Raw genomic sequence first — 55,098 nt, 5'->3', positions numbered from 1 at the left:
CGCCGGATGCCCGAGTACGCCGAGCTGCCGATCATCGCGGTGACGGCGAAGGCGATGCCCGGCGACCGGGAGAAGAGCCTCGCCTCGGGCGCCAGCGACTACGTCACCAAGCCCGTCGACACCCAGGACCTCATCGCCTGCGTCCGACGGTGGCTGCCCGCATGAGCGCGCCGGTCCCCGTCCCCCGCACCGACGGTCCGGACGGTGCACGGCGCCCCGCGCCACGCCCCGTGACGGTCTCCAGAGGAGGAGCGTCTCCATCGTGACCATGTCCGAACAGCCCGGCGGACCGGTCGGCGGCACCCCGCCGGCCGGGTCCGCCACGCCGCCCCCGGCGTCCGGGCCACCGCGGTCGAGCGCGGCCGACGGGCCGGCCTCCGGCCTGCGCGCGATGACCCCGCTGTCGCCCGTGGGCAGGCTGGCGGCCACCGTGGACCGGCTCAGCAGCGAGGTCCGGGCAGCCCAGGCGGAGGCCGAGGGCCGGGCACTGATCGAGCTCGCCAAGGGCATCCTGGTGGCGCGGCTCGGGTGCGGCCCGGCGCAGGCCGCCCGGCAGCTGGCCGAGCTGGCCGAGCAGTCCCAGGTGACGCCGCTGGAGTTCGCGGTCGACGTCATCAACCAGGCCGCCCGGGACCGGATGTCGGAGGTGACGGACGCCTTCCTGGCGGCCACCGCCGCCGTGCAGACCGCGCCGGCGGAGGAGGACGCGGAGGGAGCGGAGAGCGGGGACGCGGGGGCCGGGTCGGCCGCCGTGCGGCTGCGGGCCGCCGAGAGCGGCGCCCTGGCGGCGGACGACACCCAGGCCGTCGCCGACGCCCTGCTGGAGCAGGCGCTGCGCCCGCTCGGCGCGGTCGCGGTGGCGATCTGGGCGGCGGGGTACGACGGATCGCTCACGCTGGCCGGCAGCGCGGGCCTGTCCGCGGCCGAGGCGACTCGCTGGCGGTACGTGCCGCCGGACGTGGCGACGGTGGCCCGGCGCGGGCTGACCGAGCGCGCGGGCCAGTGGTTCACCTCCCTGGCCGGGACGGGCCTGCCCAGCGTCGGCCGGCACCAGTACCCGGACGGCGGCCGGGTCGCCGTGCCCGCCGGGACCGGGGGCCGTCTGCACGGCGTGCTGGAGATCGTCTGGCCGATGCCGCTGCCCCCGCAGCCGCCCCAGGTGGTCCGCCAGGTGGAGGCCCTGGCGGAGCTGTGCGCGCACACGCTGGAGTCGTACACGCCGCCGCCCGGCACCGGGCAGGAGCCCCGGGTCATGCCGGACGCGGTGGAGCTGATGGACCTGGCCGACGGGCTGTACGACCCCGCCCTGGTCCTCGTGCCGCATCTGGACGCGTCGGGGAACCTGGCGGACTTCCGGATCCAGCACGTGAACGAGAGCTTCCTGGACCCCGCCGGCCGGCCGCGTGCCGTCGTGGGCGGGGCGCTGCTGCTGGAGGCCTACCCGATGGCCGCCGGGGAGAGCGAGCTGTTCCAGAACGTGGAGCGGGTGTACGCCACGGGCGAGCCGTTCCGGGCCCGGCGCATGAACCTGACCGCCCTGGTGGATCAGGTGCCGCTGTCGGCGGTGGCGGACATCAGCGTCAGCCGGCACGGCAACGCCGTCCTGCTCATCTGGCGCATCGAGGACGAGACGGCGCGGCTGGCCAGCCTGCTCCAGCACGCCCAGCGCCTCGGCCGCATCGGCGGCTTCGAGGAGAACCTGCTGACCGGCGAGATCACCTGGAACGGCCAGCTGTTCGACCTGTACGGGCGCCCGCAGACCAGCACGCCGGTACCGCTGGAGGACCTGGCCGCGCACGCCCACCCGGACGACGCCGTCACCATCGGCCGGTTCCTGCGCACCCTGCTGCACCACCGGCGGCCCGCCTCGGCGGCGTTCCGGCTGCAGCGGCCGGACGGGGTGACCCGGCACGTGCGGGCGGTGGCCGAGCCGGTCCTGGACACCGACGACCGTCTGCTCGTCGTACGGGGTGCTTACCAGGACATCTCGGCCCAGCACTGGACCGAGGTGGCGCTCGCGGCGACGCGCGACCAGCTGGCGCACAGCGAGCAGCAGGCCATCGAGCGCAACCGGCTGACCCTGCAGCTGCAGCACGCCATCATGCCGCCGGCCCAGTCCCCGCTGAAGGTGCCGGACCTCCAGGTCGCCGTCCGGTACCGGCCGGCGGAGACGGAGCAGCTGGTGGGCGGCGACTGGTACGACGCCGTGATGCTGCCGAACGGGCGGGTGCTGCTGTGCGTCGGGGACGTGGCGGGGCACGGCATAGAGGCCGCGACCAGCATGGTGGTCCTGCGCAACGCGCTGCGCGGTCTGGCGGTGACCGGCGCCGGGCCGGGGCAGCTGCTGTCCTGGCTCAACATCGTCGTGCACCACCTGACGGGCGGGGTCACCGCCACCGCCGTGTGCGGCCTGTACGACCCGGTCCGGCGCACGCTGCGCTGGGCCAGGGCGGGCCATCTGCCGCCGGTGCTGGTGCGTGGTCCCGAGGCGAAACCGCTGCCGCTGGTCCGGGGCCTGCTGCTGGGTGCCGTGGAGGAGGCGGCGTACGAGGAGACCGAGGTGCAGCTGGCCGCCGGGGACACGCTGCTGATGTACACCGACGGCCTGATCGAACGCCGCGACCGCTCGGTGGAGGAGTCGCTGACCCAGCTGCTGGGCACCGTCCGTCCGGCGCCGAACACCCTGGACCAGCACCTGGACCGCCTGCTCACCTACAGCAGGTCGGACACGGACGACGACACGTGTCTCGTCGGCATAAGGGTCGGGTGAGGTGGCGCGACGCGGCGCCGCGGGGGTTCTGGGACGGGCAGGTGTGACGGACGGAATCGGGGGTAACCGCCGGGCGCGGAGGGACATGACGCGCCACCGCACCGGTCGCATCGTTGTTGGAGGTACACGTGCCCATAGCCCAGAACCCGCTGTCCGTCGAGGTGACGCTGGAGCGGGAGGAGGTCGCGCTGCTGAAGGTGGAGGGCTACCTGGACGTCGACACCGCGACCGAGTTCCAGCACCATCTGGCCAACCAGCTCCACCACGGCCGGTGGCACTTCCTGTTGGACTTGTCACAGGTTCCGTTCATGGACTCCTCCGGCATGAACATCATCCTGAGGGTCTACCAGGAAGCCCGGAAGCTGCCGGGCAGTGTGCACATCATCTCGCCCACCCCCGCGGTACGGCGCGTCCTGGACCTGACGGGCGTGAGCATCACGGTGCCGGTCTCCGAGAGCGTCGAGGAGGCACTGGCCCGCGTCGACGCCGAGCCGGAGGGGCCGCAGGTACCGGAAATCTGAGTTCCCGCTCCTCACCGGCGCTCATCCGGACCGTTCGCGCGGGAGCAGGTGTCGTACGAGGTCGGCGGGTGGTTACAGTTGTCGCCCGGCAGAGTCACGTCGCCGCCACGCTGCCTCCTGGCGGGTGCGCGGCGCTACGCGGATGAGGAGTGGAACAGGTGCCGGAACTGGCGGAGGGAACAGCGGGATCGCCGACGAACGAGGTCAGGGACTTTCTCCGGCGGCGCCGTGAGCAGATCGCCCAGCGCTGGGCGGACGAGCCCTTGTTCCGTGCCGTGTTCACCGTCTCGCGGGACGAGGCGGTCGAGGCAGGCAAGGCCGTGGTGGACGCGCTGGCCCAAGTCGCCGACGCGGGGCGCGTGGAGGACCCGGACGCCGCCGGATTCACGACGGTGCGCGAGCAGTTGGCGCGCATGGGAGCGGCGCGCTCCCGGGCGGGCCTGAGCACCGCCCAGGTGTCGGGCGAGCTGGCCGCGCTGCGCCCGCCCGTGGAGAACCTGCTGCTGTCCGACCTGCCGGACGACCTCCCGGCCGACCAGGCGCGTGACTGTGTCACCACGCTGAGTGTGCTGATGGGTACCCTGCGGGTCGTGGTCATGCAGACGGCGCTCAGCGAGGGGCAGGCGCTCATCGACCGCCAGCGCCTGCAGCTGCTGGAGGTGGCCACCCCCGTCATCAAGCTGTGGGACGGCATCGTGGCCGTGCCGCTGATCGGCACGCTGGACAGCGCCCGCAGCCAGGTCGTCATGGAGACGCTGCTGGAGTCGATCGTGGAGCAGCAGGCGCGCTACGCGATCCTGGACATCACCGGGGTCCCGACCGTCGACTCGCTGGTGGCCCAGCACCTGATGAAGACGGTCGCGGCGGCCCGGCTGATGGGCGCCGAGTGCATCGTCTCCGGCATCCGTCCCGCGATCGCCCAGACCATGGTCCACCTCGGTCTGGACCTGGGCACCGTGGTCACCCGGGCGAGCCTCGCCGACGCGCTGGGGTACGTGCTGCACCAGCTCGGCGTCGGGATCGTGAACCCCGGCTCGAACGGCGCGGTCACCCGGTGAGCGAGGCGTTCCCGGGGCCCCACGGGGGTCCCGTGACAGGTCATGTACCGGTCCTCCGGCTCGGCGAGATCCTGCTGGTCACCCTTCAGGGCGACCTGCACGACAGCACGGCGCAGCAACTGCAGCAGGACCTCGCCGAGACCATCTCCCGCAGCGGGGCCACGGGCGTGGTCATCGACATCTCCGGCGTGGAGATCGTCGACAGCTTCCTCGGCCGGGTACTGGCGGAGATCGCCGGGCAGACCGAGTTGCTGGCGGCGCGGACCGTGGTCGTCGGCATGCGGCCGGCGGTCGCCATCACCCTGGTGGAACTGGGCCTCACGCTGCCCAGGGTGCACACCGCGCTCAGCACCGAGGTGGCCATGGAACTGCTTACGGGGCACGCCCCGTCGTACCGCTACGGCGGCCTGCGCCAGGAGAGTCCGTGATGCACACTGCCGCGGGCGCCCAGGCCCGCCTGCCGATCCGTTCGGACATGGATCTGGTGTGGGTACGTCAGCACGTGCGGCAGGCGGCCGCCCAGCTGGGCTTCGGCCTGGTGGATCAGACGAAACTGGTCACGGCGGCCAGTGAACTGGCCCGCAACACACTCGTGTACGGCGGCGGCGGCACGATGGAGACGGAGCCCGTCACCGAGCGTGGCGTCCAGGGGCTGCGGCTGACCTTCAGCGACGAGGGGCCGGGCATCGCGGACCTGGAGCAGGCGCTCAGCGACGGCTTCACCTCGGGCGGCGGGCTCGGCATGGGGCTGGGCGGCGCCCGGCGCCTCGTGCACGACTTCGCCATCGAGAGCAGCCCGGGGGCGGGCACCACGGTGCGGGTGACCTCCTGGGTCGGCCGGGCTCCCCGCCCGCGTGAGGAGTCCTGATGCCGCGCGTGTGGGACGTTCCGGTGCACGACTCCACCCGGGTGCGCGACGCCCGGGTGGCGGCGGAGCACGCGTCGGCCCTGGCCGGGCTGGACGAGCAGCGCACCGCCACCGCCTCGCTGGTGGCGACCGAGCTGGCCACCAACCTGCTCAAGCACGCCGGCGGCGGCCAGGTGCTCATCGACGTCGTCACGCCGCCCGTGCTCGCGTCCGCGCGGGAGGAGCGCACGCTGGTGCAGATCACCACGCTCGACCACGGTCCCGGCATCGCCGACGTCGATGCCGCCCTGCGCGACGGCTTCACCACCTCGGACTCCCTGGGCGCGGGGCTCGGCACCTGCGCCCGCCTCGCCGACGGCTTCGACCTGCACAGCGTCCCGGGCCGGGGCACCGTGGTGGTCGCCCGGGTCGGCGCCGTGGCCGACCGCCCCGCGGGTGCGCCCGGCCCGGCGGCCCGGCTGCGGGCCGGCGCCGTGAACGTCCCGTTCGGCGGCGCGGAGTACTCGGGCGACGCATGGGCCTGGGTCCGGTCCGGGGACCGGGTCACGCTGATGCTGGCCGACGGGCTGGGCCACGGCCCGGAGGCGGCCCGCGCCTCGGGTGCCGCCGTCGAGGCGCTGCGCGGCGCGGCCCACCTCGCGCCAGCCGACGCGCTGCGGCGGCTGGACTCGGCACTGGCCGGCACCCGTGGCGCGGCCGTCGCCCTGGCCCAGGTCGACGCGGGCGCCGGAACGCTCAGGTTCGCCGGCATCGGCAACATCGGGGCGCGGCTGTGCGCGGACGGCACCTGGCGGCACCTGGTGTCCCGGCCCGGCATCGTCGGCACCCACCGGCCCGCCACCCTGCGCGAGGAGGAGGCCACCTGGGCGGACGACCGGGTGCTGGTGCTGCACAGCGACGGCCTGCCGAGCCGCTGGACCCCGACCTCCGACACCTGCCGCACGACGACCGACCCGGCGGTGACGGCCGCCGTGACGGTACGGGACGCCAGCAGTCCGGCGCGCCCGGTGCGGGACGACACCGCCGTGGCCGTACTGACCTCGACCCCGCCGGATGGCCCATGACCCGCACCTGGCAGATCACCGACGTCACCGACGCGGCTCGGGCGCGCGTCGCCGCCGCGCGCCTGGCCGCCGCCCACGGTGTGCCGCCCCTGGAGCGCACGCGGCTGGCGGCCTCGCTCAGCACGCAGCTGCGGCTGTGCCTGACCAAGGGCGGCACCTGGCGGCTCACCCTGGAGACGGGCACGGCCTCCCGCGCCACGCCTGAGGCCGGTGCGACCGTGCTGCACGCCGTGGTGACCCCCTCGCGCGACGACGCCGCCGCCGGTCAGCCGCCGTGGCGGGTCACGGTGCCCTGCCCGGAGCCGGTGCCGGCCGCGGACGCCGACGCGGACGTGGAGGATCCGGCCGCGCTGGCCGAGGCCCTGCTGGGCGCCGACGAGGACACGGCGCTGGTGCTGGACCGGCTCACCGAGCAGGAGAACCTGGTCGACTTCCACCGGGAGGAGCTGCAGCAGACCAACCAGGGGGTCGTCGCGCTGCACGCCGAGCTGGACGCCGCCGGGCGGGCCCAGCGGGAGGCGTTCGCCGCGGAGCGCAAGGCGCGCACGGAGGCGGAGCACGCCCGTCGCCGGCTGACCTTCCTGGCGGACGCGAGCGCGGTGCTGACGGCGTCGCTCGACCATCACGAGATCGTGCGGCGGCTGCCGGAACTGCTCGTGCCCGAGTACGCGGCGAGCGTCGACGTCTGGCTGTTCGACCAGGACGGCGAGCGGCCGGGCCCCGCCCATCCGGCCGCCGCCGTGGTCGCCGCCCGCACCGGGCGGCCGCAGTACGCCGCCGCCGATCCGGGCGGCCTGCCCGGGGTCGACGACCAGCCGCCCTCGGCGCTGGCCCCGGACCGGCCCCTGCTGTGCATCCCGCTGTCCACCCGGCAGGCGCCCCTGGGCGTGGTGACCCTGTCCCCGCCCGGCGAGCGCTGGGACCCGGACGACGCCGTGATGCTGGTCGAGCTGACCCGCCGGGCCAGCACCGCCATCGACCACGCCCAGCGCTACCAGCACAACCGCGACATCGCCGAGACGCTCCAGCGGGCCCTGCTGACGGAGCTGCCGGCCCCGCCGGGGCTGGGGCTGGCCGCGCGCTACCTGCCGGCCACCCACGGGCTGAACATCGGCGGTGACTGGTACGACGCCTTCCGGCAGCCCGACGGCGGCGTCATCACCGTGGTCGGCGACGTGACCGGGCACGGGCTGCGCGCCGCGGTGATGATGAGCCAGCTGCGCACCGCGCTGCGCGCCTACGCCGTCGACGGCGGCAGCCCCGGCCGGCTGCTGACCCGGCTGCACACGTTCCTGCACCACCTCCAGCCCGACCTGTTCGCCACGGCCGTCATCGCGCGTTTCCACCCCGACGACCCGACCGTCACGTGGGCGGCCGCCGGCCATCCGCCGCCCGTGCTGCGTACCCCGGACGGGCGGGTCCGCACGCTGGACGAGAAACCCGGCGCGATGCTGGGCATTCCGCTGAAGCAGGAGATCGCCGACCACTCGGTGCGCCTGGCGCCCGGTTCGACGCTGGCGCTGTACACCGACGGCCTGGTAGAGCGCCGCGCCCTCGGCATAGACCCGGGGATCGCGCGGCTGGCCGAGACGCTCGGATCGTTCGGCACGGCGGAGCTCGAGGCGGACCTGGAGGCGTCGGCGGACGGGATCCTGCGGCCCCTGCTCAGCGACTCCGAGCGGGACGACGACGTGTGCCTGCTGCTGTGTCACGTCCGCTCGTCCTGACCGGTCGCGTCACCACTCCCCCACGAACGCGTTCCCGGGTGTTCACGCCCGCCCGGTGCGCTCCGGTCCCGGGCGGGGCATGGTGGTGATCAGGAGTGTCGCCTGCCTGCCGCGCCCGGCTGGCCGAACCGGCCCCGCCGGGGTGGGATCGACGAGGTGCGAAACAGCGATCCAGGGGCAGGCGAACGGCGTTCGCGGCCCACCGCCCGGAGCCGCAGAAAGGGATGAACACCGTGACACGACCCAGGATCCTGGTGGTCGGCGCAGGCTTCGCCGGCGTGGAGTGCGTCCGTCGTCTGGAGCGCAGGCTCTCCCCCCACGAAGCCGACGTCACCCTGGTGACACCGTTCTCCTACCAGCTCTACCTGCCCCTGCTGCCCCAGGTCGCCTCCGGCGTGCTGACGCCCCAGTCGATCGCCCTCTCGCTGCGCCGCAGCAGCCGCTACCGGACCCGGATCATCCCGGGCGGCGCGATCGGGGTGGACCTCGAGGCCAAGGTCTGCGTGGTGCGCACCATCACCGACCAGATCGTCAACGAGCCGTACGACTACATCGTGCTGGCCCCCGGCAGCATCACCCGTACCTTCGACATCCCGGGCCTGACCGACAACGCGTTCGGCATGAAGACGCTGGCGGAGGCCGCGTACATCCGGGACCACGTGATCGCGCAGCTCGACCTGGCCGACGCGAGCCAGGACCCCGTGGAGCGCGCGTCGCGGCTGCAGTTCGTGGTGGTCGGCGGCGGTTACGCGGGGACGGAGACCGCGGCGTGTCTGCAGCGGCTGACGCACGCGGCCGTCAAGCGCTACAACCGGCTCGACCCGAGCCTGATCAAGTGGCATCTGATCGACATCGCGCCGAAGCTGATGCCCGAGCTGGGCGAGAAGCTCGGACGGGACGCGCAGGAGGTGCTGACGCGGCGCGGCATCGAGATCTCGCTCGGGGTCTCCGTCGCCAAGGCCGGGCCGGAGGAGGTCACCTTCACCGACGGCCGGGTGGTGCCGACCCGCACGCTGATCTGGACCGCCGGTGTGGTCGCGAGCCCGCTCATGGCCACGCTCGGCGCGGAGACGGTCAGGGGGCGGCTCGCGGTCACCGCCGAGATGTGTCTGCCGAACCACGACGGCGTGTTCGCGCTCGGCGACTCCGCGGCCGTGCCCGACCTCGCCAAGGGCCAGGAGGGCGCGGTCTGCCCGCCGACGGCCCAGCACGCGATGCGGCAGGGCCGGCACGTCGCCGAGAACCTCATCGCCACCCTGCGCAACCAGCCGATGCGGCCGTACGTCCACAAGGACCTCGGTCTCGTCGTCGACCTCGGCGGCGCCGACGCGGTCTCCAAGCCGCTCGGCGTCGAGCTCAAGGGCCTGCCCGCCCAGGCCGTGGCCCGCGGCTACCACTGGTCGGCGTTGCGCACCGGCGTGGCCAAGGCCCGGGTGGCGACGAACTGGGCGCTCAACGCGGTCGCCGGCGACGACTTCGTGCGCACCGGCTTCCAGGCCCGCAAGCCGGCCAAGCTGAAGGACTTCGAGTACACGGACGCGTACCTGACGCCGGAGCAGGTGCGGGAGCACGTCCGGGAGGCGGGCCGGGCGCGGCTGTGACCCGGCGGCCGGGGACGGCCCCCGGCATGTCATGCTGAGAAGTGGATCTCGGCACGAACCGGCCGGGAGTCGGGCGTGCGAGTCGGGAGAGTGTACGGCGGCGTGAGGGCAGCGGGGCGCTCGGTGCGGACACGGCTGAGGGATCGCGTCGCCGCGTCCGATCCCGGTCTGCTGCGGCTGACGGCGGGGCTGCGGACGGTGGGCGCCATCGCCCTCGCTCTGGGCGTGCTCGCCGCGTTCGGTGCGGACGTCACCCATCTGGTGGCGGGTGCCATGGCGGCGATGGTCGCCACCTTCGCCATCCGGGAGAAGGAGCTGGGCGCCCAGGCCGTCACGCTGGCGCTGGGCCTGCCCGTCGCCCTGGCGTCGGTGTCGGTCAGCTCGCTGCTCACCTCGTGGGTCGTCGTCGGTGACGTCTTCTTCGTCGTCCTGATCTTCTGCGCGGTCTTCGTCCGCCGGTTCGGCGACCGCGGCACGGCCCTCGGGCTGATCGGCTTCCAGGTCTACTTCCTCTCGCTGTTCGTCGGCGCGAAGCCGTCGGTGCTGCCGGGACTGCTGGGCGCCATCGCGGTGGCGTTCGCGTGCAGCGCGGTGGTGCGCTTCGCGGTGGTTCCGGCGACACCGGCGGGCATCCTCCAGCGGCTGCGGCAGGCCTTCCGGGCCCGGCTGGCGCAGCTCCTCGCCACGCAGATCGACCTGCTCGACGCCGGCCCGGACGAGATCGACAAGACGCTGGAGCACCTGCGCGACGGCACCGCGCGGCTGCACGAGACCGCCCTGATGATCCAGTCCCGGCTGGAGGACGGCACCCCCGACGAGTCCGTCGCACGTCTGGTGCAGCGGCGCGTCGCGGACGCCGAGATCGCCGCCGAGCGGCTCGGTCTGCTGCTGCTGACCGCGCGCAGTGCCGAGCGGGCCGACACCCTCACCCTGCATCTGCCGGGCGCGCCGGCGCCCTCGGTGGGGCGTTCACCGGCGCCCGGCGAGGCCACGGAGATCCTGCGGCGCGATCTGGCGGCGCTGCGCACGCTGGTGCTGCGGCCGCCCGCCGAGGCCCGCGGCACCGCGCTGTCCCACCTGCGCAACCGGCTCCTGGGCTACCGGGACGGGGAGAACCTGCCCGAGGCGACACCGGCCGTGCAGGACGTGTTCCGCGGCATCGGTGAGACCGCGCGCGCGGTCATGGGCCTCAGGATCGCCCTGGACGGGCCGCAGGACGAGTCGGACGACACTCCGGCGACGGCCCGTTCCCGGGAGGAGCTGGACGCCGAGGACGCCGCCATCGACGCCGGTGAGCAGGACGCGGCGAAGGAGGAGCCGACGGGGCTGCGGCGGCCCACCACGCGGGCCGCGGTGCAGGTGGCGGTGGGGTCCTCGCTGGCCATCGTCGGCGGGGAGTTCCTGTCCTCGCAGCGCTGGTACTGGGCGGTTCTCACCTGCTGGATCGTCTTCATCAACACGGCGTCCACCGGGGAGATCCTGGTCAAGGGCTACCGCCGGCTGCTGGGCACCGTGCTGGGGGTGGTGGCCGGCATCGTGCTGGCCGGTCTGGTGGGCGGCCACACCTGGACCGCGTTCGCTCTGGTGCTGCTGCTGATCTTCGCGATGTTCTACACGGCGCCGCTGTCCTACACGCTGATGTCGTTCTTCGTCACCGCGATGCTCGGGCTGCTGTACACCCTGCTGCACACCTACAGCCTCTCGGTGCTGCTGCTGCGGATCGAGGAGACGGCGCTCGGCGCGGCGTGCGGCATCGTCGCCGCGGCCCTGGTGCTGCCGATACGCACCGACCGCCGTACGAACGAACTGCTCGGCACGGTGCTGGAGCGGCTCACCGACGTCACCGAGGGCGCCGTGGACCAGCTCAGCGGCGGTCCGGCGGCCGACCTGCTGGACACGGCGCGGGATCTGGACCAGGCCCTGGGCGAACTGCGGGCCGCCACGTCGCCGCTCACCCATCCGATCACGCCGCTGCGGGCCCGGCGCGACACCGCCCAGTACGTGGTGGCGCTGCTGGAGACGTGTGCCTATCACGCGCGGTCGCTGGCGGCGACGGCCGAGCTGCTGCCGACCCATCCCTCCATCGCGGCCGACCCGAGGCTGCGCGGGGCGGTGCGGCGCACGGTGCGCAACATCGAGGCGATCGCCGCCCGCATCGCCGACGAGGACGCCGTGACCGAGGTGGAGACCGGGCCGAGCATCGCGTCGCTGCTGGAGGCGGACGCCGCCGGCGTGCCGCGCTACGGCCGCATCACCGGGCGGGTGCTGCGGCACCTGGAGCGCCTGGACGAGGCCGTGGTGGGCCTCGCCCGGCCGCTGGGGGTCGAGGTCAGGGCGCCGAAGCGGTGACGGTCAGAAGTCGCTGGGCAGACCGCTGGCCTCGGCGATGCCGCGCAGTTCCTCGTTCTGCCGGTGGCGTTCCTTGAGGTAGTCGGCTATCTCGCCGAGGCGCTCCGGGTCGGAGGCGGTGGCCGCGTCGGTGACGACCCGGACGGGACCGGTCTCGTCGGTGTCGATCTCGACGACCTCGTTGTCCAGCCGTCCGGTGACGGCGGTGGCGATGACCAGGGCGGCCTCGTCCCGGATCTCCTGGGGCAGCGCCTCGGCGTTGTCCCCGTCAAGGGAGAAGTCGATGGTGGGCATCTGGTGCTCGTCGATCGCCTGGAGGACCGGTTCCACCACGCTGAGCAGCAGCCGGTAGTCGTCGGTCTCCATGCGGACGCGCAGGAGGTCCAGGTAGACGTCCACGGGACGTCCGTCCGGCGGAGGAATCTCGTGTTCGTTCATTCGCCCCGTGTTCCCCGTGCGGCGCGGCTCAGACGCGGCGCCATCGGGCGAGGGCGAAGGAGAAGACGCCGAACAGCACCAGGCCCGCGGCGACGCAGACCAGGAGCCAGGGCCCGAGGGGGGTCTCGGCGAAGGAGCGGAGGGTGTCGTCGAGCCCCTTGGCCTGGTCGGGCCGGTAGTCGACGGCGGCCCGGACGGCGAAGGCGCCGGCCGCGGCGAAGACGAGGCCGCGGGCCACGCCGCCGCCGACACCGGTGACGTCGACCAGGCGCCGGGCCCGGGGGCTGAGCGCGCCCAGCTTCAGCTTCTTGTGGTACTTGCGGCGCAGGGCCTGTACGCCGATGACCACTCCGGCGACGACGATCGCGGCGCCGGCGACGCCCACGAGCCACCGCCCGGCGGGCATCTCCATCACCTTGGAGGTGGCGTCACGGGACTGCTGGTCGCTGGAGCCGCCGCCGGAGGAACCGGCCGCGAAGGCCAGGACGGAGTAGGCGACGAAGGCGTAGAACAGGCAGCGGGCGGCGGCCGGGAGCCGCTTCTTCGCCGTGTGGCCGTCCTTGCCGGTGACCCCGAAGAGCGCCTCCGACAGGCGCCACAGCGCCATGCCGGCGAGCCCGACGCCCAGCGCCCACAGCAGGACGGCGCCGAAGGGCTGGTCGGCCAGCTCCGCGAGGGCGCCGCCCCGATCCGCCTCGCGCTTGCCGGTGCCGAAGGCGATCTGGAGGGCGAGGATGCCGACCAGCAGGTAGATGACGCCGCGAGCGGTGAAGCCCGCCCGGGCGGCCCCCTCGGCGGCCGAGCCGTTCGCGGCCCTGCGGGCCTTGCCGCGGCCGGTGCGTGCGGTCATGCCGATGTTCATACGATCCCCTCCCGGACTGCGGATTCCCCGTCACCCCCCGCGCACACCCCGGCCGCCCGCACACCGGTCGACGGTGTGCGGGCGGCCGGACCACCGTGTCTGCCCGTCCCCGCGGGTCAGTCCACCGGGACCGGCCCGGCGGCGGGCGCCGGGACCCGCGCCGGCGTCGCCGCCAGGTGGTGCCGGGCGGCCGCCAGGGCCTGCCGTACGTCACGTGTGCCGGTCGACACGCACAGCGTGTAGGCCAGGTCCCGGGTGCGGGGACACGGGACGCCCGTGCCGTCGGCCGTCTCGCGCGCCGCCGCGGCCTCGTACTCCTCGACGAGTCCGCGCAGCACCGCGGGGTGGGGCATCAGCATCCGTCTCGTTCCTCCTGAGTTCTCCGGTCCTACGGGCTCGGTACTCACCGCTGCGCCCCCCGGGCCCGTCAGGACCGCACCGGGCGGGTGGTCTTGCGGTGGCCGCCCGTGCGCTGCCCCATCGCCTCGTCGCGCACCCGGGCGCAGCTGCGGCTGATGAGCCTCGACACGTGCATCTGCGAGATGCCCAGGCAGTCGGCTATACGGCTCTGCGTCATGTCCTCGAAGAAGCGCATGTAGAGGATGGTCCGCTCGCGTTCGGGCAGCCTGCGCAGTCCTTCCTTGGCGGACTCGCGGTCGATCACCGTGTCGTACGAGGTGTCCGCCTCGCCGAGGGTGTCCGAGAGGCTGTAGCCGTCGTCGCCGGCCGACAGTTCGGCGTCCAGCGAGAGGGTGCTGAAGCTCTCCAGGGCCTCCATCCCGGCGCTGACCTCCTCCTCGCTCAGCCCGGTGTGGGCGGCGAGGGCGGCCACCGAGGGTTCGGGGCTGCCCGGGCTCTGGGTGAGCTCGCGCCGGGCCACGCGCACCTTGTTGCGCAGTTCCTGGACCCGGCGGGGCACGCGCAGCGCCCACATCCGGTCGCGGAAGTGGCGCTTGACCTCGCCGGTGATGGTGGGCACGGCGTAGCTCTCGAAGGCTCCTCGCTCCGGGTCGAAGCGGTCGATGGCCTTCACCAGGCCGAGCGCGGCGACCTGGCGCAGGTCCTCGATGGACTCGCCCCGGTCCCGGAACCGTCCGGCGATGCGGTGGGCCATGGGGAGCCACGCGGTGACGAGCTCGTCGCGGACGGCGTCACGTTCGGGGCCGTCCTCCAGCCCGGCCAGCCGGGCGAAGAGGGCCATCGTGTCGGGGGCGTCGTCGTGCCGCCGACGGGCGGACGCGCCGGACGGGGCGTTCGCGGACTCGGGGGTCGTGGGACGGGTGGTGGGCGTTTCGATGAGCATGCGGATTCGCTCCTGAACGGTGGTCTCAGGGGACTTTCCGCGGGAACGGCACTGTCCGGGTCACCTCACCCGGAGGGTAGAAGCGGCCATACCGCTCCCGCTGCTGCGCCTCCGGTCCGAAGCACGAACTTGCGACTGCCCCCACCCCGGGGGAACAAACTCCGCTTTTCGAAAAGTACTCAGTACAGCGGAACGACCACGGTGATGCACTTGCCTCCCGAGGGAAGGTCTGCCACGCGTACGTCCCGCGCCAGGCGGCAGACGATGGGCCAGCCGTGGCCGCCGGGACGACGGCGCCCCTGGGAGTCGGTCCGCGGCAGGGCGACGGGCAGGTCGTGGCTGCGGTCGCACACCGACAGGCGCAGCCCGGGCCCGACGACGTCCACCTGGAAGTCGGTGACGCCGCCACCGTGCAGGATCGCGTTGGTGGTCAGTTCCGAGGCGACGAGCAGGGCGTCCGACAGGGCGTGCGCGTCGCACGAGGCGCGGCCGTCGCCGCCGCGTTCGGTGACGACGCGTTCGACGGCCCGGCGCGCCTCGGCGGGGCGGCGGGGCCGGTTCCGCCGGTGCCTTTGGGTGCCGTCCTGCTCGACGACAGGTGGGGTCGTATGCCTGTCACGCATCCGTCAGCTCCCTGATCGGTGGGACGTCCCGGCGCCGGTCCGCGCCGTTCGGGGCGCGCCGTGCAACCTCGTCACTTCCGGCTGACCTCTGGCCGTACCCCCAAACATCCCGTCCTCCGTCCGGCTCAGCAGCCATCCGGGCGCCCCGCGGGGGTACGCGAAGGGCATGACGGATGTTGTGGACTCGGACGAACTGCTGCGCCGCATGCACCGCGCGAGGGCCTGTGCGCGGGAGCAGGAGCTGGCCTGGCGGGCGCGGCGGGACGAGCTGCGGCCGACCGACCCGGAGGGCGCTCGGGACGCCGCCGTGCGGACGATGGCGTACGAGGCGGTCCTGCGGGTGCTGGACGAGGTGCTGACCCCCGGCCGGACGCGTGAGGACCGGCCCCGGGCGGATTGACGGGGTGCCCTCCGGGAAACCGGACCGGCATGACCGCCGACCACACCAGCGCCCCCGTCCTGCAAGCCCTCGTCGACTACCGCCGCGAGGGACGGCTGTCGTTCACTCCGCCGGGGCACAAGCAGGCCCGCGGGGCGGATCCGGCGGTGCGCGAGGTGCTGGGGGACGCCGTCTTCCACGGTGACGTGCTGGCCACCGGCGGACTGGACGACCGGCTCACCCGGGGGCGGGTGCTGCAGCGGGCCCAGGAGCTGATGGCCGACGCCGTGCACGCCGACCACACGTTCTTCTCGACGTGCGGCTCCTCCTTGTCGGTGAAGGCCGCGATGCTGGCGGTGGCGGGGCCGCACGAGAAGCTGCTGATCGGGCGGGACGCCCACAAGTCCGTCGTCTCCGGGCTGATCCTGTCCGGTATCGAGCCGGTCTGGGTCGAGCCGCGCTGGGACGCCGAACGGCACCTGGCCCATCCGCCGTCCGCCGAGGAGTTCGAGCGGGCGTTCGCGGCCCATCCCGACGCCAAGGGCGCCCTGATCACCAGTCCGACGCCGTACGGGGCGAGCGCCGACCTGCGGGCCGTCGCCGAGGTCTGCCACCGGCGCTCGGCGCCGCTGATCGTCGACGAGGCCTGGGGCGCGCACCTGCCCTTCCACCCCGACCTGCCGTCCTGGGCGATGGACGCGGGTGCCGACATCTGCGTGACCAGCATCCACAAGATGGGCAGCGGCCTGGAGCAGGGCTCCGTGTTCCATCTGCGCGGCGACCTGGTCCCGCCCAAGCTGCTCGGCATGCGGGCGGACCTGCTGGGCACCACCAGCCCGTCGGCACTGATCTTCGCCGGGCTGGACGGCTGGCGGCGGCAGATGGCGCTGCACGGGCGGGAGCTGATGGGCGGCGCGCTGGAGCTGGCCGCCGGCGTCCGGGCCGCCGTCGAGGAGATCGACGGCATGCACGTCAACGACCGGGACGACTTCTGCGGCCCCGGGCTGGCCCACGGCTTCGATCCGCTGCCCGTCGTCATCGACCTGGACGGGCTCGGTGTGTCGGGGTTCCAGGCGGCGGACTGGCTGCGCGAGCACCGGGGTGTGGTCGCGCACCTGACGGATCACCGGCGCATCGGCGCGCAGATCACCCACGGCGACGACCACGACACCTGCGGCGAACTGCTCGCCGCGCTCAAGGACCTCGCCCACGCCGCTCCGGGTCTGCGCCCCGCGCCCCGCGTGGAGGTGCCCTCGCCGTCCGGGTTGCGGATGGCTCAGGTGGCGCTTCCCCGGGACGCGTTCTTCGGGCCCACCGAGGACGTGCCGCTCGGCCGGGCGGCCGGCCGGGTCGCGGCGGAGATGATCACGCCGTACCCGCCCGGCATCCCGGCCGTCCTGCCCGGCGAGCGGCTGACCGAGCCGGTCCTGCGGTACCTGCGCACCGGTCTGGACGCGGGCATGTTCCTCCCGGACCCGAGCGATCCGGCGCTGGAGAGGATCCGGGTCGTCGCGGAGGGCGGCGAGTGAGACGGGTCACGTGACGGCGCCCGGGTTTCGCGGAACGCGGGAAGATGGTTTAGCGTTCATCCATCTGTGGCGACGGAGTCGACCGCGCGTCCTTCGACGTCACCGCTCACGGCCCTGGCTGGCTTCCCCCGTCCAGCCAGGGCTTTTTACTGCCCGCGCGGCCACCGTCCCCCGTTCCGGCACCGAATCCGCACGGGATCCGCCGTCCGCCGAGGTGCTCAGGGCGCCGACAGCGACTGAAATGGGCATAGGGAAAGCCCCGGAACCGAATCGCCGGCGAGGAGCCCCGTGCCATGACCAAAGCGATCAAACTGCTGACCGCCCTCCCCCAGCCCCAGCGCGGGCGGCTGACGGCACTGGCCCGGGAGGTGTCCTTCCCGGAGGACACCCGGATCTTCGAGGCGGGCGGCCGGGCCGACCGCTTCTGGGTCGTCCGCTCCGGCGCGGTCTCCCTGACCCAGCAGGTGACCCCGCTGCAACGGGTCACGGTCGCCAGCCTGGGCGCCGGGGACCTGCTCGGCTGGTCCTGGCTGTTCCCGCCGTACGAGTGGGACTTCGGCGCCGAGGCCTTCTGCCCGGTGCGCGCCTACGAGTTCGACGCCTCCGCGGTCCTCGCCCTGTGCGACGAGGACCCGCAGCTCGGCGTCGTGCTGGTGCGGTCGGTCGCCGAGATCCTCGCGCACCGGCTGGAGACCACCCGGGGGCGGCTCATGGAGCACTACGCGCTGCACGGGCGCGGCTCGCTGTGAGGCGCCGGCGGCCCCGCCCTCGGGGCCCCGCGCGACCGGGCGTGCTCAGGCCCCCGCGATGAGGCTGACGCCGAGGACGATCATCGTCGCGGCCACCAGTCCGTCGAGCACCCGCCAGGCCGACGGCCGGGCCAGGAAACGGCCGAGGTAGCGGGCGCCGAAACCGAGCGCGGCGAACCAGCACAGGCTGGCGACCGCGGCTCCCAGCCCGAAGGTCCAGCGCAGCGGGCCCTGGTCGGCGGCGACCGAACCCAGCAGGAAGACGGTGTCGAGGTAGACGTGCGGATTGAGCCAGGTCAGCGCCAGGCAGGTGAGGATCGCCCGACGGCGTGAGCCGGCCGCGTCGCCGTCCGCCCGCAGCGCACCGGCCGGCCGGAACACGCGCCGCGCGGCGAGGGCGCCGTAGCAGAGCAGGAAGGCCCCGCCGATCCAGCCCACCGCGGTCAGCGCGCCCGGCCAGGCGACCACCACCGCGCCGACGCCGCCGACACCCAGGGTGATGAGCAGGGCGTCGGACAGGGCGCAGATGCCGACCACGGCGAGGACCGCGTCCCTGCGGACCCCCTGGCGCAGGACGAAGGCGTTCTGGGCACCGATGGCGACGATGAGCGAGAGGCCGGTGCCGAAGCCCGCGGCGGCGGCGGTGAGTGCGTTGGTCATGCCCCCGACGCTAAGCGGACGATCACTGGGCGTACAGCTAAAGATTCTTACGTATCCTTAGCGCTCGTGAAGACAGCAGCGGCCCACGTGGCCTTCGCCGACCTTCCCCTGGACCAGGTGCGCACCCTGCTGGCCGTGGTGGACGAGGGCACGTTCGACGCGGCCGCCGCCGCCCTGCACGTGACGCCGTCCGCGGTCAGCCAGCGGGTGAAGGCGCTGGAGCAGCGCACCGGCCGGGTACTGCTCCTGCGCACCAAGCCGGTGCGGCCGACCGACTCCGGCGCGGTGCTGGTGCGCCTCGCCCGCCAGGTGGCCCGGCTGAAGCGCGACGCGTACGCGGAGCTGGGGCTGAGCGGGGCCGGAGAGCCGACCCGGGTCTCGGTGGCCGTCAACGCCGACTCCCTCGCGACCTGGTTCCTGGGCGCCCTCACGCGGATGCCCCGGGAGCCGCGGCTCTGCTTCGAGCTGCGCCGCGAGGACGAGGACCACACGGCCACCCTGTTGCGGGAGGGCGTGGTGATGGCCGCGGTGACCTCCTCGCCCGACCCCGTCCCCGGCTGCGCCGTCCGGTACCTGGGGCGGATGCGGTATCTCCCGTGCGCCGAGCCCGACTTCGCGGCGCGGCATCTGGACGGGCCGGCCCGGGAGGTGATCGCCGGGGCGCCCGTGGTGGTCTTCGACCGGCGGGACGACTTCCAGGACGGATTCGCGCGGCGCCTCGGCCACACCGGCGCGAGCCCCGTACGCAACCTCGTCCCGACCTCGGAGGGCTTCGTCGAGGCGGTCGCCGCCGGACTGGGCTGGGGCATGGTGCCGGAGCCGCAGGCCGTACCCCTGCTGCGGGCCGGACGGCTGGTCGAGTTCGCCCCGGATCTCGCGGTGGACGTGCCGCTGTACTGGCAGCAGTGGAAGCTCGACTCCCCCGCGCTGGCCACGGTGGCCGACGCGGTGGTGACGGCGGCTCAGGAGTCGCTGCGGGGCTAGGGAATGCCGGCATCCGGAAGGCTGTCGCCGGTTTCATCCCGCGGCCGACCGGTCACCCGCAACGGAGTAAGGCATTCACGAGGGCGCGAACGATACCGATCGCAGGTGACTTTCATGGACAACTGGCGAGAGCACGCGGCGTGCCGCACGGAGGACCCCGACCTGTTCTTCCCGATCGGCACCACCGGTCCGGCCGCTCTGCAGACCGAGCAGGCGAAGACGGTGTGCCGGAGCTGCCCGGTCCAGGAGCAGTGTCTGCGCTGGGCACTCGACACGGGCCAGACCATCGGCGTCTGGGGCGGGACCAGCGAGCTGGAACGCCGGGCGCTCAAGCGGCGCGAGTCCGTGCGCCGGAGGGCCGGCTGACCCTGGCGCGCGGCCGGCCCGGGCCTCTTCGACGACGCCCGGGCCGGCCCGGACGGCCCACACGTCACCGGCGCACCGCGGGTGACGGCCGTAGGCTCGCGGGAGCGTCACTTGGAAGGGGCCGGCCATGAGCGTCCGTGTGCACCGCGTCTACGACCCGCCCGAACCGGACGACGGGGTGCGGGTCCTGGTGGACCGGCTGTGGCCGCGGGGTGTGGCGAAGGACGCCGCGCACGTGGACGAGTGGCCCAAGGGGCTCACCCCGTCGGCCGAGCTGCGCCGCTGGTACCACGCGGGCGAGGGGACGTACGAGGAGTTCGCCGAGCGGTACGAGGCCGAGCTGGCCGCCCCGGAGGCGGCGGAACTCCTCGACCACCTGCGGGAGCTGGCGGGCAAGGGGGACGTGACGCTGCTGACCGCGTCCAAGTCGCCCGCCCGGAGCCACGCCTCCGTGCTGCTCCGCCTCCTCGGCGCGACCTGAGGCCGCGCCGGCAGCCGCTCCGCCCCTCCCTCTCCCCCACAGCCGGTCCGCCGCCGTCAGCCGGTCTGCCGTGCCGCGGCCCGGCCCGCCGCCCGCCCCGAGAACAGGCAGCCGCCGAGGAAGGTGCCCTCCAGCGCGTTGTAGCCGTGCACTCCGCCGCCGCCGAAGCCCGCCACCTCCCCGGCCGCGTAGAGGCCGTCGACCGGTGTGCCGTCGGCGCCCAGGGCCCGGGAGTCGAGGTCGGTCTGGATGCCGCCGAGTGTCTTGCGGGTGAGGATGTGCAGCTTGACCCCGATCAGCGGGCCCGCGGCCGGGTCGAGGATGCGGTGCGGGGCGGCGACGCGGCCGAGGCGGTCGCCGATGTAGCGGCGGGCGTTGCGGATGCCCTGCACCTGGGCGTCCTTGGCGTACGGGTTGGCCAGCTGGAGGTCGCGGGCCTCGATCTGGCGGCGGACCAGGGCGGCGTCGAGGAGCGGCTTGTCGGTCAGCCCGTTCATCCTGTCGACCAGTTGCTCCAGGTTCGGCGCGGTCACGAAGTCCGCGCCCTCCCGCAGGAAGGCGTCCACCGGGCCCGGCGCGCCCTTGCCGAGGACGCGTTCGCGCAGGAAGCCGGCGCGGTCCTTGGCGGTGATGTCGGGGTTCTGCTCGGAGCCGGAGAGCGCGAACTCCTTCTCGATGATCTTCTGGGTGAGGATGAACCAGGAGTGGTCGTGAGCGGCGAGGTCCGGCGTCGTGCGCAGGTGCCGGAGGGTGCCGAGGGTGTCGTAGCCGGGCAGGCAGGGTTCGGGCAGACGGCGGCCGAGCGCGTCGAACCACATCGAGGAGGGTCCGGGCAGGATGCGGATGCCGTGGCCGGGCCAGATCGGGTCCCAGTTGCGCACGCCCTCGGTGTAGTGCCACATCCGGTCGCGGTTGACCAGGCGGGCGCCCGCCTCGGCGCTGATGTCGAGCATCCGCCCGTCGACGTGCGCGGGGACTCCGGTGATCATCCTGGCGGGCGGGGTGCCCAGGCGCTCGGGCCAGTGGCGGCGGACGATGTCATGGTCGGCTCCGATGCCTCCGGAGGTGACGATCACGGCCTGGGCCGTGAGGGCGAACTCGCCGGTCGCGTCGCGGTTGGAGGCGACGCCGCGGGGCGAGTGGTCCTCGGCCAGGACCGTGCCGCGCACGCCGCGCGCGGCGCCGTCCTCGACGACCAGGTGGTCGACGCGGTGGCGGTGGTGGAAGGTGAGCAGCCCGTCCCGGGCGGCCTGCCTCGCGTAGCGCACGAAGGGCTCGACGACTCCGGTGCCGGTGCCCCAGGCGATGTGGAAGCGGGGCACGGAGTTGCCGTGCCCGGCGGCCCGGAGATCACCGCGCTCGGCCCAGCCGACGGTGGGCAGGAAGGTGATGCCGTGCCCGGCGAGCCAGGACCGCTTCTCCCCCGCCGCCCACTCGACGTACGCCTGGGCCCAGCGCACCGCCCAGGAGTCCTCGTCGTCGGTGCGGTCGAAGCCGGCGCTGCCCTGCCAGTCGCTCCAGGCCAGGTCGAAGGAGTCCTTGACGCCGAGGCGCCGCTGCTGAGGGGAGTCGACGAGGAAGAGGCCGCCGAAGGACCAGAAGGCCTGCCCGCCGAGGTTGGCCGCGTTCTCCTGGTCGACGAGGGCCACCCTCCGTCCCCGGCTGGTCAGTTCGTGGGCCGCGACCAGGCCCGCGAGGCCCGCTCCGACCACGATGACGTCGGCATCCATGGCGACCGTCCCTTCTCGTTGCGTGTGTTGGGGGTGTTGGGGGTGTTGGGGATGTCGGGGCGGCTGGAGGTGGCGGGGCGGCTGGAGGTGGCGGGGCGGCTGGGGGTGGCGGGGCTGTTCACGAAGTGGCGCCGCCCTCGGTGAGCAGCGCGGTGAGCAGCTCGCGCAACCAGGTCCGGGCGTGCTCCACGTCCCGGTCGAGGAGCAGTTGGGTGGTGACTCCGTCGTAGGCGGCGACCACCGCGTACGCGGCGCCGCCGGCGTCGCCGAGCACCGCCGGCAGGCGGGTGTGCCCGCGCGCCCGGGCGAGCCGGTCGGCGATCACGTGCCTGAGGCGCGCCCGGTGCTCGAGCAGGGTGCGTGCCACGTCCGGGTCGCGGGCGGCGTGCACCAGGAAGTCCGTCTTCACCAGGAGCCAGTCCCGGTCCAGCAGGAGCACCTCGGTGACCCGGTCCACGGCGGCGGGTACGTCCAGGTCCGGCCCGTCGAGGGCGAGGGCGCCGGAGACCTGCTCCGCGATCAGGTCGGCCCGCTCCCGGTAGAGGGCGAAGAACAGCTCGTCGAGGCTGTCGAAGTTCGAGTAGAAGGCGCCGCGGCTGTAGCCGGCCGCCTCGCAGACCTCCTCGATCGACACCCGGCCGAACCCCTTGGCGGCGAACACCGTGTACGCCGCCTCCAGGAGATTGGCGCGGGTCCGCGCCCGCCGCCTGGTCACCCGCCCGGTCGTCGCCTTCGCCGCCATGCCGGCCCTCCCCGTCTCCGATGCGAGAACGTATCCGATACGGCGGTGTATCGGAAGGGCCGTGCAGGGCACGTGCGAGGGCCAGGGTGAAGATAGAACGCGTATTCGAATCGGGAGTACGCTGGTCCCATGACCACGCACCTCCAGGGATCGCTCTTCGACCAGACGGACGAGGTCCGGCTCGGACCGCTCGACGGGCTGCGCCGCACACACCTCGGCTCGGGTGCCTGGATCGACCTGCTGCCCGGCTGGCTGAGCGGCGCCGACGCGCTGTTCGAAAGGCTGGCCGCCGACGTGCCGTGGCGCGCGGAGCGCCGGGCCATGTACGACCAGGTGGTCGACGTGCCCCGGCTGCTCGCGTTCTACGGAGCCGGCGAGCCGCTGCCGCATCCGCTGCTCACCGAGGCGCGCGACGCCCTGAGCGCGCACTACGCCGGGGAGCTGGGCGAGCCCTTCACCACGGCCGGGCTGTGCCACTACCGCGACGGGCTGGACAGCGTCGCCTGGCACGGGGACCGGATCGGACGGGGCGCGCGCCAGGACACGATGGTCGCCATCCTGTCGGTCGGCGCCCCCCGGGACCTGCTGCTGCGCCCGGTCGGAGGAGGCGGCGACACGGTGCGCCGCCCGTTGGGCCACGGCGACCTGATCGTGATGGGCGGCTCCTGCCAGCGCACCTGGGAGCACTGCGTCCCCAAGAGCACCCGCGCCGCGGGCCCTCGCATCAGCGTCCAGTTCCGTCCGCGCGGCGTGCGCTGAACCGCCGCCCCGGCGCCCGCGGGACCGGCGGCCGTACCGGAGTCGGGGCAGCCGCGCCACGGGGCCGGGAACGGACGTTCTAGAGTCGGGGCATGGCCTTGCAGATCAGCGCCACCAATCCGGAGCACCCCGCGCTCCTGCTCGAACTGCCGTGGCAGACGCCGCTGGAGGAGTGGCCCGAGGAGTACCTCGTGCCCCTGCCCCGCGGCATCTCCCGGCACGTCGTCCGCTACGCCCGGGCCGGGGACGAGGTCGTCGCCGTCAAGGAGCTGGCCGAACGTCCCGCGCTGCGCGAGTACCAGCTGCTGCGCGACCTGGACCGGCTCGCCATCCCCGCGGTGGACGCGCTGGCCGTGGTCACCGGCCGCACGGACACGGCCGGCGAGGCGCTGGAACCGGTGCTGATCACCCGGCACCTGGGCGGTTCGATGCCGTACCGGTCGATGTTCGAGACGACGCTGCGCCCGGCGACCATGCACCGCCTGATGGACGCGCTCGCGGTGCTGCTGGTGCGGCTGCACCTGGCCGGGTTCGCGTGGGGCGACTGCTCGCTGTCCAACACGCTCTTCCGCCGCGACGCGGGCGCCTACGCCGCGTACCTGGTGGACGCCGAGACCGGGGAGCTGCACGCCCGGCTGAGCGACGGCCAGCGCGACTACGACCTCGACCTGGCCCGGGTGAACATCAGCGGCGAGCTGCTCGACCTGGAGGCGTCGGGGGCGCTGCACCCGTCCGTCGACCCGGTCGACTTCGGCACGGAGATCTGCGCCCGCTACCGGGGCCTGTGGCAGGAGCTGACCCGCACGTCCGTCTATCCGGCGGGCAAGTACCACTACATCGAGCGCCGGATCCGGCGGCTCAACGACCTCGGCTTCGACGTGGCCGAGATGCAGATCGAGCACGCCTCCAACGGCGACACGGTCACCTTCGTGCCCAAGGTCGTCGACGCGGGCCACCACCAGCGCCAGCTGCTGCGCCTGACCGGCCTGGACGCCGAGGAGAACCAGGCCCGGCGGCTGCTGAACGACCTGGAGAGCTGGATGGCCACCCAGGACGACTACGCCCCGGGCGACCCCCTCGGCGCCCGCCCCGAGGTCCTCGCCCACCGCTGGGTGCGCGAGGTCTTCCGGCCCACCGTGCGGGCGGTGCCGGTGGAGCTGCGCGGCGCGATGGACCCGGCCGAGATCTACCACGAGCTGCTGGAGCACCGCTGGTACCTGTCCGAGCGGGCCCAGCACGACATCGGCCTCGACACGGCCGTCGCCGACTACATCGAGAACGTCCTGCCCAGGGCCCGGGAGACCCTCCAGCCGACGGCGGAGTGAGCGGCCCGCCGCCCGACGGGCCGGTCCGTCACGTGTGCGGGACCACCGCCACCGGGCACTGGGCGTGGTGCAGCACACCGTGCGCCACCGAGCCGATCCGGGCACCGACCGCCGTACGGCGGGCACGGCGGCCGACGACCATCAGCCGGGCTCCGCCGGCCACCGACAGCAGGACCTGCCCGGCGCTGCCCATCTCCACGTGCTCGACCACCCGGACGTCGGGGAAGCGCTCGCGCCACGGGGCGAGCGCCTCGCCGAGGGCCTTCCTCTCGTACTGCTCCAGGCCCCCGGCCTCGTCGGCGAGCCGCATCGAGCCCGGGGTGTAGGTGAACACCGTCGGCAGCGCCCAGGCCCGCACGGCGCGCACGGTGGCGCCGCGCGCGGCGGCCGCCTCGAAGGCGAACCCGATCACGTCGGCGCTGTCCTCCGGCTCGCCCTGCTGCCCGACGACGACCTCGCCGTCGGCGGCCTCGGCCGCGGCCTCCTCCCCGGCCCGCACCAGGACGACCGGCCGGGGCGCCTCGGCGATCACCTGCTGGCCGACGGAACCCAGCAGGAAGCCGACCACCGCCCCGTGGCCGCGCGAGCCCAGGACCAGCGTCTCGGCCTCGGCCGCGGCGGCGAGCAGCACGGCGACGGCGTCGTCGGCCTCACGGACCTCCGTGGACACCGTGAGGCCGGGGTGCGCCCCGGCGACGGTCCGGACCCACTCGGCGACCGAGTCCCCCACCCACCGCTCCTGCGCGTCCCGGTCCTGCGCGCCGGCCGCGTCCTGCGGCTGGACCCGCCAGGCGTGCACGACGTGCAGCGGCGCTCCGCGGCGGACCGCCTCCCCGGCGGCCCAGGCCAGTGCGGCCAGGCTCTCCTGCGAACCGTCGACCCCTGCCGTGATCGGGCGCGTCATGCGGTTCCCTCCCTGTGTCGCGGTGACGTCCATGGCGCCCAGTCTTCCCTACGCCGTCCTGAGATCACGGGCACGGTCCCGGGAGACGGTGCCGAAGGGCACGTCCGAGGGGGGAGGCTTCCGTGTGCCGGGCCGGGGGCGGGCTGCCCGCCGGCTGAGCGGGGCCCGGCGATCGACCATACGATGGGCCCCAGGCCGGTGCGGTGACGGGGACGCCGTGCCGTGAATCCGGCCGTTCGACGTGGGGGACGTATGGCACAGGCGGACGGGGCCGCGCGGACCGTCATCATGACCGTGGACGACGACCCGGGGGTCTCCCGCGCCGTCGCCCGGGACCTGCGGCGGCGCTACGGCGCGTCGTACCGGATCGTGCGGGCGGAGTCCGGCGAGTCGGCGCTCGAGGCACTGCGGGAGCTGAAGCTGCGCGGGGACCTGGTGGCCGTGATCCTGGCCGACTACCGGATGCCGCGGATGAACGGGATCGAGTTCCTGGAACAGGCCCTGGACGTGTATCCGGGTGCCCGGCGCGTGCTGCTGACCGCGTACGCGGACACCAACGCCGCGATCGACGCGATCAACGTCGTCGACCTGGACCACTATCTGCTCAAGCCCTGGGACCCGCCCGAGGAGAAGCTCTACCCGGTCCTGGACGACCTGCTGGCGGCCTGGCGCGCCGGCGACCACCGGCCCGTGCCCAGCACCAAGGTCGTCGGGCACCGCTGGTCGGCGCGCTCCTCGGAGGTCCGGGAGTTCCTGGCCCGCAACCAGGTGCCCTATCGCTGGTACTCCGCCGACGAGCCGGAGGGGCGGCGGCTGCTGTCGGCGGCGGGCCAGGACGGGCGGCGGCTGCCGGTGGTGATCACACCGGACGGGACGCCGCTGGTCGAGCCGGAGGCGCCCGACCTCGCCGCGCGCGTGGGTCTGGCGACGACGCCGACGGCCGACTTCTACGACCTGGTGGTGATCGGCGGCGGCCCGGCCGGGCTCGGCGCGGCGGTGTACGGGGCCTCCGAGGGGCTGCGGACGGTGCTGGTGGAGCGGTCGGCGACCGGCGGGCAGGCCGGGCAGAGCTCTCGCATCGAGAACTACCTGGGCTTCCCCGACGGCGTCTCGGGCGGCCAGCTCACCGACCGGGCCCGGCGGCAGGCGGCGAAGTTCGGCGCCGAGATCCTCACCGCGCGCGAGGTGACCGGGCTGGAGGCGAACGGCGCGGCCCGCGTCGTACGGTTCTCGGACGGCTCGGCGATCGCCGCGCACAGCGTGATTCTGGCGACCGGCGTCTCCTACCGCCAGCTCACCGCGCCCGGCACCGACGACCTGACCGGCTGCGGCGTCTTCTACGGCTCGGCGCTGACCGAGGCCGCCTCCTGCGAGGGCCACGACGTGTACATCGTGGGCGGCGCCAACTCGGCCGGGCAGGCGGCGATGTACCTGTCCCGGGGGGCCAAGTCCGTGACGCTGCTGGTGCGCGGCGGCTCCCTGACCGCGTCGATGTCGCACTACCTGATCCAGCAGATCGAGGAGACGCCCAACATCCGCGTGCGCTGCGGCACGGTCGTCGAGAGCGCGCACGGCGACGGCCGCCTGGAGCGGCTGACGCTGCGCGACGCGGAGAGCGGTGCGACCGAACTCGTCGACGCCCAGTGGCTGTTCGTGTTCATCGGCGCGGCCCCGCTCACCGACTGGCTGGACGGCACGGTGCTGCGGGACGAGCGCGGGTTCATCCTCGCCGGACCGGACCTCACCCCCGACGGGCGGCCGCCCGGCGACTGGGAGCTGGACCGGCCGCCGTACCACCTGGAGACCAGCGTCCCGGGCGTGTTCGTGGCGGGCGACGCGCGCGCCCAGTCCGCGAAGCGGGTCGCGTCCGCCGTCGGAGAGGGAGCCATGGCCGTGATGCTCGTCCACCGGTACCTGGAGCAGTCGTGAGCGGGCGCCCGATGCCGTGCAGCCCCGGGGAGATCGGGGAGCTGTTCCTGTTCGAGAAGCTGACGCCCGAGCAGTTGGGGCGGCTGTGCGCCGAGGGCCGGGTGGAGCTGTTCGAGCCCGGCCCGGTGTACACCGAGGGCGAGGACGCGACGTGCTTCTACGTGATGCTGGAGGGGACGGTCGTCCTCTCCCGCCGGGTCGGCGCGGACGACGTGGAGACCAACCGCACCTCGCAGCGCGGGGTGTACGCGGGCGCGATGCAGGCGTACGTCGGGGACCGGGTGCCGCAGGTGTACACCAACTCGATGCGGGTGACCGAGCCGACGCGGTTCTTCGTGCTGCCCGCCGAGACGTTCGCGAGCGTCATGCGGGAGTGGTTCCCGATGGCGGTGCACCTGCTGGAAGGGCTGTTCTTCGGCTCCAAGAACAGCCAGCGGACCATCGGGCAGCGCGAGAGGCTGCTGGCGCTCGGCTCGCTGTCGGCGGGACTCACGCACGAGCTGAACAACCCCGCGGCGGCCGCGGTCCGGGCCACCTCGACGCTGCGGGAGCGGGTGGCGAAGATGCGGCACAAGCTGGCCGTCATCGCCGAGGGGCCGTTCTCCCGCGACGCGCTCGCCGGGCTCATCGAGATACAGGAGCGCACGGCCGAGCGGGTCGCCAAGGCCCCCGCGCTGACCCCGCTGGAGGCCGCCGACCGGGAGGACGCGCTCACCGACTGGCTGGAGGACCGCGGCATCGAGCACGGCTGGCAGATCGCGCCGGTCTTCGTGCAGGCCGGCCTGGACACCGACTGGCTGGACCAGGTCGCGGCGGCGGTGGACGAGGAGATGCTGCCCGGGGCGGTCGGCTGGCTCAACTACACCGTCGAGACCGAGCTGCTGATGAACGAGATCGCGGACTCCACCGCCCGCGTCTCGCACCTGGTGGACGCGGCCAAGCAGTACGCGCAGCTCGACCGCGCGCCCTACCGGCACGTCGACGTCCATGAACTGCTCGACAGCACGCTGCTGATGCTCTCCGGCAAGATCGGCCCCCGGATCGGGGTCGTCAAGGAGTACGACCGCACGGTGCCGGACATCCCGGCGTACCCGGCGGAGCTGAACCAGGTGTGGACCAACCTGATCGACAACGCGGTGGCCGCCATGAACGGCGCGGGCGGCGACGGCACGCTGACCGTGCGGACCGCGCTCCACCACGACCGGCTGCTGGTGGAGTTCCGCGACACCGGCACCGGCATCGCTCCGGAGATCCGCGAGCGCATCTTCGACCCGTTCTTCACCACCAAGCCGGTGGGCGAGGGCACCGGGCTCGGTCTGGACATCTCCTGGCGCATCGTGGTCAACAAGCACCACGGCACGCTCCAGGTGGAGTCCGTGCCGGGCGACACCCGCTTCCAGGTGCTGCTGCCGCTCACCGCCGCCGCATCCGAACCGACCGAGGAGCCGGCATGACCGACGACACCGGAATCGACCCCACCGCCCCGCCGAGCGGCACCGGCTGCGCCGAGTGCGACGCCTCGGGCGGCTGGTGGTTCCACCTGCGGCGCTGCGCGGGCTGCGGCCACGTCGGCTGCTGCGACAGCTCGCCCGGACAGCACGCGACCGGCCACTACCGGTCCACCGGGCATCCGGTGGTGCAGAGCTTCGAGCCGGGTGAGGACTGGTACTGGGACTACGCCTCCGACGAGCTGCGGGAGTCCGGGCCCGAACTGGCCCCGCCGGTCAGCCGGCCCGAGGACCAGCCGTCCCCCGGACCGGCGGGACGCGTACCGGCGGACTGGGCCCGCACCCTGCGCCGCTGACCACGACGGACCCACCGCCGCCCGTCCGCGCGGCGCATGCGCCCGCACGGCACGCCGACGCGGCGGATACGCCCGCGCGCCGCGTACGCCCGTGCGGCGGCCTGCTCGCACGGCGCGTCCGCCCGCACGGCGTGTCTGCTCGCACGGCGCGTCCGCCCGCACGGCGCATACGCCCACGCGGCGGATCCGCCGCGCGCCGGGCCCGGCCCCGCGCGGCCCGCTCGCAGCGTGCCCCGACCGCAACTGCTGGCCCACGGCGGACCCGGACCACAGCGCGCACCGAGAGCAGACGCCCGCGGCCACAGCGACCCCGAGCCCAGCCACCCGCACCCCCAGCGGCCCACTCCCAGCCTGCCCCGACCAACAGCCGCCCGCGATCACAGCGACCCTGAGCACGGGCGCCTGCGCCCCCCGCGCACCGGAGCGCACGCCCCGACCACAGCCGCCTGTGACCACAGCACGCCCCGGCCACAGCCGCCTGCGACCACCGCACGCCTCCGGCCACGGCGCCCTGCGTCCACGCCGGTCGGGCTCAGCGGCCCGATCGCGGTCGGCGGGCGGCCAGGCGCCCACCGGAGGGGGCCGGCCCGCGCCCGCCGCAGGGTGCCGGCCTGCTCCGCGGCGGGCCCGTTGTCGGACCCGCGTGCCAGGATGGCGGCGTGCAACAGACGTCATTCACCAGCCCGCTCGTCGGCCGCGAGGACGAACTCGCGCGTCTCGTCGGCGTGCTGGAACGCGCCCGCGCCGGGGAGGCCCGCGCGGTGCTGATCGCCGGGGACGCCGGGGTCGGCAAGACCCGGACCCTGGACGAGGTCGCCGCCCGGGCCGCCGCGGCCGGGACGACCGTGCTCACCGGGCACTGCGTCGACCTGGGCGACGTCGGCCTGCCGTACCTGCCGTTCACCGAGATCCTCGGCGCGCTGGCCGCCGACGAGCGGTTCGCCGCGGTGCTGGCCGCCCATCCGGTGGCCGACCGGTTGCTGGGCGGGGGCCCGGACGACGGGGGCGCCGCCCCACGGTCGCGGCTGTGGCTGTTCGAGGGCGTGGCCGCGCTGCTGGCCGAGCTGGCGGGCGTCGCGCCGCTGCTGCTCGTGCTGGAGGACCTGCACTGGGCCGACCAGTCCTCGCGGGACCTGCTGCGGTTCCTGCTCGGCCGCGGTGTCCTCCAGCGGCCGGCCGGCGGGGCACCCGGACACCGGCTCGCCCTGTTCGCCTCGTACCGGACGGACGACCTGCACCGCCGCCACCCCCTGCGGCCCCTGCTGGCCGAGCTGGTGCGGCTGCCCGCCGTGGAGCGCCTGGAGCTGCGCCCCCTGCCGGACAGCGACGTGGCGCGGCTGGTGCGGGGACTGCGGGACCGTCCGCTGCCGGACGCCGCCGTGCGCCGGATCGTCGAGCGGGCCGAGGGCAACGCCTTCTACGCCGAGGAGCTGGTCGCGGCCTCCCACGCGCCCGCCGGTGGCGTGCCCAGCGGTCTGGCCGACGTCCTGCTCATCCGGTTCGAGCAGTTGTCCGAGACCGCCCAGCAGGTGCTGCGCACCGCCGCCGTCGCCGGGCGCCGCGTGGGGCACGACCTGCTGCGGGACGCCGTGGGGCTGCCCGAGGAGGAGCTGGAGACGGCGCTGCGGGAGGCGGTGGAACGGCAGTTGCTGGTCTCCGGCGACGGAAACAGCTACTCGTTCCGGCACGCGCTCGCGCGGGAGGCGGTCTACGCCGATCTGCTCCCCGGGGAACGGACCCGGCTGCACGGGGCGTTCGCCCGGCTGCTCGGCGGGCCGGAGCGCCGGTCCGGGAGCGCCGCCGAGCGCGCCCACCACTACCGCGCGAGCCATGACCTGCCCGAGGCACTGGCCGCGTCGCTGGAGGCGGCGGACCACGCGCGGCGGGTCGGCGCGCCCGCCGAGGAGCTGCGGCACCTGGAGACGGCCCTCGACCTGTGGCCGGCGGTCGGGGCCGACGCGCGGCCCGCCGGCCCCGACGCGGTGACGCTCACGCTGCGCGCGTCGGCGGCCGCCGCGGACGCCGGGGAGCTGCACCGCGCGGTCTCCCTCACCCGCTCCGCGCTGGCCGGTCTCGGCCAGGACGCGGACCTGGAACTCGCCGCCCGCGTCCGCTACACGCTCGCCGGCAACCTGCTCAGCGTCGACAACCTGTCGGCGGCGTTCGCCCACAGCAGCGAGGCGCTCGCCCTGATCCCCGCCGACCCGCCGTCGGCGACGTGGGTGTGGGCGGCGGCCACACACGTGGTGGCGGCCCGCCAGGTCGGGGACAACGGGACGGCGCTGGAGGTGGCCCGCCGCGCGCTCGCGGTGGCCGAGGCGCTGGACGTCACCGACGCCCGCGCCGACCTGCTGATCTCCCTGACCAGTCTGGAGGGCGGCAACCGGAGCACCGCGCGGGGCCGCGAACGGCTGCTGGAGGCCCGGGAGCTGGCCCGGCGGGCGGGCAACGCGCCGGTGGAGCTGCGCGCGCTGTTCAACCTCGCCATCGGCTGCTTCGAGTCCGGGGACCTGGAGGAGTGCCTGCCGTGGGCGGCGGAGGGCCTGGAGCGGGCCCGCCGCTCCGGGCTGCTCTCCTCGCCGTACCCGCGGGAGATGCGGTATCTGCGGCTGCTGGTGCAGTACACGCTGGGTCACTGGGACGCGTGCGTGCGCGAGAGCGCGCAGGACGCGGCGGGGCCGGCCGCCGCGGGCGCCCACGCGATCGGCCCCGGGCTGTACGTGGCCCTGGCGCGCGGCGACTTCGGTGCCGTCGACCGCGCCCGGGCCCTGCGGGAGGGGCCGTTCGACTGGATGGCGTGGCTGGTCGCGGGCATCGTGCTCACCGAGGCGGCGGTGCTGCGCGGGGACGCGGAGGAGGCCGTGCGGTCGATGCGGTCCACCGTCGAGACGCTCACCGACGACGCGGGCACACCGCCCCTCGTGACCGTCAGACTGGCCGCCCTCGCGCTGTCCGCGGTCGCCGACACCGTGGTCCGGCTGCGCGGGGCCGGCGACGAGGCGGGCGCCCGCCACTGGGCGGACACCGCGGCCGACCTGGTGGAGCAGGCCCGGTCGTCCGCCGGACACGGGGACGGCGGCACGCCCCAGGGCCCCGAGGGCCAGGCTTGGCTGGCCCGGGCGGAGGCGGAGTGGGCCCGGATCGCCGGGCCGGGTCCGGACCCGGCGTCCTGGGAGAAGGCGGTGGCCGCCTTCTCCTTCGGCGACACCTACGAACGCGCGCGGTGCCGGCTGCGGCTGGCCGAGGCCCTGGTGGCGGCCGGCCGCCGCGACGAGGCCGCCGCCGAGGCCGACGCCGTGCGCCGGGAGGCCGACCGGCTCGGCGCCACGCTGCTGCGGGAGCGGCTCGACGACCTGGCGCGCCGCGGCCGGCTCACGGGCGCCGGGAGCGCCGGTGGTACGGCGGTGCTGACCGCCCGGGAGCGGGAGGTGCTGCGGCTCCTCGCCCTCGGCCACAGCAACCGCCGGATCGGCGAGGAGCTGTTCATCAGCGCGAAGACGGCGAGCGTCCACGTCTCCAACATCCTCGCCAAGCTGGCCGCGGCGAGCCGCACGGAAGCGGTGGCGGTCGCCTACCGGCAGGGCCTGATCACGCCGGAACCGACGGCACCGGGCTGACCCCCGGCAGGCGCCCCGTCTCCGGAGCGGTACCGGGAACCCCCGGTGTGCGGCGGACGTTGACCCGGCACCGACATCCCTGCCAGGAGAGCGACCAGGAAACGGGGCGGCACGATGAGCGAGTTGGTCCCCGGGGGCAACATCCCCCTGCCGCGCGGGCCCGTGAGCGTGCGGGTGCCGGGTGACTTCGACGTGTCGGCGCTCATCACGGACGACGGCGGCAAGGTGGCCGGTGACGGCGACTTCGTCTTCTACAACCAGCCGCAGGCACCCGGCGCCCGCCTGCGGGGCGACACGCTCACCGTCGATCCGTCCCGGCTGCGTCCCGGCGCCACCCGGGTGACGGTGGCGGTCAGCCCCTCGGACCCCGGGACCGCGCTGAGCGCCCTGCCCTCCCCCACCCTCCGGGTCGACGACGCACGCGGGCACGCGCTGACCCGCTTCACCCCGGCCCGGCCCCGGCAGGAGACCGTGCTGCTGCTGGCGGAGTTCTACCGGCGCGGCGAGGGCTGGAAGCTGCGCGCCCTGGGGCAGGGGTACGCCGACGGCCTGGCCGGCCTCGCCCGGGACTTCGGGGTGGAGATCGACGACGACCCGACGCCCGACGCCCCGGCCCCGGACACCGGCGGGACGACGGCATCCGCCCCCGACGGCTTCCTGGATCTGGTCAACTCGTCCCGCGCGGCGGCCGGTTCCCGCCCCGTCCTCGTCGATCCGCGCCTGGTCTCCGCGGCCCGGGCGCACGCCGCCGCCATGGCCGCCGCGGGAACCCTGAGCGTCGAGACCCGGGACGGCGTCAGTGTCCACCAGCGCGTGGTCTCGGCCGGGTTCGCCTACCTCACCGTCGGCGAGCACCTGGTCTCCGGCCCGCGCACGCCCGCCGAGTTCGTCGCGTACTGCCTGGGCACCGAGCGCACCCGGCGCACGCTGCACGACGCCGCCGTCACGCACGCCGGGTGGGCGTCCGTCACCGGCGGACCCTCGGGCGACACGTACTGGACCGCGCTGTGGGCCCTGCCCCTCACCCCGGACGGCCTGGCCCGCACCACGGCCGAGGTCGTCGAGCTGACCAACCGGCGGCGGACCGGCGCGGGGCTGCCCCCGCTGGCCGCCGACCCGCGGCTGGCCCACGCCGCGCAGGCGCACAGCGCGGACATGGTGGCCCGGGACTTCTACTCCCACACCGATCCGGACGGCGGCGGACCGTGGGGCCGGGCCGCCGCGGCGGGCGCCGGCCACCGCACGGTCGGCGAGAACATAGCCTGCGGTCAGCGCTCCCCCGCCGCCGTGGTGGAGGGCTGGATGAACAGCCCCGGGCACCGCGCCAACATCCTCAAGGCTGACTTCACGCACATCGGCGTCGGGCTGGCTGGCGGCGGCCGGGCGGGCACGTACTGGACCCAGCTCTTCGGCGGCTGAGCCCGGCCCACGGGAGCGAAAGCCGGGCGATCTTGGCGGAACGACACCCTCCGGGCCACTATGCCCGTATGAAGGGTGACCTCTTTTCCAGCGAGCACATGGTGCAGCCCGCCACCGCGCCGGGCATGACCGTCGAGAACTCCAAATGCATCCGTTACACGGTGAACGGCGAGATGCTGGCCCGGCAGGGCGCGATGGTCGCCTACCGCGGCAGTCTCCAGTTCGAGCGCAAGGGCCAGGGCGTGGGCGGCATGCTCAAACGCGCGGTCACCGGTGAGGGGCTGCCCCTGATGGCGGTGAGCGGACAGGGCGAGGCGTGGTTCGCGCACGAGGCGCAGAGCTGCTTCATCGTGGAGGTCGAACCCGGCGACGAGTTCACCGTCAACGGCCGCAACGTCCTGTGCTTCGACGCCTCGCTGTCGTACCGCATCGCCACCGTGAAGGGCGCGGGCGTCACCGGCGGCGGCCTGTTCAACAGCGTCTTCACGGGCCAGGGCAGGCTGGGGCTGGTGTGCGACGGGAGCCCTCTGGTCATCCCGGTCTCCTCCCAGTACCCGGTCTACGTCGACACGGACGCGGTCGTCGGCTGGTCGGCGGGACTGTCGACCTCCCTGCACCGCTCGCAGTCCATCGGTTCGATGCTGCGCGGCGGTTCGGGCGAGGCCGTGCAACTGGTGCTCCAGGGCGAGGGGTACGTCGTGGTCCGGCCGAGCGAGGTGACGCCGCAGAAGTCGCAGCAGCATTGAGGCGACGCCGCCGGGCGAGGGTGCCCGGGACGGCTCCGGGCCCCGCGAGAGCGCTCCGGCGACCCCACCGGGAACGGTGTTGACCTTGGACACGTGCCGCGAAAGGGTGCGCGGAGGGGCGCGGACCCGCGCCCGCACCGAAGGGATGACTGCCTTGATCGGGATCGCCGAGATCGAAGCCGCGGCCGAGCGGATCGCCGGACACGTCGTACGCACCCCGACGGTGCCCAGCCCGGGGCTCTCCACGCTGCTCGGGGTCCCGGTCACCACGAAGCTGGAACTGCTCCAGCGCACCGGCTCGTTCAAGGCGCGGGGCGCGACGGCGAAGCTGCTGTCGCTGACCGAGGCCGAGCGGGCCGCCGGCGTCGTCGCGGTCAGCGGCGGGAACCACGGCATCGCGGTGGCGGTGATGGCCGCCGCGCTCGACGTGAAGGCCACGGTGGTCATGCCGCGGACGGCACCGGCCCGTTCCGTCGAGACCGCCGAGGAGGCGGGCGCGCTGGTGCGGCTCACCGACGACATGGACAGTGCCTTCGCGCTCGTGGCCCGGCTGCGGGAGGAGGGCCTGACCCTGGTCCACCCCTTCGACGACCCCGTGGTGATCGCGGGCCAGGGCACCGTCGGGCTGGAGTTCGCCGAGGACGCCGCGGAACTCACCGACGTCCTGGTGAGCATCGGCGGCGGGGGGCTGATCGCGGGCGTGGCGGCGGCGCTGCGGGCGCTGCGGCCCGGCGTACGCGTCTGGGGTGTGGAGACCGAGGGCGCCGAGGCCATGTCCCGGGCGCTGGCGGCGGGCGAGCCGATTCCCGTGGCGCTCTCGTCCCTCGTGACCACGCTCAGCGCCCCGGCCGTCTCCCAGGTGACGTACGACCATGTGGCGGCGCTGGTCGGCGAGGTACTCGTGGTGCCGGACCGGGAGGCCGTCGAGGGTTCGCTGGCGCTCGCCGAGCACGGGAAGGTGTGGACGGAGCCGGCCGCCGGCTGTCTGCTGCCCGCGGCCCGGCGCGTGGTGGAGCGGGTGGGCGACGGTGCGAGGATCGGTCTCGTGGTGTGCGGCGGCAACGCCACGACCGCCGACATGACGGCCTGGGCGGACCGCTTCGGGCTGCGCTGAGGGCGCGTTCCCGCACGCGCCGCCCGCAGGTGCCGCCCCGCGGGTGCCCGCCCTTTTTGAAGAAGGGTCAGAAACGCTCACGGGTCGCGTGTTCGTTGAACGCGGCCCGGTCCTCCCCCCGTACTCCTGGTCGAGCCGAGAGCCGTCGGTGCGAACGAGGGAGGGCCATGAGCGGGGCGCACGTCTCCCCACACGAGCTGGTCGCCGGGCGGTACCGCCTCCTCGAGGTCGTCCACCGGGAGACGAACCTCGTCTCCTGGTCCGGGGAGGACACCGGCACGGGCCGTCCGTGCCTGCTCACCCGGGTCGGACTGCCGCCCGAGCAGTCCGGCGAGAGCGCCCGCCGGACCACCGGCCGGGTGGTCCGCACCTGCGAGACCATGCAGTCGCTGTGCCCCGGGCGGATCGCCGCGGTGGTCGACGCGGTGGTGGAGGACGGTGCGCTGTGGACGGTGACCGAAGGGATCGCCGGCGTACCGCTCGGCGAACTCCTGGAGCGCCGGGGCCCGTTCAACTACGTGCGGGCGGCGCGCGTCGGACTGGAACTGCTGGAGGTGCTGGAGGCGGCGCACGGCCACGGCCTCACCCACGGCGAGCTGAGCCCGGGCCAGGTGTACGTGCGCGAGGAGGGCTCCGTGGTCGTCACCGGGTTCGGACTGGCCGGCGCCACCCTCACCCCGCGCCTCACCGCGCCCTCGTACGCCTCGCCGGAGCAGGCCCGTGACCAGCGGCTCGGGCCCGCGGCCGACCTGTGGACGCTGGGCGCGATCCTCTACACGCTGGTCGAGGGCCGTCCGCCGTTCCGTGACCGGGGCCGTCCCGAGGCAACGCTGAGGGCGGTGGACCGGCTGCCGCTGCGCACACCGGTGCGGACCGGTCCGCTCACCCGGGTCGTGCAGGGACTGCTGCGCAAGGACTGCCGGGAGCGGCTGACCCGCCCGGTGGTCCGGGAGGTCCTGGTCCGGGTGGTGACGGAGGATCCCGACGCGGCCGTGCGCGAGGTGCCCGGCCCCCGGCTGCGGGGCGCGTACGCCGCCGCCCGCCACGTGAGCCGGGGGTGGAGCCGGCGGACGGTGGCCGCCGGGACCGCCCTGGCCGTCGTCACCGTCACGGTGGCCGTCCTCGCCGTCACCCACGGGCTGCCCGGCTCCGACAGCGGTTCGGCGACCGGTGCCGGCACCGGCGCGCGGGAACGCCCCTCGGCTCCCGGCGCACCGCCCACCGGTACCGGCGACCCCGCCCCCTCCTCCCCCGCCCCCCGGCCGAGCGCGACCCCCTCGCCCTCGCGTCCGGGCAGTGCCCTGCCGGCGGGCTTCCGCCGCTACGACGCGCCGGAGGGCTTCTCCGTCGCCCTGCCCGAGGACTGGCAGCGCGTGGACACCTCACGGGTCCCGGACGGGGCCTACCGGGTCGTCTTCGGCGCCCGGGGCGACCCGCGCACCCTCGCGGTCACCTACAGCGAGCGCGCGGGCGCGGATCCCGTGGCGGTCTGGCGCGACCGGGTCGAGCCCGGTCTGGCACGGTCGGACGACTACCGGCGGGTCGGCGAGATCCGGGCGACGACGTACCGGGGGCGTGCGGCGGCCGACATGGAGTGGACCGCGGGGGACGGCGGCACCCGGGTGCGCACCTTCGGACGCGGCTTCCTCCTCGGCGGCGGCCGGAGCTTCTCGCTGCGCTGGACGACGCCGGCCGCCGACTGGGAGGACGCCGCGAACGAGCGGGCGCTCACCACCGCCCTCGAGACGTTCCGGGAGGACTCGGACTGACCCGCCCCCGGCCCTGGCCCCGACCCTGGCGGCCTCGGATCACCCGCGCGTTTTCGCTCCGCCCGGCCGGGGACTCGCCCGTCATGGTGCAAATCGGATACACGATGATGACCGAGCAGGCCGGCCCCCGAGAGCTGGTCGGCCATCTGGTGCGGGCCGAGGAGGCCGGGTTCGACTTCTCGGTGACCTCGGACCACTACTTCCCGTGGCTGCGCTCCCAGGGTCACTCGCCGTACGCGTGGAGCGTGCTGGGCGCGGCGGCACAGGCGACCTCTCGCATCCCGCTGATGACGTACGTGACGTGTCCGACGTTCCGCTACCACCCGGCCGTGGTGGCGCAGAAGGCGGCGACGATGCAGTTGCTGTCCGAAGGCCGGTTCCGGCTGGGTCTCGGCTCGGGCGAGAACCTCAACGAGCACGTGGTGGGCGGCGGCTGGCCCTCCGTGGACGTGCGGCACGAGATGCTCCAGGAGGCCGTGGAGATCATCCGGGCGCTGTTCGAGGGCGGTCATGTGAACCACCGCGGCACGCACTTCGACGTGGAGTCGGCCCGGCTGTGGGACCTGCCGGAGAGCGCGCCGCCCATCGGCATCGCCGTCTCCGGGGAGCGCTCGTGCGCGCTGGCGGGCGAGCACGCCGACCTGGTGATCGCCACCGAACCCAAGCCGAGGCTGCTGGAGGCGTTCGACCGGCACGGCGGCGAGGGCAAGCCGCGCGTCGGCCAGCTCCCGGTGTCCTACGACCCGGACCGGGACGCGGCGATCGCGCGCGCCCACGACCAGTTCCGCTGGTTCGGCAGCGGCTGGAAGGTCAACTCCGAGCTGCCGCACCCGGACTCCTTCGACGCGGCGACCCAGTTCGTCACCCCCGACGACGTGGCCGGGTCGATCCCCTGCGGTGACGACCCGGACGCCTTCGTGGAGGCCGTACGCCCCTACGCCGAGGCCGGGTTCACCGAGGTCGCCCTGGTGCAGATCGGCGGCGAGACGCAGCCCGCGTTCCTGGACTGGTCGGAGAAGACCCTGCTGCCCGCGCTGCGCGAGGCACTGGGCGGCACCTGAGGGCCCCGGACGGGAAACACCCTCGGGGGGCGATTCACCCGTCCGTGTGGGCATCTTGCCGACGGACGGGGTACTAGAGGGCCCTACGTCCGTACCCCTGGAGGCCCTCGTCGTGAAGTCCCTCGTGCACAAGACCCTGGTGGTGCAACTCCGGACGGGCGACGGCCACCGCCTCCCCGTGCTCGCCCACCTCGGTTACGACGCCGCGGACCCGTTCGCGCTCACCGTGGCGTTCAGTCACGACGGCCACGTGCTCGCCCGCTGGACGCTGGACCGGGAGATGGTGGGCGAGGGACTCTCCCGTCCGGTCGGCGTGGGCGACGTGCGGCTGCGGCCCGAGTCGCGGGGCATGTGGGACGAGCTGCGCATCGAGCTGCTGGGCGACTGCCGGCCCGACGGCGGCCGTCACCGCGCCGTGGTGTTCGCGTGGGCGTCGGCCGTCGACGCGTTCCTGCGCGAGACCTACTCCGTGGTGCGTCCGGGGGAGGAAGGCATCGGCGTCGACGACTTCCTCGCCGAGCTGACGGCCGAGGGGTGAGGGGCGAGGGGCCTCAGCGCGAGGTGTGGCGGTGCCGGGTCCACATGGGGATCCCGAACCAGCACACCAGATACCAGACGACCACGCCGGTGACGAGGTAGGGCACGAAACCGTCGTCGGTCGCGACGCGCAGGATCAGCAGGAGCGAGGACGTCATGGTGGCGAGCAGCAGCACCAGCCCGAGCAGCGTCAGGCGGGAGGCCAGCCGCACGGCCTGGGGTTTCACGCGCCGCCCGGAGACTATGCGGTGCAGCGACACCGGCCCTATGAGGGCGCCGGTCGTCACGGCTCCGAGGACCACCGTCACCAGGTAGATCGTCTGGTTCGTGTCGGAGAGGTCGTCGTACTTGGGCGTGAACACGACGGTCAGCAAAAAGGCGAACAGGATCTGTACGCCCATCTGCGCGACGCGGACCTCCTGGATCAGGTCCGTCCACATCCGGTCCGCCCGCTCCTCCTCGGTCTCGTCGCGTCCTCTGCGCCGGTCCGAGTTGGCTGTCGCGCCCCTGTCCGTCACGGTTCCTCCCGGTGACCTCGGCCTTCGTTCCCTTCCCTCTTCCCGGGTTCCCCCGGCTCAGGCTCCGTGACGAGGCGGCCGCGCCCGGTTTGAGCGATCAGCGGACGGTTACACGGGCCGGGACCGGCTCAGTACCAGCAGAAGGGCGAGGCATGTCCGACACTCAGCTCACCGTGACGCTCAGCGGCGGCGGCATCGACGACGCGCGCGCCGTCGTCCGTGCGCTGGAGGGGGTCTTCGGCGCACCCGACGCCCCGCCGGCCGACGAGGGGGCGACGGTGCGCACCGCGACCTTCGACGCGTCGGCCGCTGCCGAGGCCGCCCCGGCCCCCGGGGAGGCGGGCGGCACGCTGTCGGAGCCGGTGACGGTCACCGTGCAGGGCACGCCCCAGGCCGTGGAGGCGGCGAGCGAGACCCTCTCGCGGGCCTTCACGACCCGCGACGAGGGAGCGGCCTCCGGCGACCAGGAGCGGGAGAGGCAGCTGCTCCTGGTGCCGTGAAGCCGGTGGGTGCCGCCTACCAGCGGCCCTCTACCTGGGACTTGATCCGGCGGTCGTAGAGGTCGCGGATCGCGGCGAGTACGTCCTCGGACAGCTCCGGCAGCCGGGCGGCGTCCGTGTTGGCGCGGGCCTGCTCGGGCGAACGGGCGCCGGGGATAACGGTGGTGACGCCGGGCTGCTGGATGATCCAGCGCAGCGCGAGCTGGGCCGGGGTGTATCCCTCGGGGGCGAGGGCGGCGAACTCGGCGGCCGCCTCCACTCCGGTGGCGAAGTCGACACCGGAGAAGGTCTCGCCCTGGTCGAAGGCCTCGCCGTGCCGGTTGAAGGTGCGGTGGTCGTTCGCGGCGAAGACCGTGTCCCGGGTGTACTTGCCGGACAGCAGGCCGGAGGCCAGCGGCACCCGGGCGATGATGCCGACGCCCGCCTCCCGCGCCGCCGGGAGGACCTCGCGCAGGGGCTTCATGCGGAACGGGTTGAGGATGATCTGCACGCTGGCCACGTGCGGCCGGGCGATCGCGGTGAGCGCCTCCTCGCAGGTCTCCACGCTGACGCCGTACGCGGCGACGCGCTCCTCCTCGACCAGGGTGTCCAGGGCGTCGAACACCTCGTCGCTGGAGTAGACGGAGGGCGGCGGGCAGTGCAGCTGCACCAGGTCGACGACGTCGACGCCGAGGTTGCGGCGGGAGCGGTCGTTCCACTCCCGGAAGTTGTCGAGCACGTAGTTCTGCGGGATCTGGTCGACCCGGCGGCCCATCTTGGTGGCGACCATCACGTGCAGGTCCGGCCTGCCGCGCAGGAACGTCGCGATGGTCTCCTCGCTGCGTCCGTCGCCGTAGACGTCCGCCGTGTCGAAGAACGTCACCCCCGACTCGGCCGCCGCCTCCAGTACCGCGAGGGCTTCCTTGTCGTCGACGTCCCCCCAGTCGGCGCCGAGTTGCCAGGTGCCGAGGCCGACCACCGATGCGTGCTGATCCGACCTGTCGAAAGTGCGCTCGTCCATGGCGCCAGTCTGTCATCCCGGGGGGACCCCGCACCGCGCCGGGACCCTCGGCCGGCTAGTTCCGCCGGCTAGTTCCGCGGGGCGTCCCGGCGCGCCTGCACGGCCCGGGCGAGCGCGGGCCCGATCCGGCGCTTGAGCCGGAGCAGTGCCTGCGACCGCCCGACCGCCCGGTCGATCCGGTGGTACAGCCGGGGCGGCACGTACGGCAGCAGGGGCGAGTGGCGCTGGCCGAGCAGGGCGAACATCTGCTCCGGGGGCAGGCGCATGTAGCGGGGCAGGTTCTCGTACCACTGTGCGCTGAGGCGGGCGGCGCTCTGCACCGGCAGCAGGGCCGCCCTGCGCTCCCGCTCGTAGGCGGCGAGGGCGTCCGGGAGGGCCGCCCGCCGGTGGAGCGCGGCCGACAGGGCCATGGCGTCCTCCAGGGCGAGCGTGGTGCCGGCGCCGATGGAGTAGTGCGTCGTGTGGGCGGCGTCGCCTAGCAGGACCAGGTTGTCCCGGGACCAGGTGCGGTTGGTGAGGGTGCGGAAGGTCAGCCAGGGTGCGCTCGGGCCGGTCCCGCGGCGTCCGGTGAGCGGGTGGCCGTCCAGGACGTCGGCGAAGACCTTCTCCAGCAGGACGAGTCCTTCGGCCTCGTCGGCCCGGTCCAGGCCCAGCCCGCTGTGGGTCTCGGGCGCGCACTCCACGACGAAGGTGCTGCCTTCGGGGCCGAAGCCGTAGCCGTACGCCCAGATCCAGCCGTGGTCGGTCTCCGTGAAGGCGAACGTGAAGGCGTCGAAGACCTTGGTGGTGCCGAGCCAGACGTAGTGGTTGCGTCCGGCCCGGACCTCGGTGCCGAAGTGGCCGGCGTGGCGGGTGCGCAGGGCGCTGCCGACCCCGTCGGCCGCCACGACGAGGTCGGCGGCGGGCGGGGCGTCGGCGGGGATGTCGCGCGCGAACTCCAGGCGCACGCCGAGGGAGCGGGCGCGGGCGGCGAGGATCTCCAGGAGCCGGTGGCGGCCGATGCCGAAACCCTCGTCGCCCCGGTGGCGGGTGGACCGGTCGCCGATGTGGGCGACGCCGTCCCGCCACCGCGCGGAGTGCTCCGCGACGGCGCGCGCGGACTCGGGGTCGTGGGCGTGGAGCCGGTCGAGCAGGCCCTGCCAGTAGGTCACGCCCCAGCCGTAGGTGGAACCCTCCGGGTCGCGTTCGTACACGGTGATGTCGTGGGACGGGTCCTGCCGCTTCAGCAGGATCGACAGATACAGGCCGGCGGGCCCGCCACCGACGCAGGCGACCTTCACATGCACCCCTGGAACGCACTCAAAACGGTCATATGACCACGCAGAGTAGCGCGAGGGGGGTGCGGCGTCGTGCGACCCGCCCGACGTGGGCGCCGCGCTATCCGGCCGCGGCCGTGCGGCACTCCGGGTGGCCCCAGCCCTGGTCGTTCTTGGCGATGGACTCCCCGGCCGCGTACGAACGGCCGCACAGGCAGCGTCCCGGGAACTTCGCCTTGATGGTGCGGGCCGAGCCTCCCGTGCTCTTGCGGGCCGTGCCCGCCCCCCGGCGCACCGTCTTCTTCGCCGCCGGGGCGTCCGGTGCGGGCGGCGGCTCCGGCGAGCCGAGGGCGCTGCCCGCGCTCTCCTGGACCACGGCGGCCTGACTGGCGGCACGGTCGGCGAAGTCGTTGAGCCGGTCGCCGTCGACCTGGTGGGCGGGGACGTAGCGGAACTCGACCGAGCGGCCGTCGAGCAGCTCGTCGATGCGCACGACCAGCTCCTGGTTGGCGACCGGCTTGCCGGCGGCCGTCTTCCAGCCGTTGCGCTTCCAGCCGGGCAGCCAGGTGGTGACGGCCTTCATCGCGTACTGCGAGTCCATGCGGACCTCGAGCGGCACGTCCGGGTCGGTCGACGCCAGCAGGCGCTCCAGGGCCGTGAGTTCGGCGACGTTGTTGGTGGCCCGGCCGAGCGGACCGGCCTCCCAGCGCACCGGCACCTCCGACGCGTCGGCGACCACCCAGGCCCAGCCTGCCGGACCCGGGTTTCCCTTCGAAGCCCCGTCGCACGCGGCCACAACACGTTCACGCATGCGCCCGATCATGCCATGGCGCGGCGCGGCGTCCGGACGGGGTTCAGGAGACGTCCGTGACCTTCGGCATCTCCCCCTCGGTCGTGGTGATGTCGATCACGGAGAAGTCGGCGCCCTGCGGATCGCTCAGCGTGGCGAACCGGCCGAAGGGGGTGCCCATCGGCCCGAACCGCAGGACGCCGCCGAGTTCGGTGGCGCGGGCCACGGCGGCGTCGCAGTCGGGGACGGTGAAGTACACGTTGATGTAGGGCCGCACCGCGGGCGGGAAGTCGTCCGTCACGGCCATGCGGCCGAGCACGGTGCGGTCGTCCAGGTCGAAGAGGCGGAAGTCCACCCCCTCCTCCTCCATCTGCTTCGCCGTGTAGGGGAAGACGGCGGGGAAGAAGGCGTCCGACGCGCCCGGCTCGCGCGTGTAGACCTCGGCCCAGCAGTAGGCGCCGGGTTCGGCCATCGCCTCGAATCCCTCGTGGGTGCCGCCCTGCCAGATGCCGAACATGACACCGCCCGGGTCGCGGGCCAGGCACATGGTGCCGAAGTCGCCGACCCGCATCGGCTCCATCACCACCTCGCCGCCCGCCTCCCGGACGCGCCGGGCGGTCGCCTCGGCGTCGGCGGACGCGAAGTAGAGGCACCACTGCGACTGGCCCTCCTGGCCGGGCATCGGCGGCACCACGGCGGCGACCGCCTTGCCGTTCGCGTAGCACTGCGTGTATCCGCCGAACTCCGACGCCGTCTCGCCGAAGGTCCAGCCGAGGACCTCGCCGTAGAAGCGTTTGGCCCCGTCGAGGTCACCGAACATCGCGTCGGCCCAGCAAGGGGCACCTTCAGGTTGCACGGCCATGACTGCCGCCTCCCTCGGGGATGGGGGTCTGGACGGTGGGGACGGCCCGTTCCTCACGCTAGTCATCGCGGGTCGGGCTCGCGCGCCGACGGGCGGTTCACCGACCGGCGTACGCCTTCTCCAGCTCGGCGATGTCGAGCTTGCGCATCCGCATCATGGCCTGGTTGGCGCGTGCCACCTTGGCGGGGTCGGGGTCGCGGAACATCTCCTCGAGCCGGCCCGGGACGACCTGCCAGGACACGCCGAACCGGTCCTTGACCCAGCCGCAGGGGCCCTCCTCGCCGCCGCCCTCGGTGAGCCTGGCCCAGTAGTGGTCGACCTCGTCCTGGTCGTCACAGGTGATCTGGAAGGAGATCGCCTCGTTGAACGTGAACTCCGGGCCGCCGTTGAGGGCGACGAACCTCTGGCCGTTGGCCGTGAAGTCGACGGTGAGCACGGTTCCGGCGGGCTGGTGCGCTCCCTCCGGGTAACGGGTGACGGCGCCGATGCCGGAGTTCTTGAAAAGGGACACGTAGAAGTGGGCCGCCTCCTCCGCCCGGCCGTCGAACCAGAGACATGTGGTGAATCCGTCGGTCCTCATGAGTACCTCCCGGTGGTGGAGCACGGTCACCACTGTCGACCGGCGCGGGCGGGGAAACTCATCGGTCGCGCGCGTCGGATCCGCCGGAGCTGTCAGGCTCCCGGATCTGTCGGGCCCGTCGGATCTGCTCGTGGCGAATCTGCCGCGGGCAGAGAAGTCCCCGCCGGGGCACCGGCCGGGCCGACAGTGGAGCGACGACCGCGGCACGAACGCCGCGGACGCCCCCGACGACTCGACAAGGAGCGCCGATGTCTCCGTTCATCGCCGGCCCGGCCACGCCACCCCGGGCGGAGGAGGGCGACACCCCTCCGACCCCGTTCGACGACCGGCTGGCCGCGCAGTTGCTCGACCAGCGGATCGTGCTGCTGGGCACGCAGGTCGACGAGGTCTCCGCGAACCGGGTCTGCGCCCAGCTGCTGATCCTGTCCGCCGAGGACCCGCGCACCGACATCAGCCTGTACATCAACAGCCCCGGCGGCTCCGTGCACGCGGGGCTCGCCATCTACGACACGATGCGGCTCATCCCCAACGACGTCTCGACCCTCGCCATGGGCTTCGCCGCCAGCATGGGCCAGTTCCTGCTGAGCGTCGGCACGGCCGGCAAGCGGTACGCCCTGCCGAACGCGCGGATCATGATGCACCAGCCGTCGGGCGGCATCGGCGGCACCACCGCCGACATCGAGATCCAGGCGGAGAGCCTGGAGTTCACCAAGCGGACCATCGAGCGGATCACCGCCGAGCACACCGGGCAGAGCCCGGAGACCATCTCCCGGGACGGCGACCGGGACCGCTGGTTCACGGCCGAGGAGGCCAGGGAGTACGGGATGGTGGACCGGGTCCTGGAGTCCCTCTCGGACGTCCGCCCGGCCGCGACGCGACCGAGGATGGGGCTGCGCTGATGGGGACGTACACGATTCCGAACGTCATCGAGCGGACCCCGGCGGGCGAGCGGTCGTTCGACGTGTTCAGCCGGCTGCTGAACGAGCGGATCATCTTTCTCGGCACGGAGATCGACGACGGTGTCGCCAACGTGGTCATCGCGCAACTCCTCCATCTGGAGTCGGCGGCCCCGGACCGGGAGGTCGCGATCTACATCAACTCCCCCGGCGGCTCGTACACCTCGCTCATGGCGATCTACGACACGATGACGTTCGTCCAGGCGCCGATCTCGACGTTCTGCGTGGGGCAGGCGGCGTCCACGGCGGCCGTGCTGCTGGCCGGCGGCGATCCCGGGCGGCGGTTCGTGCTGGAGCACGCGCGGGTGCTGCTCGGCCAGCCGGCCAGCGGCGGACAGCGCGGCACGGCGTCCGATCTGGCGCTGCGGGCCAAGGAGATGGTGCGGATCCGCTCCCAGGTGGAGCAGGTGCTGGCGCGGCACACCCACCACGACGTGGCGACGCTGCGCGCGGACACCGACCGCGACAAGGTGTTCACCGCCGAGGAGGCCGTGGCCTACGGGCTGGCCGACGAGGTGCTCAGCCGGCGGCTGGTGGGCGTCTGAGCGTACGGCCCGGCGCCTCGCCGGGGAGGGCGCCGGGCCGTACGCGCCGGGTCAGGCGGCCAGGCACATCCCGTCGAACCGGGCGCCGGACGCGCCGGGGCCGCGGCCGGCGGTGTGCCGGGAAGTGAGGCGGACCAGCTCTCCCTGGGCCCGCGCCAGCAGGTCGCCCAGGCCCAGTCCGAGGGCGCCCGCGGCGGCGGCCAGCACCTCCGATGACGCCTCCTTGCGGCCGCGCTCCACCTCCGACAGATACGGCATGGAGATCCGGGCGGCCTCCGCCACCTCCTTCAGCGTGCGTTCTTGCGCGAGGCGTTCACGCCGCAGGACGTCGCCGACGAGATCGCGCCACAGGGGCTCTCTGGCGACGGGCCGCCTCGGCTCCGGGGCGGGCGGCGAGGTCACGGGACGGGCTCTGGGGCGCACCGTCTGCGGACGCAGGGGAATGACGCGGGCTTCGTTCGGCACGTGGCTGGTCACCTCCTCAGCCTAGGAGTCCGGCCGCGCGACTCAAGGGCCCGGCGTTCCGCCCAGAGGGAAATCCCCGGGTGCCGGGAGCCGCGCACGGGACTACGCTGAGGAGCGGGTCATCACCCCGCGAAGACGCAGCGGCGCCTGTTTCCCGTCACCTTGAGAACGGGGGCATGCACCGCGGCGACCCGGGTACCCGCAAGCGGGTAGAGCCTAGGGAGACGTCGAACCGTGACTTTCGTGGGAGAGGCAATGGAGACCGCCGTGACGCGGCCGCAGGTGCAGGTCGTCGAAGAGACCACGGGGAGCGGGACGGGCGACGGTTCACCGGGGTACGTCATGGATCCCCGCAGCGTGGCGCCGCGTGACGCGCGGCAGCTGTCCCGCCAGTTCTTCCAGCGCTTGACGGAGCTCGAAGAGGGCACGCCCGGGTACCAGTACGCGCGCAACACCCTGATCGAGATGAACATGTCGCTCGTGCGGTTCGCCGCCGGCCGTTTCCGCGGCCGCGGTGACGACATGGAGGACATCGTCCAGACCGGCATGATCGGCCTGATCAAGGCCATCGACCGGTTCGAGCTGACGCGCGAGGTCGAGTTCACCTCCTTCGCGCTGCCGTACATCGTCGGTGAGATCAAGCGCTTCTTCCGCGACACCACGTGGGCCGTGCACGTGCCGCGCCGGCTCCAGGAGCTGCGCGTGGAGCTGGCCAAGGCCCGCGAGGAACTCTCCTCCCGCCTGGACCGCGAACCCACCGTGGCCGAACTCGCCACGCTGATGAACATCAGCGAGAGCGAGGTCATCGAGGGCCAGATCGCCTCCAACGGTTACAACTCCTCGTCCCTGGACGCCGCGCTGACCGGCGACGGGCCCGAGAGCGGTGAGTCCGTGCTGGCCGACTTCATCGGCGTGGAGGAGGCGGGGCTGCGGCTCGTCGAGGACTTCCACTCGCTGGCGCCGCTGATGGCCGAGCTCAGTGAGCGCGACCGGCAGATCATCCACCTGCGGTTCGTCGAGGAGGCCACCCAGGCGGAGATCGGCGAACGGCTCGGCTGCTCGCAGATGCACGTGTCGCGGCTGATCAAGCGGATCATCACCCGGCTGCGCGAGGGCATGCTGGGCGAGCTGGGCTGCGCCTGACGGAGATCGCGGGGCACCCCGGACCGCCCCACTCCCAGGAGTGGGGCGGTCCGCTCACGCCTCCGTGAGCGGCACCACGGCGCGCACCCGCTTGCCGACCGGTACGCGTTCGACGACGACCGTCTCCGCGAGCGCGTGGACGATCTCCAGTCCGTGCCGGCCGATGCGTTCGGGGTCGCGGGGGAAGCGCTCGGGCACCGCGCCGCTGCTGTCGCAGACGGTCACCGCCACCGACGCGTCCGTGCCCTCCAGCTCCAGGATGTACGGGCCCCTGCTGTGGCGGTCGGCGTTGGTGACCAGTTCGCTCACCACCAGCAGCACCGCGCCGTCGGCCCGCGGACCGATGGCCGCGTACCACTCGCTCCTCAGCTGGTCGAGGAAGGACGAGGCGAACGAACGCGCCTGCGCTATGCATCCCGGCTCGCCGGAATAGTGTGCCGCCCGCCTCAGCGGTTCAACGGGCACGTCGAAACCAGTCGGTATCACTGCCCCGTCCAGGTACTCGGTCATGCGGTTCTCTCTCGGAAGCCGGACTGGCCGGACACTGCTGCACCTGCCCTCGTACCCCGCCCTCGGCCCCGCAGTCCCCGTGACCTCGCAGTGCGGGCATCGTCACAGTGGCGCGGGGAACCCGGGGTGAGGGAAGGGTGTGCGATGAACGAGCTGATGGCCGCGCGAAGCCTCACCACCCGGCCGGTGGTCACCCTCGGCGGCGACGCCGTCGCCCATGTGAAGGACACCGTATGCGACGACGCCGCGGGCCGGATCACCGGTTTCACCTTGACCGGGCCGGGCCTGCTGTCCGGTCCGCTGAAAGAAGGACTGCCGTGGTCGGCCGTGCACGCGCTCGGCCACGACGCGGTGATGATCCGCGACCGGCGGGGCCTGGTGAGCGCGGCGGCCATGACGGCGCACCAGCAGTCCCTGCGGACCCGGGTGCTGGGGGCGAGGGTGGTGACGGAGGCGGGGACCGAGCTCGGCACGGTGCTCGACGTGGTGGTGGAGGGCGGCAGTGGGGGCCGGGTCGTCGGCTTCCGCGTGGCGGCGAGCAGAGGCTTCGCGCCGGGGCGCTCACGCCACCGGCACCGGGTGTACGTGGCGCGCGGCGCGACGCTCACGGTCGCCGGACGGGCACTGGTCCTGCCCGACGACGCGGCCCGGCACGTCGCCGCCGACCTGCCCGGTCTCACCGCTCTGGTCGGCGGTGTACCCGGGCACGGGAGGGGCTCGCCGCCGTGATGCTGTTCACCGAGGTGCGGGGGCTGCCGGTGCTGCCGGGGACCGGGGGTGACCCGCTCGGCACCGTGACGTCCCTGGCGGTCGACGCCGCGTCCGGCACGGTGAGCCACGTCCGGCTGCGCGGCGGCCGGTTCCGCCGGGAGACCGTGCTGGCCTGGGAGGCGGTGCGGGCGATCGGCCCGGGCGCCGTACGGGTCGGTGACGCCGCCGCCCCGGACCCCCTCCCGCCCCGCCACGACCTGCTGGGCCACCGGGTCCTCACCGAGGCGGGCACCGCGCACGGCACGGTCCTGGACGCGGCCTTCGATCCCGCCACGGGCCGGATCCTCGCGGTCTTCACGACCCGGGGCGAGGTGACCGCGGACCGCCTGCTGGGCCTGGGCGACCACGCCCTCGTCGTCCGCGGGGACTGAACACGGAACCGAGCGGCGGGCTTTTGATGCCGCGGGCCGGCCGGGGGGCCGGTGAGCGCGGACGGCCCTGTCGGCGGGCGGTACGTGCGGGTGCTGCTTAGCGTGACAGCGTGAGTTCCCGAACCACCTCCCCCAGGTCCCCCGGCGCGGGCGGCGCCCGTCACGGCTGGCTCCAGGCCCTCGGTACGGTGCTGGCCGGGCTGGTCGCCATGGGAGTGGTGGCCTCGCTGGGACTGTGGGCGGCAGGCGCCACGGACCTGCCGGACCACGCCTTTCCCCGGGTCGTGACGGCGACCGTCGTCACCGCCGTGGGCGGTGCGCTGGAGCTGTCCGGCGACGCCGGAGGCTTCGCCGACACCGACGCGGGGCTCACCGTGCTCCCGCTGTCCGTGACGCTGGCCGGCGCGCTGGTGATCGCCTGGGGGTTTCTGCGTCCGCTGCGCCACCGGGCCGTCGCCGGTGTCCCGGAGCTGGCCGGCTGGGCCGGACGGATCGCCGTGCTGTGGCTGCTCGCCCTCCTCGCCCTGGCCTTCGCCGCCCGCCAGACCTTCGAGGTCTCCCTCGGCGAGGGCCTGCTGGACGAGCTCGGCGACCTGTTCGGCGTCACCCCGACCGTCGGTTTCACCACGGACGTGCCGCTGACCGTCCTCTTCGGGCTGCTGTGGCTGGCGGGCGTGCTGGTCCTGGCCCTGCTGGTGTCGCCCGGGGCGCCGCTGCCCGGGCGGCTGTCGCGCACGCGGACCTCGGTGCGGCCGGCGGCGTACGCGATGACCGCCCTGCTGCTGGCGTGCGTCGTCGTGGGCGGCGTGGCCGGCCTGGTCGTCGCCGGGACCCAGGGGCACCCGGTGGACACCTTCGCCGTACTGCTGCTCGGGCTGCCGAACCTGGCGTGGCTCGCGTTCACGATCGGCCTCGGTGCCACCTGGGACGGGCGGGTCGAGGGGCCGTTCGGGCTGCCGATGCCGCACGTGCTGGACGAGGTGCTGCGCACGCCGGACGTGTCGGCCCTGAACCTGGGGACCCTCACCGACCACGACGGGCGGTGGTGGTGGCTCCTGGTCGCCGCCGCGGCCCTGCTCCTGGCGGCGGGATGCGTCCTCGCGTCCCGTTCCCCGGCCGGGACCCCGGCCTGGCTGCACGCCGTGCGCATGGCCGTGGCGCTGGCGCTGACGGTGCTCATGGTCGGCCTCCTGGGCCGGATCTCCGCGCACTACGGCCTGTCGGTGCTCGGCATCGGCGACCTGGGCGGCGGACTGTCCGGGCAGCTGTTCCTGCGGCCCCGCCTGTGGTCGGCGGTCGGTCTCGCCCTGCTGTGGGGGCTGGTCACGGGGTTCATCGGCGCGTCGCTCGCGCGGTGGGCGGGCAGGCGGCGGGGGCGGTCCGCGGCCGGGTCCTAGGGGTCCGCCGGAGGTCCGGCCGCTCAGGCGACGGGGACGACGAGGGGCGGGGAGGCCCGCTGCATGCGCAGTGCGTCCACGGACTCGGCCATCAGTTCGTACTCGGTGGTCTCGTCGCTGGTGGCGACGCGCACCAGGCGTCCCGCGGCCAGCTCGTCGGCGACCTGCTCCTGCTGGAGGTCGTCGGCGCACCAGGTCCGCAGGGCGAGCGGCACGTCGGGGGCGTCGTCGGCGACCGGGGTCAGGGCCCCGCGGGGTAAGTGGGGGTGGTCGGGCTGCGGATCGAGCCGCTCGGCGATCCAGGACGCGCGGTCGCGCAGCCACCACAGGGCGAGGGCGAGCGTGGGAGCCCGGTAGGTTCCCAGGGGTACACCGATGCGTCGGCCGTCGCAGACACCGTAGGCGGTGACATGGCACAGGAACTCGTCGTGCACTGCTCCCCTCCCCGTCGCTCAGCCCCCTGCCGGTCGGGCATGGCGTCCGTGCGGCTCGTGTGCTGTGCGTGAGGGCGCTGTCGCATGGTGTGAGACGCCCTAGTGGTGAGTATGTTCACTGCTGAACCACTGTCACCATGAATTTCCGGCCAGTCTCCTGGCATATTCACGGCCATTGTTGGCCGAAACGTTACGGCGTCCGATCCCGCCTCCACGCCCTTCGGCGCACCGCCCAGGTCGCCCTGAGGCGGGCCGGCCCACACCCCGGGGCGAGCGAAGGCGCCCGCGACCCCGGGCGGGGAGGCGCGACCGGGCCGCCGCCTCCGTCGCCAGGACCCTGACCAGCGCCCGCGACCTCGCGCCGGACACCGATCCACGAGGCCGCACCCACGGGGCCGCGTCCACGCGCCGTCACGCAGGGCGCCCTCGCCACTCGCCCGGAGGCGTGGAGGGCGGGCCGGACGCGCGGGTCCGGGGTGGCCGCCGTGGCCTGGACCACTGGCGGCCCGGGCCGGTGGGGACGGCTGTGGCGGGCCGCCGCGATGAGTTCCGCCGTTCCCGGCGGTCTACCGGGACACGAACACTGCGGAAGCGGAGGACGGCATGGCCACGAACCAGGAGCTGGACGAGGAGTTCACCGAGGTGCTGCGCAGGAGCCCGGAGAAGGGCGGCTGGACGTACCTGGTCTGGCCGAAGTCCGCGGAGTTCTTCGGCACCCGGGGGCTGGTCAAGGTCCGCGGCACGATCGACGGGCACGCGTTCCGCGGCTCCTTCATGGCGCTGGGCGACGGCACGCACAAGCTGCCCGTGAAGGCGGCCCTGCGCGAGGTCATCGGCAAGGAGGAGGGCGACACCGTCACGGTGCGTCTGGAGGAGCGGCTCGGCTCCTGACCGTAGTGCGGGCCCCGCCACCCGTACCGGGCCCCGGAGGCGGCGGTCGCCCCCGGGGCCCGGTGCGGGGTTCCGGTGCGCGTCCTACCGTGTGACGATCTCGTCGATCCGGGCCAGTTCGCCGGCCTCGAAGCCGAGGTTCCCGATGGCCGCCACGCTGTCCTCCAGCTGCGCCGGGCTGCTCGCGCCGACCAGGGCGGACGTCACCCGGCCCTCGCGCAGCACCCAGGCCAGCGCCATCTGGGCCAGTGACTGTCCGCGCGACTTGGCGATGTCGGCCAGGGCGCGCAGCTTGCCGACCAGTTCCTCGGTGAGCGCGTCGGAGTTGAGGAAGGGGCTGTCGCTCGCGGCCCGCGAGTCCTCGGGGATGCCGTCCAGGTAACGCCCGGTCAGCAGGCCCTGCTCCAGCGGGGAGTAGGCGATGGAACCGACCTGGAGCTCGTCCAGGGCGTCCAGGAGGCCGCTGGTCTCGGGGCGGCGGTCGAGCATGGAGTAGCGCGGCTGGTGGATCAGCAGCGGGGTGCCCAGCTCGGCGAGGATGCGGGCGGCCTCGCGGGTCTGCTCCGGGGAGTAGTTGGACACACCGACGTACAGCGCCTTGCCCTGCTGCACGGCCGTGTGCAGGGCACCCATCGTCTCCTCCAGGGGAGTCTCCGGGTCGGGGCGGTGCGAGTAGAAGACGTCGACGTAGTCCAGGCCCATCCGGGTCAGGCTCTGGTCGAGGGACGACAGCAGGTACTTGCGCGAGCCCCACTCGCCGTACGGGCCGGGCCACATCAGGTAGCCGGCCTTGGTGGAGATGACCAGCTCGTCGCGGTACGGCGCGAAGTCGGCCCTGAGCGCCTCGCCGAGGGCGGACTCGGCGGAGCCGGGCGGCGGGCCGTAGTTGTTGGCGAGGTCGAAGTGGGTGACGCCGAGGTCGAAGGCGCGGCGCAGGATCGCGCGCTGCGTCTCGACGGGACGGTCCGGGCCGAAGTTGTGCCACAGGCCGAGCGAGAGCGCGGGGAGCTTCAGGCCGCTGCGTCCGGTGCGCCGGTAGGGCATGTCCGCGTAGCGGTCGGGGTGTGCGGTGTACAACGCGACTCCAGAGGGGTTGGCACCCGGGGTACGGGGCTTGGGCGGAACCGTGTCCCACTCTGTCGTGACCTGCGGGCAGTGGTCCAACAGAAGAATCCGATGGAATTGTGCGGCTACGCTTCTCAGTCATGGAACTGCGTCATCTCCAGCACTTCGTGGCGGTCGCCGAGGACCAGCACTTCACCCGGGCGGCGGAACGGCTGATGGTGTCCCAGTCCGGCCTGTCGGCGTCCATCCGGGCGCTGGAGCGGGAGCTGCGGGCGCCGCTGTTCGTCCGCACGACGCGCCGGGTGACGCTCACCGAGGCGGGCCGGGCGCTGCTGGGCGAGGCCGAGCGGATCCTGGCCCAGGTGCGCTCGGCGCACGAGGCGGTCGCCGCGGTGCAGGGCGTGCTGCGCGGGACGCTGTCGCTGGGCAGCGAGCAGTGCATCGCCGGGGTGCCGGTGGCGGGGCTGCTGGCCGCGTTCCGCGGGCGGCATCCGGACGTGGAGATCCGGCTGCGGCAGGCCGGCTCGGGCGAGCTGGCGGAGGAGGTCGCGGCCGGGCGGCTCGACCTGGCCTTCGCCTACCGCACGCAGGCGGACACCGACCAGTTGCGGTCGGTCTCGCTGGCCGGCGAACCGATGACCGTGCTCTGCCATCCCGACCACCGCCTCGCGGCGGGCGGCGCGGCCCTGGCCCCGCACGATCTCGCCGACGAGGTCTTCGTCGACTTCCACCCGGACTGGGGCCCGCGCCGGGTCACCGACACCGCCTTCGCCGAGGCGGGCGTACGGCGGACCGTCGCGCTGGAGGTGAACGACGTGCACGGGCTGCTCGACCTGCTCGACGAGAACCTCGGCATCGCCGTCGTGCCGCGCCACTTCCGGCACAAGCGGGCCTCCCTCACCTCGCTGCCCCTGAAGGACTCCCCCGAGACGGCGTACGAGACCATCGCCCTGCTGCCCCCGGCCGCGGCGACGAGCCCGGCCGCGCGGGCGTTGATGGGGCTGCTGGAAACGGGGGGCGGGTGAGGGCGGACTGCGCGATGGTGGACGTATGCACGCGAAGGACATCCTCATCGAGGGCTACGGCCGCATCCAGGAAGAAGTCCACGCCGCCGTCGAGGGCCTGAGCCCCGACGGCCTGAACGCCCGTCCCGCCGACGACGCCAACTCCGTCGCCTGGCTGGTCTGGCACCTCACCCGGGTCCAGGACGACCACGTCGCGGACGCCTTCGGGCTCGACCAGGTGTGGCTGACCGG

57 protein-coding genes (2 of these 57 running past the window's edge) are annotated in these 55,098 nt (G+C 74.0%); 38 read left to right on the top strand and 19 right to left on the bottom strand.

Annotated features, from left to right (window positions below; genetic code table 11):
• The 10 genes from ACFIF2_RS30035 to ACFIF2_RS29990 form a co-directional block, all read left to right on the top strand.
• Positions 1–165: the 3' end of a HAMP domain-containing protein gene (locus tag ACFIF2_RS30035; RefSeq protein ID WP_395576392.1), read on the top strand. Its footprint begins 3,831 nt before the window's first position; the window shows 165 of its 3,996 coding nt (coding positions 3,832–3,996); its start codon lies beyond the left edge, outside the window; the stop codon is at positions 163–165.
• A gap of 103 nt (positions 166–268) precedes the next feature.
• Positions 269–2,770, top strand: a complete 2,502-nt coding sequence (locus tag ACFIF2_RS30030; RefSeq protein WP_395576405.1) for a SpoIIE family protein phosphatase — start codon at positions 269–271, stop codon at positions 2,768–2,770.
• 128 nt (positions 2,771–2,898) lie between these two features.
• A complete protein-coding gene (locus ACFIF2_RS30025) occupies positions 2,899–3,291 on the top strand; it encodes an STAS domain-containing protein (RefSeq protein WP_395576391.1) in 393 nt (130 codons plus the stop codon).
• 158 nt (positions 3,292–3,449) lie between these two features.
• Positions 3,450–4,349: an STAS domain-containing protein gene (locus tag ACFIF2_RS30020; RefSeq protein ID WP_395576390.1), complete on the top strand. Its 900-nt coding sequence runs from the start codon at positions 3,450–3,452 to the stop codon at positions 4,347–4,349.
• Positions 4,346–4,777, top strand: coding sequence for an STAS domain-containing protein (locus ACFIF2_RS30015; protein ID WP_395576389.1), 432 nt, complete (start codon positions 4,346–4,348; stop codon positions 4,775–4,777). The genes ACFIF2_RS30020 and ACFIF2_RS30015 overlap by 4 nt, the downstream gene beginning before the upstream one ends.
• Positions 4,777–5,217, top strand: a complete 441-nt coding sequence (locus ACFIF2_RS30010; RefSeq protein WP_395576388.1) for an anti-sigma regulatory factor — start codon at positions 4,777–4,779, stop codon at positions 5,215–5,217. Before ACFIF2_RS30015 ends, ACFIF2_RS30010 begins: the two co-directional genes overlap by 1 nt.
• Positions 5,217–6,281, top strand: coding sequence for a SpoIIE family protein phosphatase (locus ACFIF2_RS30005; protein WP_395576387.1), 1,065 nt, complete (start codon positions 5,217–5,219; stop codon positions 6,279–6,281). The genes ACFIF2_RS30010 and ACFIF2_RS30005 overlap by 1 nt, the downstream gene beginning before the upstream one ends.
• Positions 6,278–8,008, top strand: a complete 1,731-nt coding sequence (locus tag ACFIF2_RS30000; protein WP_395576386.1) for a PP2C family protein-serine/threonine phosphatase — start codon at positions 6,278–6,280, stop codon at positions 8,006–8,008. The genes ACFIF2_RS30005 and ACFIF2_RS30000 overlap by 4 nt, the downstream gene beginning before the upstream one ends.
• 224 nt (positions 8,009–8,232) lie before the next feature.
• Positions 8,233–9,609 carry an NAD(P)/FAD-dependent oxidoreductase gene (locus ACFIF2_RS29995; protein ID WP_395576385.1) on the top strand — a complete coding sequence of 459 codons (1,377 nt, stop codon included), beginning with the start codon at positions 8,233–8,235 and terminating at the stop codon, positions 9,607–9,609.
• 102 nt (positions 9,610–9,711) lie between these two features.
• On the top strand, positions 9,712–11,958 hold the full coding sequence (locus ACFIF2_RS29990; protein WP_395576384.1) for an FUSC family protein: 2,247 nt from the start codon (positions 9,712–9,714) through the stop codon (positions 11,956–11,958).
• A 3-nt stretch (positions 11,959–11,961) separates the two neighbouring features.
• Here the strand turns inward: ACFIF2_RS29990 and ACFIF2_RS29985 are convergent, their stop codons facing one another.
• From ACFIF2_RS29985 to ACFIF2_RS29965, 5 genes are all read right to left on the bottom strand, one after another.
• Entirely contained in the window at positions 11,962–12,396 is a 435-nt protein-coding gene (locus ACFIF2_RS29985) for a hypothetical protein (RefSeq protein ID WP_395576383.1), read from the bottom strand.
• A gap of 28 nt (positions 12,397–12,424) precedes the next feature.
• Complete coding sequence (locus tag ACFIF2_RS29980) at positions 12,425–13,246, bottom strand: DUF1206 domain-containing protein (RefSeq protein ID WP_395576382.1); 822 nt, start codon at positions 13,244–13,246, stop codon at positions 12,425–12,427.
• A 128-nt stretch (positions 13,247–13,374) separates the two neighbouring features.
• Positions 13,375–13,617 carry a DUF5133 domain-containing protein gene (locus ACFIF2_RS29975; RefSeq protein WP_395576381.1) on the bottom strand — a complete coding sequence of 81 codons (243 nt, stop codon included), beginning with the start codon at positions 13,615–13,617 and terminating at the stop codon, positions 13,375–13,377.
• A gap of 68 nt (positions 13,618–13,685) precedes the next feature.
• Positions 13,686–14,561 carry a SigB/SigF/SigG family RNA polymerase sigma factor gene (locus ACFIF2_RS29970; RefSeq protein WP_395576380.1) on the bottom strand — a complete coding sequence of 292 codons (876 nt, stop codon included), beginning with the start codon at positions 14,559–14,561 and terminating at the stop codon, positions 13,686–13,688.
• Between the two features lie 179 nt (positions 14,562–14,740).
• The gene (locus tag ACFIF2_RS29965; protein WP_395576379.1) at positions 14,741–15,184 is read right to left on the bottom strand and encodes an ATP-binding protein; all 444 of its coding nucleotides are present in this window, start codon (positions 15,182–15,184) and stop codon (positions 14,741–14,743) included.
• 166 nt (positions 15,185–15,350) lie between these two features.
• Between ACFIF2_RS29965 and ACFIF2_RS29960 the strand changes: the two genes are divergently transcribed.
• The 3 genes from ACFIF2_RS29960 to ACFIF2_RS29950 all read left to right on the top strand — a co-directional run bounded on the left by ACFIF2_RS29960 (position 15,351) and on the right by ACFIF2_RS29950 (position 17,841).
• Complete coding sequence (locus tag ACFIF2_RS29960; RefSeq protein ID WP_395576378.1) at positions 15,351–15,584, top strand: hypothetical protein; 234 nt, start codon at positions 15,351–15,353, stop codon at positions 15,582–15,584.
• 29 nt (positions 15,585–15,613) lie between these two features.
• The gene (locus ACFIF2_RS29955; protein WP_395576377.1) at positions 15,614–17,092 is read left to right on the top strand and encodes an aminotransferase class I/II-fold pyridoxal phosphate-dependent enzyme; all 1,479 of its coding nucleotides are present in this window, start codon (positions 15,614–15,616) and stop codon (positions 17,090–17,092) included.
• Between the two features lie 293 nt (positions 17,093–17,385).
• Positions 17,386–17,841 carry a cyclic nucleotide-binding domain-containing protein gene (locus ACFIF2_RS29950; protein WP_395576376.1) on the top strand — a complete coding sequence of 152 codons (456 nt, stop codon included), beginning with the start codon at positions 17,386–17,388 and terminating at the stop codon, positions 17,839–17,841.
• Positions 17,842–17,886: 45 nt separating this feature from the next.
• Here the strand turns inward: ACFIF2_RS29950 and ACFIF2_RS29945 are convergent, their stop codons facing one another.
• Positions 17,887–18,501, bottom strand: a complete 615-nt coding sequence (locus ACFIF2_RS29945) for a LysE/ArgO family amino acid transporter (protein WP_395576375.1) — start codon at positions 18,499–18,501, stop codon at positions 17,887–17,889.
• A gap of 66 nt (positions 18,502–18,567) precedes the next feature.
• On the opposite strand from ACFIF2_RS29945, the gene ACFIF2_RS29940 reads away from it, so the two are divergent.
• From ACFIF2_RS29940 to ACFIF2_RS29930, 3 genes are all read left to right on the top strand, one after another.
• Positions 18,568–19,485: a LysR family transcriptional regulator ArgP gene (locus ACFIF2_RS29940; protein WP_395576374.1), complete on the top strand. Its 918-nt coding sequence runs from the start codon at positions 18,568–18,570 to the stop codon at positions 19,483–19,485.
• 114 nt (positions 19,486–19,599) lie between these two features.
• Positions 19,600–19,851 carry a WhiB family transcriptional regulator gene (locus tag ACFIF2_RS29935; RefSeq protein WP_395576373.1) on the top strand — a complete coding sequence of 84 codons (252 nt, stop codon included), beginning with the start codon at positions 19,600–19,602 and terminating at the stop codon, positions 19,849–19,851.
• Positions 19,852–19,978: 127 nt separating this feature from the next.
• A complete protein-coding gene (locus ACFIF2_RS29930; RefSeq protein WP_395576372.1) occupies positions 19,979–20,332 on the top strand; it encodes a DUF488 domain-containing protein in 354 nt (117 codons plus the stop codon).
• Positions 20,333–20,388: 56 nt separating this feature from the next.
• On the opposite strand, the gene ACFIF2_RS29925 is transcribed toward ACFIF2_RS29930, so the two are convergent.
• Complete coding sequence (locus tag ACFIF2_RS29925; RefSeq protein ID WP_395576371.1) at positions 20,389–22,062, bottom strand: FAD-binding dehydrogenase; 1,674 nt, start codon at positions 22,060–22,062, stop codon at positions 20,389–20,391.
• Between the two features lie 118 nt (positions 22,063–22,180).
• On the bottom strand, positions 22,181–22,804 hold the full coding sequence (locus ACFIF2_RS29920) for a TetR/AcrR family transcriptional regulator (RefSeq protein ID WP_395576370.1): 624 nt from the start codon (positions 22,802–22,804) through the stop codon (positions 22,181–22,183).
• A gap of 129 nt (positions 22,805–22,933) precedes the next feature.
• On the opposite strand from ACFIF2_RS29920, the gene ACFIF2_RS29915 reads away from it, so the two are divergent.
• Complete coding sequence (locus ACFIF2_RS29915) at positions 22,934–23,563, top strand: alpha-ketoglutarate-dependent dioxygenase AlkB (RefSeq protein WP_395576369.1); 630 nt, start codon at positions 22,934–22,936, stop codon at positions 23,561–23,563.
• Positions 23,564–23,655: 92 nt separating this feature from the next.
• Positions 23,656–24,888 carry a DUF4032 domain-containing protein gene (locus ACFIF2_RS29910; RefSeq protein WP_395576368.1) on the top strand — a complete coding sequence of 411 codons (1,233 nt, stop codon included), beginning with the start codon at positions 23,656–23,658 and terminating at the stop codon, positions 24,886–24,888.
• 28 nt (positions 24,889–24,916) lie between these two features.
• On the opposite strand, the gene ACFIF2_RS29905 is transcribed toward ACFIF2_RS29910, so the two are convergent.
• Positions 24,917–25,792: a universal stress protein gene (locus ACFIF2_RS29905; RefSeq protein WP_395576367.1), complete on the bottom strand. Its 876-nt coding sequence runs from the start codon at positions 25,790–25,792 to the stop codon at positions 24,917–24,919.
• A 252-nt stretch (positions 25,793–26,044) separates the two neighbouring features.
• On the opposite strand from ACFIF2_RS29905, the gene ACFIF2_RS29900 reads away from it, so the two are divergent.
• The 10 genes from ACFIF2_RS29900 to ACFIF2_RS29855 all read left to right on the top strand — a co-directional run bounded on the left by ACFIF2_RS29900 (position 26,045) and on the right by ACFIF2_RS29855 (position 39,789).
• On the top strand, positions 26,045–27,721 hold the full coding sequence (locus ACFIF2_RS29900; protein ID WP_395576366.1) for an FAD-dependent oxidoreductase: 1,677 nt from the start codon (positions 26,045–26,047) through the stop codon (positions 27,719–27,721).
• Positions 27,718–29,175, top strand: a complete 1,458-nt coding sequence (locus tag ACFIF2_RS29895) for an ATP-binding protein (protein ID WP_395576365.1) — start codon at positions 27,718–27,720, stop codon at positions 29,173–29,175. The genes ACFIF2_RS29900 and ACFIF2_RS29895 overlap by 4 nt, the downstream gene beginning before the upstream one ends.
• The gene (locus tag ACFIF2_RS29890) at positions 29,172–29,525 is read left to right on the top strand and encodes a UBP-type zinc finger domain-containing protein (RefSeq protein ID WP_395576364.1); all 354 of its coding nucleotides are present in this window, start codon (positions 29,172–29,174) and stop codon (positions 29,523–29,525) included. The genes ACFIF2_RS29895 and ACFIF2_RS29890 overlap by 4 nt, the downstream gene beginning before the upstream one ends.
• A gap of 659 nt (positions 29,526–30,184) precedes the next feature.
• The gene (locus tag ACFIF2_RS29885; RefSeq protein ID WP_395576363.1) at positions 30,185–33,142 is read left to right on the top strand and encodes an AAA family ATPase; all 2,958 of its coding nucleotides are present in this window, start codon (positions 30,185–30,187) and stop codon (positions 33,140–33,142) included.
• Positions 33,143–33,256: 114 nt separating this feature from the next.
• Complete coding sequence (locus ACFIF2_RS29880; RefSeq protein ID WP_395576362.1) at positions 33,257–34,561, top strand: CAP domain-containing protein; 1,305 nt, start codon at positions 33,257–33,259, stop codon at positions 34,559–34,561.
• Positions 34,562–34,629: 68 nt separating this feature from the next.
• Positions 34,630–35,307 (top strand): AIM24 family protein, encoded by a 678-nt coding sequence (locus tag ACFIF2_RS29875; RefSeq protein WP_395576361.1) that lies wholly within the window; start codon positions 34,630–34,632, stop codon positions 35,305–35,307.
• Positions 35,308–35,461: 154 nt separating this feature from the next.
• Positions 35,462–36,421, top strand: coding sequence for a threonine/serine dehydratase (locus tag ACFIF2_RS29870; protein ID WP_395576360.1), 960 nt, complete (start codon positions 35,462–35,464; stop codon positions 36,419–36,421).
• Between the two features lie 167 nt (positions 36,422–36,588).
• On the top strand, positions 36,589–38,190 hold the full coding sequence (locus ACFIF2_RS29865; protein WP_395576359.1) for a serine/threonine-protein kinase: 1,602 nt from the start codon (positions 36,589–36,591) through the stop codon (positions 38,188–38,190).
• Between the two features lie 83 nt (positions 38,191–38,273).
• Positions 38,274–39,251 (top strand): LLM class F420-dependent oxidoreductase, encoded by a 978-nt coding sequence (locus ACFIF2_RS29860; protein WP_395576358.1) that lies wholly within the window; start codon positions 38,274–38,276, stop codon positions 39,249–39,251.
• A 112-nt stretch (positions 39,252–39,363) separates the two neighbouring features.
• The gene (locus ACFIF2_RS29855; RefSeq protein ID WP_395576357.1) at positions 39,364–39,789 is read left to right on the top strand and encodes an SsgA family sporulation/cell division regulator; all 426 of its coding nucleotides are present in this window, start codon (positions 39,364–39,366) and stop codon (positions 39,787–39,789) included.
• Between the two features lie 13 nt (positions 39,790–39,802).
• Here the strand turns inward: ACFIF2_RS29855 and ACFIF2_RS29850 are convergent, their stop codons facing one another.
• Complete coding sequence (locus ACFIF2_RS29850; RefSeq protein ID WP_395576356.1) at positions 39,803–40,306, bottom strand: DUF6328 family protein; 504 nt, start codon at positions 40,304–40,306, stop codon at positions 39,803–39,805.
• Positions 40,307–40,458: 152 nt separating this feature from the next.
• On the opposite strand from ACFIF2_RS29850, the gene ACFIF2_RS29845 reads away from it, so the two are divergent.
• Complete coding sequence (locus ACFIF2_RS29845; RefSeq protein ID WP_395576355.1) at positions 40,459–40,806, top strand: hypothetical protein; 348 nt, start codon at positions 40,459–40,461, stop codon at positions 40,804–40,806.
• Positions 40,807–40,822: 16 nt separating this feature from the next.
• On the opposite strand, the gene ACFIF2_RS29840 is transcribed toward ACFIF2_RS29845, so the two are convergent.
• The 5 genes from ACFIF2_RS29840 to ACFIF2_RS29820 form a co-directional block, all read right to left on the bottom strand.
• Complete coding sequence (locus tag ACFIF2_RS29840) at positions 40,823–41,806, bottom strand: aldo/keto reductase (RefSeq protein ID WP_395576354.1); 984 nt, start codon at positions 41,804–41,806, stop codon at positions 40,823–40,825.
• A 68-nt stretch (positions 41,807–41,874) separates the two neighbouring features.
• A complete protein-coding gene (locus tag ACFIF2_RS29835; protein WP_395576404.1) occupies positions 41,875–43,086 on the bottom strand; it encodes an FAD-dependent monooxygenase in 1,212 nt (403 codons plus the stop codon).
• Positions 43,087–43,183: 97 nt separating this feature from the next.
• Positions 43,184–43,885 (bottom strand): ribonuclease H, encoded by a 702-nt coding sequence (locus ACFIF2_RS29830; protein ID WP_395576353.1) that lies wholly within the window; start codon positions 43,883–43,885, stop codon positions 43,184–43,186.
• Between the two features lie 31 nt (positions 43,886–43,916).
• Positions 43,917–44,714, bottom strand: coding sequence for a VOC family protein (locus tag ACFIF2_RS29825; protein ID WP_395576352.1), 798 nt, complete (start codon positions 44,712–44,714; stop codon positions 43,917–43,919).
• 97 nt (positions 44,715–44,811) lie between these two features.
• Complete coding sequence (locus tag ACFIF2_RS29820; RefSeq protein ID WP_395576351.1) at positions 44,812–45,294, bottom strand: VOC family protein; 483 nt, start codon at positions 45,292–45,294, stop codon at positions 44,812–44,814.
• A gap of 248 nt (positions 45,295–45,542) precedes the next feature.
• Between ACFIF2_RS29820 and ACFIF2_RS29815 the strand changes: the two genes are divergently transcribed.
• Together ACFIF2_RS29815 and ACFIF2_RS29810 are read left to right on the top strand one after the other, a co-directional pair.
• Entirely contained in the window at positions 45,543–46,193 is a 651-nt protein-coding gene (locus ACFIF2_RS29815; protein ID WP_395576350.1) for an ATP-dependent Clp protease proteolytic subunit, read from the top strand.
• The gene (locus ACFIF2_RS29810) at positions 46,193–46,795 is read left to right on the top strand and encodes a ClpP family protease (RefSeq protein ID WP_395576349.1); all 603 of its coding nucleotides are present in this window, start codon (positions 46,193–46,195) and stop codon (positions 46,793–46,795) included. Before ACFIF2_RS29815 ends, ACFIF2_RS29810 begins: the two co-directional genes overlap by 1 nt.
• Before the next feature lie 51 nt (positions 46,796–46,846).
• Here ACFIF2_RS29810 and ACFIF2_RS29805 read toward each other — a convergent pair whose 3' ends face one another.
• Positions 46,847–47,272: a helix-turn-helix domain-containing protein gene (locus tag ACFIF2_RS29805; protein ID WP_395576348.1), complete on the bottom strand. Its 426-nt coding sequence runs from the start codon at positions 47,270–47,272 to the stop codon at positions 46,847–46,849.
• A 243-nt stretch (positions 47,273–47,515) separates the two neighbouring features.
• On the opposite strand from ACFIF2_RS29805, the gene ACFIF2_RS29800 reads away from it, so the two are divergent.
• Complete coding sequence (locus tag ACFIF2_RS29800) at positions 47,516–48,403, top strand: RNA polymerase sigma factor SigF (RefSeq protein WP_395576403.1); 888 nt, start codon at positions 47,516–47,518, stop codon at positions 48,401–48,403.
• Positions 48,404–48,457: 54 nt separating this feature from the next.
• Here the strand turns inward: ACFIF2_RS29800 and ACFIF2_RS29795 are convergent, their stop codons facing one another.
• A complete protein-coding gene (locus tag ACFIF2_RS29795) occupies positions 48,458–48,913 on the bottom strand; it encodes an ATP-binding protein (protein WP_395576347.1) in 456 nt (151 codons plus the stop codon).
• Between the two features lie 144 nt (positions 48,914–49,057).
• Between ACFIF2_RS29795 and ACFIF2_RS29790 the strand changes: the two genes are divergently transcribed.
• The 3 genes from ACFIF2_RS29790 to ACFIF2_RS29780 all read left to right on the top strand — a co-directional run bounded on the left by ACFIF2_RS29790 (position 49,058) and on the right by ACFIF2_RS29780 (position 51,452).
• Positions 49,058–49,642, top strand: a complete 585-nt coding sequence (locus ACFIF2_RS29790; protein WP_395576346.1) for a PRC-barrel domain-containing protein — start codon at positions 49,058–49,060, stop codon at positions 49,640–49,642.
• Complete coding sequence (locus ACFIF2_RS29785; RefSeq protein WP_395576345.1) at positions 49,639–50,055, top strand: PRC-barrel domain-containing protein; 417 nt, start codon at positions 49,639–49,641, stop codon at positions 50,053–50,055. Before ACFIF2_RS29790 ends, ACFIF2_RS29785 begins: the two co-directional genes overlap by 4 nt.
• 110 nt (positions 50,056–50,165) lie before the next feature.
• A complete protein-coding gene (locus ACFIF2_RS29780; RefSeq protein WP_395576344.1) occupies positions 50,166–51,452 on the top strand; it encodes a streptophobe family protein in 1,287 nt (428 codons plus the stop codon).
• Between the two features lie 23 nt (positions 51,453–51,475).
• Here the strand turns inward: ACFIF2_RS29780 and ACFIF2_RS29775 are convergent, their stop codons facing one another.
• On the bottom strand, positions 51,476–51,886 hold the full coding sequence (locus tag ACFIF2_RS29775) for a hypothetical protein (protein WP_395576343.1): 411 nt from the start codon (positions 51,884–51,886) through the stop codon (positions 51,476–51,478).
• A gap of 603 nt (positions 51,887–52,489) precedes the next feature.
• Between ACFIF2_RS29775 and ACFIF2_RS29770 the strand changes: the two genes are divergently transcribed.
• Positions 52,490–52,777: a DUF1905 domain-containing protein gene (locus ACFIF2_RS29770; RefSeq protein WP_395576342.1), complete on the top strand. Its 288-nt coding sequence runs from the start codon at positions 52,490–52,492 to the stop codon at positions 52,775–52,777.
• 84 nt (positions 52,778–52,861) lie between these two features.
• On the opposite strand, the gene mgrA is transcribed toward ACFIF2_RS29770, so the two are convergent.
• Positions 52,862–53,854, bottom strand: a complete 993-nt coding sequence (mgrA, locus tag ACFIF2_RS29765) for an L-glyceraldehyde 3-phosphate reductase (protein WP_395576341.1) — start codon at positions 53,852–53,854, stop codon at positions 52,862–52,864.
• Between the two features lie 128 nt (positions 53,855–53,982).
• Between mgrA and ACFIF2_RS29760 the strand changes: the two genes are divergently transcribed.
• Positions 53,983–54,867, top strand: a complete 885-nt coding sequence (locus tag ACFIF2_RS29760; RefSeq protein ID WP_395576340.1) for a LysR family transcriptional regulator — start codon at positions 53,983–53,985, stop codon at positions 54,865–54,867.
• Between the two features lie 25 nt (positions 54,868–54,892).
• Positions 54,893–55,098, top strand: the start of a protein-coding gene (locus ACFIF2_RS29755) for a DinB family protein (RefSeq protein ID WP_395576339.1). The gene runs 310 nt beyond the window's last position; only the first 206 of its 516 coding nucleotides appear in the window; it begins with the start codon at positions 54,893–54,895; its stop codon lies beyond the right edge, outside the window.

Origin of the sequence: Streptomyces sp. BK79 (genome assembly GCF_044142145.1) — a bacterium.
Taxonomy (GTDB): domain Bacteria; phylum Actinomycetota; class Actinomycetes; order Streptomycetales; family Streptomycetaceae; genus Streptomyces.
Note: the sequence above shows the minus strand (reverse complement) of the source record. Positions and strands in the feature narration are given on the sequence as shown.

Excerpts from the sequence above, each read along its gene's own strand:
- ACFIF2_RS29935 (WP_395576373.1), top strand. The coding sequence starts at position 19,600 with ATGGACAACTGGCGAGAGCACGCGGCGTGCCGCACGGAGGACCCCGAC.
- ACFIF2_RS29905 (WP_395576367.1), bottom strand. The coding sequence starts at position 25,792 with ATGACGCGCCCGATCACGGCAGGGGTCGACGGTTCGCAGGAGAGCCTG.
- ACFIF2_RS29950 (WP_395576376.1), top strand. The coding sequence starts at position 17,386 with ATGACCAAAGCGATCAAACTGCTGACCGCCCTCCCCCAGCCCCAGCGC.
- ACFIF2_RS29800 (WP_395576403.1), top strand. The coding sequence starts at position 47,516 with ATGGAGACCGCCGTGACGCGGCCGCAGGTGCAGGTCGTCGAAGAGACC.
- ACFIF2_RS29910 (WP_395576368.1), top strand. The coding sequence starts at position 23,656 with ATGGCCTTGCAGATCAGCGCCACCAATCCGGAGCACCCCGCGCTCCTG.
- ACFIF2_RS29840 (WP_395576354.1), bottom strand. The coding sequence starts at position 41,806 with ATGGACGAGCGCACTTTCGACAGGTCGGATCAGCACGCATCGGTGGTC.
- ACFIF2_RS29945 (WP_395576375.1), bottom strand. The coding sequence starts at position 18,501 with ATGACCAACGCACTCACCGCCGCCGCCGCGGGCTTCGGCACCGGCCTC.
- ACFIF2_RS29790 (WP_395576346.1), top strand. The coding sequence starts at position 49,058 with ATGAACGAGCTGATGGCCGCGCGAAGCCTCACCACCCGGCCGGTGGTC.
- ACFIF2_RS30010 (WP_395576388.1), top strand. The coding sequence starts at position 4,777 with ATGCACACTGCCGCGGGCGCCCAGGCCCGCCTGCCGATCCGTTCGGAC.
- ACFIF2_RS29900 (WP_395576366.1), top strand. The coding sequence starts at position 26,045 with ATGGCACAGGCGGACGGGGCCGCGCGGACCGTCATCATGACCGTGGAC.
- ACFIF2_RS29975 (WP_395576381.1), bottom strand. The coding sequence starts at position 13,617 with ATGCTGATGCCCCACCCCGCGGTGCTGCGCGGACTCGTCGAGGAGTAC.
- ACFIF2_RS29770 (WP_395576342.1), top strand. The coding sequence starts at position 52,490 with ATGGCCACGAACCAGGAGCTGGACGAGGAGTTCACCGAGGTGCTGCGC.
- ACFIF2_RS30000 (WP_395576386.1), top strand. The coding sequence starts at position 6,278 with ATGACCCGCACCTGGCAGATCACCGACGTCACCGACGCGGCTCGGGCG.
- ACFIF2_RS29860 (WP_395576358.1), top strand. The coding sequence starts at position 38,274 with ATGGTGCAAATCGGATACACGATGATGACCGAGCAGGCCGGCCCCCGA.
- ACFIF2_RS29980 (WP_395576382.1), bottom strand. The coding sequence starts at position 13,246 with ATGACCGCACGCACCGGCCGCGGCAAGGCCCGCAGGGCCGCGAACGGC.
- ACFIF2_RS29890 (WP_395576364.1), top strand. The coding sequence starts at position 29,172 with ATGACCGACGACACCGGAATCGACCCCACCGCCCCGCCGAGCGGCACC.
- ACFIF2_RS29825 (WP_395576352.1), bottom strand. The coding sequence starts at position 44,714 with ATGGCCGTGCAACCTGAAGGTGCCCCTTGCTGGGCCGACGCGATGTTC.
- ACFIF2_RS29960 (WP_395576378.1), top strand. The coding sequence starts at position 15,351 with ATGACGGATGTTGTGGACTCGGACGAACTGCTGCGCCGCATGCACCGC.
- ACFIF2_RS30005 (WP_395576387.1), top strand. The coding sequence starts at position 5,217 with ATGCCGCGCGTGTGGGACGTTCCGGTGCACGACTCCACCCGGGTGCGC.
- ACFIF2_RS29970 (WP_395576380.1), bottom strand. The coding sequence starts at position 14,561 with ATGCTCATCGAAACGCCCACCACCCGTCCCACGACCCCCGAGTCCGCG.
- ACFIF2_RS29820 (WP_395576351.1), bottom strand. The coding sequence starts at position 45,294 with ATGAGGACCGACGGATTCACCACATGTCTCTGGTTCGACGGCCGGGCG.
- ACFIF2_RS29830 (WP_395576353.1), bottom strand. The coding sequence starts at position 43,885 with ATGATCGGGCGCATGCGTGAACGTGTTGTGGCCGCGTGCGACGGGGCT.
- ACFIF2_RS29795 (WP_395576347.1), bottom strand. The coding sequence starts at position 48,913 with ATGACCGAGTACCTGGACGGGGCAGTGATACCGACTGGTTTCGACGTG.
- ACFIF2_RS29865 (WP_395576359.1), top strand. The coding sequence starts at position 36,589 with ATGAGCGGGGCGCACGTCTCCCCACACGAGCTGGTCGCCGGGCGGTAC.
- ACFIF2_RS29845 (WP_395576355.1), top strand. The coding sequence starts at position 40,459 with ATGTCCGACACTCAGCTCACCGTGACGCTCAGCGGCGGCGGCATCGAC.
- ACFIF2_RS29760 (WP_395576340.1), top strand. The coding sequence starts at position 53,983 with ATGGAACTGCGTCATCTCCAGCACTTCGTGGCGGTCGCCGAGGACCAG.
- ACFIF2_RS29810 (WP_395576349.1), top strand. The coding sequence starts at position 46,193 with ATGGGGACGTACACGATTCCGAACGTCATCGAGCGGACCCCGGCGGGC.
- ACFIF2_RS29875 (WP_395576361.1), top strand. The coding sequence starts at position 34,630 with ATGAAGGGTGACCTCTTTTCCAGCGAGCACATGGTGCAGCCCGCCACC.
- ACFIF2_RS29985 (WP_395576383.1), bottom strand. The coding sequence starts at position 12,396 with ATGAACGAACACGAGATTCCTCCGCCGGACGGACGTCCCGTGGACGTC.
- ACFIF2_RS29915 (WP_395576369.1), top strand. The coding sequence starts at position 22,934 with ATGACCACGCACCTCCAGGGATCGCTCTTCGACCAGACGGACGAGGTC.
- ACFIF2_RS29920 (WP_395576370.1), bottom strand. The coding sequence starts at position 22,804 with ATGGCGGCGAAGGCGACGACCGGGCGGGTGACCAGGCGGCGGGCGCGG.
- ACFIF2_RS29995 (WP_395576385.1), top strand. The coding sequence starts at position 8,233 with ATGAACACCGTGACACGACCCAGGATCCTGGTGGTCGGCGCAGGCTTC.
- ACFIF2_RS29955 (WP_395576377.1), top strand. The coding sequence starts at position 15,614 with ATGACCGCCGACCACACCAGCGCCCCCGTCCTGCAAGCCCTCGTCGAC.
- ACFIF2_RS29930 (WP_395576372.1), top strand. The coding sequence starts at position 19,979 with ATGAGCGTCCGTGTGCACCGCGTCTACGACCCGCCCGAACCGGACGAC.
- ACFIF2_RS29925 (WP_395576371.1), bottom strand. The coding sequence starts at position 22,062 with ATGGATGCCGACGTCATCGTGGTCGGAGCGGGCCTCGCGGGCCTGGTC.
- ACFIF2_RS29965 (WP_395576379.1), bottom strand. The coding sequence starts at position 15,184 with ATGCGTGACAGGCATACGACCCCACCTGTCGTCGAGCAGGACGGCACC.
- ACFIF2_RS29880 (WP_395576362.1), top strand. The coding sequence starts at position 33,257 with ATGAGCGAGTTGGTCCCCGGGGGCAACATCCCCCTGCCGCGCGGGCCC.
- ACFIF2_RS30030 (WP_395576405.1), top strand. The coding sequence starts at position 269 with ATGTCCGAACAGCCCGGCGGACCGGTCGGCGGCACCCCGCCGGCCGGG.
- ACFIF2_RS29815 (WP_395576350.1), top strand. The coding sequence starts at position 45,543 with ATGTCTCCGTTCATCGCCGGCCCGGCCACGCCACCCCGGGCGGAGGAG.